General features: G+C 71.4%; 46 protein-coding genes, 1 tRNA gene and 2 pseudogenes. 19 read left to right on the top strand and 30 right to left on the bottom strand.

What is annotated here, in order from left to right; translation table 11 throughout:
- Positions 1-144 precede the first annotated feature (144 nt).
- Positions 145-321 (top strand): hypothetical protein, encoded by a 177-nt coding sequence (locus DKT69_RS38385; RefSeq protein WP_161557874.1) that lies wholly within the window; start codon positions 145-147, stop codon positions 319-321.
- A 43-nt stretch (positions 322-364) separates the two neighbouring features.
- On the opposite strand, the gene DKT69_RS18325 is transcribed toward DKT69_RS38385, so the two are convergent.
- From DKT69_RS18325 to DKT69_RS18300, 6 genes are all read right to left on the bottom strand, one after another.
- Entirely contained in the window at positions 365-2,485 is a 2,121-nt protein-coding gene (locus DKT69_RS18325) for a bifunctional polysaccharide deacetylase/glycosyltransferase family 2 protein (RefSeq protein WP_109802745.1), read from the bottom strand.
- Positions 2,486-2,487: 2 nt separating this feature from the next.
- The gene (locus DKT69_RS18320; protein WP_109802744.1) at positions 2,488-2,904 is read right to left on the bottom strand and encodes a hypothetical protein; all 417 of its coding nucleotides are present in this window, start codon (positions 2,902-2,904) and stop codon (positions 2,488-2,490) included.
- 119 nt (positions 2,905-3,023) lie between these two features.
- Positions 3,024-4,538, bottom strand: a complete 1,515-nt coding sequence (locus DKT69_RS18315) for an FtsX-like permease family protein (protein WP_109802743.1) — start codon at positions 4,536-4,538, stop codon at positions 3,024-3,026.
- On the bottom strand, positions 4,535-5,236 hold the full coding sequence (locus tag DKT69_RS18310; RefSeq protein WP_109802742.1) for an ABC transporter ATP-binding protein: 702 nt from the start codon (positions 5,234-5,236) through the stop codon (positions 4,535-4,537). The genes DKT69_RS18315 and DKT69_RS18310 overlap by 4 nt, the downstream gene beginning before the upstream one ends.
- Complete coding sequence (locus DKT69_RS18305; protein WP_109802741.1) at positions 5,233-5,769, bottom strand: PadR family transcriptional regulator; 537 nt, start codon at positions 5,767-5,769, stop codon at positions 5,233-5,235. Before DKT69_RS18305 ends, DKT69_RS18310 begins: the two co-directional genes overlap by 4 nt.
- A 167-nt stretch (positions 5,770-5,936) precedes the next feature.
- Entirely contained in the window at positions 5,937-6,503 is a 567-nt protein-coding gene (locus DKT69_RS18300; protein WP_109802740.1) for a TIGR03086 family metal-binding protein, read from the bottom strand.
- A gap of 31 nt (positions 6,504-6,534) precedes the next feature.
- Here DKT69_RS18300 and DKT69_RS18295 point away from each other — a divergent pair, with 31 nt between their 5' ends.
- Positions 6,535-7,332 carry a helix-turn-helix domain-containing protein gene (locus DKT69_RS18295; RefSeq protein ID WP_109802739.1) on the top strand — a complete coding sequence of 266 codons (798 nt, stop codon included), beginning with the start codon at positions 6,535-6,537 and terminating at the stop codon, positions 7,330-7,332.
- A 24-nt stretch (positions 7,333-7,356) separates the two neighbouring features.
- On the opposite strand, the gene DKT69_RS18290 is transcribed toward DKT69_RS18295, so the two are convergent.
- The 6 genes and pseudogenes from DKT69_RS18290 to DKT69_RS18265 all read right to left on the bottom strand — a co-directional run bounded on the left by DKT69_RS18290 (position 7,357) and on the right by DKT69_RS18265 (position 12,953).
- Positions 7,357-8,895, bottom strand: a complete 1,539-nt coding sequence (locus tag DKT69_RS18290) for a SpoIIE family protein phosphatase (RefSeq protein ID WP_109802738.1) — start codon at positions 8,893-8,895, stop codon at positions 7,357-7,359.
- A 2-nt stretch (positions 8,896-8,897) separates the two neighbouring features.
- Positions 8,898-10,260, bottom strand: a pseudogene (locus tag DKT69_RS18285) (sensor histidine kinase).
- Positions 10,257-11,270, bottom strand: coding sequence for a SpoIIE family protein phosphatase (locus tag DKT69_RS18280; protein WP_109802751.1), 1,014 nt, complete (start codon positions 11,268-11,270; stop codon positions 10,257-10,259). Before DKT69_RS18280 ends, DKT69_RS18285 begins: the two are co-directional and overlap by 4 nt.
- Positions 11,267-11,686, bottom strand: a complete 420-nt coding sequence (locus DKT69_RS18275; RefSeq protein ID WP_109802737.1) for an ATP-binding protein — start codon at positions 11,684-11,686, stop codon at positions 11,267-11,269. Before DKT69_RS18275 ends, DKT69_RS18280 begins: the two co-directional genes overlap by 4 nt.
- Positions 11,683-12,093 (bottom strand): STAS domain-containing protein, encoded by a 411-nt coding sequence (locus DKT69_RS18270; RefSeq protein WP_109802736.1) that lies wholly within the window; start codon positions 12,091-12,093, stop codon positions 11,683-11,685. The genes DKT69_RS18275 and DKT69_RS18270 overlap by 4 nt, the downstream gene beginning before the upstream one ends.
- Positions 12,093-12,953, bottom strand: a complete 861-nt coding sequence (locus tag DKT69_RS18265) for an STAS domain-containing protein (protein WP_109802735.1) — start codon at positions 12,951-12,953, stop codon at positions 12,093-12,095. The genes DKT69_RS18270 and DKT69_RS18265 overlap by 1 nt, the downstream gene beginning before the upstream one ends.
- A gap of 161 nt (positions 12,954-13,114) precedes the next feature.
- Between DKT69_RS18265 and DKT69_RS18260 the strand changes: the two genes are divergently transcribed.
- Complete coding sequence (locus tag DKT69_RS18260; RefSeq protein WP_088976933.1) at positions 13,115-13,471, top strand: STAS domain-containing protein; 357 nt, start codon at positions 13,115-13,117, stop codon at positions 13,469-13,471.
- A 10-nt stretch (positions 13,472-13,481) separates the two neighbouring features.
- On the opposite strand, the gene DKT69_RS18255 is transcribed toward DKT69_RS18260, so the two are convergent.
- On the bottom strand, positions 13,482-14,792 hold the full coding sequence (locus DKT69_RS18255; RefSeq protein WP_109802734.1) for an MFS transporter: 1,311 nt from the start codon (positions 14,790-14,792) through the stop codon (positions 13,482-13,484).
- A gap of 49 nt (positions 14,793-14,841) precedes the next feature.
- On the opposite strand from DKT69_RS18255, the gene DKT69_RS18250 reads away from it, so the two are divergent.
- From DKT69_RS18250 to DKT69_RS18230, 5 genes are all read left to right on the top strand, one after another.
- Positions 14,842-15,525, top strand: a complete 684-nt coding sequence (locus DKT69_RS18250) for a FadR/GntR family transcriptional regulator (RefSeq protein WP_109802733.1) — start codon at positions 14,842-14,844, stop codon at positions 15,523-15,525.
- A 39-nt stretch (positions 15,526-15,564) separates the two neighbouring features.
- Positions 15,565-16,026 carry a large conductance mechanosensitive channel protein MscL gene (mscL, locus tag DKT69_RS18245; RefSeq protein WP_109802750.1) on the top strand — a complete coding sequence of 154 codons (462 nt, stop codon included), beginning with the start codon at positions 15,565-15,567 and terminating at the stop codon, positions 16,024-16,026.
- Between the two features lie 80 nt (positions 16,027-16,106).
- A complete protein-coding gene (locus DKT69_RS18240) occupies positions 16,107-16,355 on the top strand; it encodes a hypothetical protein (protein WP_109802732.1) in 249 nt (82 codons plus the stop codon).
- Positions 16,356-16,384: 29 nt separating this feature from the next.
- Complete coding sequence (locus DKT69_RS18235) at positions 16,385-16,759, top strand: hypothetical protein (protein ID WP_109802731.1); 375 nt, start codon at positions 16,385-16,387, stop codon at positions 16,757-16,759.
- An 81-nt stretch (positions 16,760-16,840) separates the two neighbouring features.
- On the top strand, positions 16,841-17,116 hold the full coding sequence (locus DKT69_RS18230; protein ID WP_109802730.1) for a hypothetical protein: 276 nt from the start codon (positions 16,841-16,843) through the stop codon (positions 17,114-17,116).
- Positions 17,117-17,181: 65 nt separating this feature from the next.
- Here the strand turns inward: DKT69_RS18230 and DKT69_RS18225 are convergent, their stop codons facing one another.
- Positions 17,182-18,474, bottom strand: coding sequence for a benzoate/H(+) symporter BenE family transporter (locus tag DKT69_RS18225; protein ID WP_236647996.1), 1,293 nt, complete (start codon positions 18,472-18,474; stop codon positions 17,182-17,184).
- Positions 18,475-18,533: 59 nt separating this feature from the next.
- Between DKT69_RS18225 and DKT69_RS18220 the strand changes: the two genes are divergently transcribed.
- Positions 18,534-19,082, top strand: coding sequence for a helix-turn-helix domain-containing protein (locus DKT69_RS18220; protein WP_109802729.1), 549 nt, complete (start codon positions 18,534-18,536; stop codon positions 19,080-19,082).
- Between the two features lie 4 nt (positions 19,083-19,086).
- On the opposite strand, the gene DKT69_RS18215 is transcribed toward DKT69_RS18220, so the two are convergent.
- Positions 19,087-20,109 carry a helix-turn-helix transcriptional regulator gene (locus DKT69_RS18215; protein WP_109802728.1) on the bottom strand — a complete coding sequence of 341 codons (1,023 nt, stop codon included), beginning with the start codon at positions 20,107-20,109 and terminating at the stop codon, positions 19,087-19,089.
- Between the two features lie 63 nt (positions 20,110-20,172).
- Here DKT69_RS18215 and DKT69_RS18210 point away from each other — a divergent pair, with 63 nt between their 5' ends.
- The 3 genes from DKT69_RS18210 to DKT69_RS18200 are packed head-to-tail and all read left to right on the top strand — an operon-like array spanning position 20,173 to position 22,888.
- The gene (locus DKT69_RS18210) at positions 20,173-20,892 is read left to right on the top strand and encodes a PP2C family protein-serine/threonine phosphatase (protein WP_109802727.1); all 720 of its coding nucleotides are present in this window, start codon (positions 20,173-20,175) and stop codon (positions 20,890-20,892) included.
- A gap of 59 nt (positions 20,893-20,951) precedes the next feature.
- Positions 20,952-22,148: a GNAT family N-acetyltransferase gene (locus DKT69_RS18205; protein WP_109802726.1), complete on the top strand. Its 1,197-nt coding sequence runs from the start codon at positions 20,952-20,954 to the stop codon at positions 22,146-22,148.
- A 38-nt stretch (positions 22,149-22,186) separates the two neighbouring features.
- Positions 22,187-22,888: a ZIP family metal transporter gene (locus DKT69_RS18200; protein ID WP_236647995.1), complete on the top strand. Its 702-nt coding sequence runs from the start codon at positions 22,187-22,189 to the stop codon at positions 22,886-22,888.
- Positions 22,889-23,025: 137 nt separating this feature from the next.
- On the opposite strand, the gene DKT69_RS18195 is transcribed toward DKT69_RS18200, so the two are convergent.
- The 3 genes from DKT69_RS18195 to DKT69_RS18185 form a co-directional block, all read right to left on the bottom strand.
- Entirely contained in the window at positions 23,026-24,108 is a 1,083-nt protein-coding gene (locus DKT69_RS18195; protein ID WP_109802725.1) for an NAD-dependent epimerase/dehydratase family protein, read from the bottom strand.
- Between the two features lie 45 nt (positions 24,109-24,153).
- Entirely contained in the window at positions 24,154-24,447 is a 294-nt protein-coding gene (locus DKT69_RS18190) for a hypothetical protein (protein ID WP_236647994.1), read from the bottom strand.
- A gap of 126 nt (positions 24,448-24,573) precedes the next feature.
- Entirely contained in the window at positions 24,574-25,062 is a 489-nt protein-coding gene (locus DKT69_RS18185; RefSeq protein ID WP_109802749.1) for an anthrone oxygenase family protein, read from the bottom strand.
- Between the two features lie 148 nt (positions 25,063-25,210).
- Here DKT69_RS18185 and DKT69_RS18180 point away from each other — a divergent pair.
- Positions 25,211-25,282: transfer RNA gene (locus tag DKT69_RS18180), tRNA-Lys, on the top strand.
- 156 nt (positions 25,283-25,438) lie between these two features.
- Positions 25,439-25,861: a hypothetical protein gene (locus DKT69_RS37815; RefSeq protein ID WP_161557873.1), complete on the top strand. Its 423-nt coding sequence runs from the start codon at positions 25,439-25,441 to the stop codon at positions 25,859-25,861.
- Here the strand turns inward: DKT69_RS37815 and DKT69_RS18175 are convergent.
- The 4 genes and pseudogenes from DKT69_RS18175 to DKT69_RS18160 form a co-directional block, all read right to left on the bottom strand.
- Positions 25,830-27,049, bottom strand: a pseudogene (locus tag DKT69_RS18175) (tyrosine-type recombinase/integrase). The gene DKT69_RS37815 and the pseudogene DKT69_RS18175 sit on opposite strands and share 32 nt — an antisense overlap.
- A complete protein-coding gene (locus DKT69_RS18170) occupies positions 27,049-27,246 on the bottom strand; it encodes an excisionase family DNA-binding protein (protein ID WP_109802723.1) in 198 nt (65 codons plus the stop codon). The pseudogene DKT69_RS18175 and the gene DKT69_RS18170 overlap by 1 nt, the downstream one beginning before the upstream one ends.
- Entirely contained in the window at positions 27,243-28,814 is a 1,572-nt protein-coding gene (locus tag DKT69_RS18165) for a replication initiator (protein WP_109802722.1), read from the bottom strand. The genes DKT69_RS18170 and DKT69_RS18165 overlap by 4 nt, the downstream gene beginning before the upstream one ends.
- Before the next feature lie 972 nt (positions 28,815-29,786).
- Positions 29,787-30,194, bottom strand: a complete 408-nt coding sequence (locus DKT69_RS18160) for a hypothetical protein (protein ID WP_109802721.1) — start codon at positions 30,192-30,194, stop codon at positions 29,787-29,789.
- 409 nt (positions 30,195-30,603) lie between these two features.
- Here DKT69_RS18160 and DKT69_RS18155 point away from each other — a divergent pair, with 409 nt between their 5' ends.
- Positions 30,604-30,996 carry a hypothetical protein gene (locus tag DKT69_RS18155; RefSeq protein ID WP_109802748.1) on the top strand — a complete coding sequence of 131 codons (393 nt, stop codon included), beginning with the start codon at positions 30,604-30,606 and terminating at the stop codon, positions 30,994-30,996.
- A gap of 341 nt (positions 30,997-31,337) precedes the next feature.
- Here DKT69_RS18155 and DKT69_RS18150 read toward each other — a convergent pair whose 3' ends face one another.
- Positions 31,338-31,958: a DUF3885 domain-containing protein gene (locus tag DKT69_RS18150; protein WP_236647992.1), complete on the bottom strand. Its 621-nt coding sequence runs from the start codon at positions 31,956-31,958 to the stop codon at positions 31,338-31,340.
- A 747-nt stretch (positions 31,959-32,705) separates the two neighbouring features.
- Between DKT69_RS18150 and DKT69_RS18145 the strand changes: the two genes are divergently transcribed.
- Both DKT69_RS18145 and DKT69_RS18140 read left to right on the top strand, forming a co-directional pair.
- The gene (locus tag DKT69_RS18145) at positions 32,706-33,911 is read left to right on the top strand and encodes an IS256 family transposase (protein WP_236647998.1); all 1,206 of its coding nucleotides are present in this window, start codon (positions 32,706-32,708) and stop codon (positions 33,909-33,911) included.
- A 171-nt stretch (positions 33,912-34,082) separates the two neighbouring features.
- Positions 34,083-34,943, top strand: a complete 861-nt coding sequence (locus DKT69_RS18140) for a hypothetical protein (RefSeq protein WP_109802719.1) — start codon at positions 34,083-34,085, stop codon at positions 34,941-34,943.
- A gap of 226 nt (positions 34,944-35,169) precedes the next feature.
- Here the strand turns inward: DKT69_RS18140 and DKT69_RS18135 are convergent, their stop codons facing one another.
- Positions 35,170-35,757 (bottom strand): hypothetical protein, encoded by a 588-nt coding sequence (locus tag DKT69_RS18135; protein WP_146231122.1) that lies wholly within the window; start codon positions 35,755-35,757, stop codon positions 35,170-35,172.
- Between the two features lie 24 nt (positions 35,758-35,781).
- On the opposite strand from DKT69_RS18135, the gene DKT69_RS40635 reads away from it, so the two are divergent.
- Complete coding sequence (locus tag DKT69_RS40635) at positions 35,782-35,913, top strand: hypothetical protein (RefSeq protein ID WP_255420206.1); 132 nt, start codon at positions 35,782-35,784, stop codon at positions 35,911-35,913.
- A 181-nt stretch (positions 35,914-36,094) separates the two neighbouring features.
- On the opposite strand, the gene DKT69_RS37810 is transcribed toward DKT69_RS40635, so the two are convergent.
- Together DKT69_RS37810 and DKT69_RS18125 are read right to left on the bottom strand one after the other, a co-directional pair.
- Positions 36,095-37,093, bottom strand: coding sequence for a hypothetical protein (locus DKT69_RS37810; RefSeq protein WP_146231121.1), 999 nt, complete (start codon positions 37,091-37,093; stop codon positions 36,095-36,097).
- Positions 37,094-38,091: 998 nt separating this feature from the next.
- On the bottom strand, positions 38,092-38,322 hold the full coding sequence (locus DKT69_RS18125; RefSeq protein ID WP_146231120.1) for a hypothetical protein: 231 nt from the start codon (positions 38,320-38,322) through the stop codon (positions 38,092-38,094).
- Between the two features lie 130 nt (positions 38,323-38,452).
- Here DKT69_RS18125 and DKT69_RS18120 point away from each other — a divergent pair, with 130 nt between their 5' ends.
- The gene (locus DKT69_RS18120) at positions 38,453-38,680 is read left to right on the top strand and encodes a DUF8847 domain-containing protein (RefSeq protein WP_109802715.1); all 228 of its coding nucleotides are present in this window, start codon (positions 38,453-38,455) and stop codon (positions 38,678-38,680) included.
- 283 nt (positions 38,681-38,963) lie between these two features.
- On the opposite strand, the gene DKT69_RS18115 is transcribed toward DKT69_RS18120, so the two are convergent.
- The 4 genes from DKT69_RS18115 to DKT69_RS18100 form a co-directional block, all read right to left on the bottom strand.
- Positions 38,964-39,467: a hypothetical protein gene (locus DKT69_RS18115; protein ID WP_109802714.1), complete on the bottom strand. Its 504-nt coding sequence runs from the start codon at positions 39,465-39,467 to the stop codon at positions 38,964-38,966.
- Between the two features lie 566 nt (positions 39,468-40,033).
- Positions 40,034-40,693 carry an HNH endonuclease family protein gene (locus DKT69_RS40630; RefSeq protein WP_109802713.1) on the bottom strand — a complete coding sequence of 220 codons (660 nt, stop codon included), beginning with the start codon at positions 40,691-40,693 and terminating at the stop codon, positions 40,034-40,036.
- Positions 40,694-40,811: 118 nt separating this feature from the next.
- Positions 40,812-41,048, bottom strand: coding sequence for a DUF8847 domain-containing protein (locus tag DKT69_RS18105; RefSeq protein WP_146231119.1), 237 nt, complete (start codon positions 41,046-41,048; stop codon positions 40,812-40,814).
- Between the two features lie 112 nt (positions 41,049-41,160).
- Positions 41,161-41,926 (bottom strand): G5 domain-containing protein (locus DKT69_RS18100; protein ID WP_236647991.1); only part of this gene is annotated, 766 nt, incomplete at its 5' end.

Genomic DNA, 41,926 nt, shown 5'->3' with positions numbered 1-41,926 from the left:
GGATGGCGGTGCCCGGCGCCCAGCTTCCGGGCGGACGGCCGTCACTCGCCCTGCAAGACCGGGACGGCGGGTCCACTCCGGCCGCGCCGGGCACCGCCATCCGTGCCGGAATCCGGGCCGGCGACGCGCGCATAGACTGCCGCGGTGAGCGACGACGAGGAGGCACCCCGGGCGGACGTGCCGGCCGGAACGGGCGCGGCCCGGCGCGGGACGGCCTGGATGATCCTCGGCGTGGTCGCCGCCGCCCTGCTGATCTGCTGCTGCTCCGCCGCCATCGGCGTGGCGGTCTCCTGGTCCGCCGGCCTCTTCGACGCCCGCTGACCGCACCCGACCGGCACGGATCGAGAGCACAGCCGGGGCGGCGTCAGCGGGGAGCCGGTCCCGCGCCGACCAGCGCGGCCGCCTCGCCCGTCCGCACCATCCGCTGCCAGCGCAGCCGGTTGCCGATCACCGCGGTGACCACCGACTGCACCACCACCAGGTACATCACCTGCCGGTAAACGAGCTGCTGGAACGGCAGCGTCCACAGTGGGCCGAACCGCTCCCGGTCCAGGCGCAACGCGTACGCGGCGGTGAAGCCCTGCAGCAGGAGCAGCCCCGCCCAGGCCAGGACCAGCGCCGACCAGGGCAGGAAGAGCAGCCCGTAGAGGGCGAAGACGTCGACCGCCGGGGCCGCCAGCGGCAGCAGGATCTGGAAGACGGTGAGGTACGGCAGGCCCCGCCGCCCCAGTTTGCCGCCGGCGCCCGGCTCGCGCAGCGCGTGCCGGTGCTTCCACATCGCCTGCATCGTCCCGTAACACCAGCGGTAGCGCTGCCGCCAGAGCTGGCGCAGCGACGAGGGCGCCTCGGTCCAGGCGATCGCGCCCTCCTCGTACACCACCCGCCAGCCGGCCCGGAGCACCCGCATCGTCAGGTCGGTGTCCTCGGCGAGGGTGTCGGCGGGGACACCGCCCACGGCCAGCAGCACCTCCCGGCGGAACGCGCCGATCGCGCCCGGGATGGTCGGCATGCACTCCAGCACGTCGTACATCCGGCGGTCGAGGTTGAAGCCGATCACGTACTCCAGGTGCTGCCAGCGGCCGAGCAGCCGACGCCGGTTGGCCACCTTGGTGTTGCCGGAGATCGCGCCGACCGTGGAGTCGGCGAAGCCCTGCACCAGGCGGTGCACGGTGTCCGGCTGGAACACCGTGTCCCCGTCGACCAGCACCAGCAGGTCCGCCCGGGCGGCCCGGATGCCGGTGTTCAGCGCCGCCGGCTTGCCGGCGTTGGCCTGCCGGATCACCCGCACCCCGCGCAGCCGCAGCCGCTCGACGATCTCCGCGGTGCCGTCGCTGGAGCCGTCGTCCACCACGATCACCTCCAGCGCCGGGTACGCGCTGGCGACCAGCGACCGCACGGTGGCGGCGATGTTCGCCGCCTCGTTGTACGCCGGCACGATGACCGAGACCGGGGCGTTCACCTCGGGCCGGCGGTACCGCGGCCGGCGGACCCGGCGGACGTGCAGCTGGGCGCAGACCACCTGCACCGCCAGCCGGGCGACGCCGAGCAGCAGCGCGACGCCGAGCAGCAGGTTCATGGCCGCGGCCAGCCAGCCGGAACCGGTCTGCGCCCAGCGCAGCGCGGTGCCGCTGAGCCGGGCGCCCGCGCCGGCCGGCACCATCGAGTCCGGCGCGCCGATCCCCGCCGAGACGGTGGTGAACCGGTAGCCCTCGCGGGTCAGCTGGGGCAGCAGCTGGTCGAGGGCGGCCACGGTCTGGCTGCGGTCGCCGCCGCCGTCGTGCATCAGGACCACCGCCCCCGCCCCGTCCTGCGGACCGGCGGCCCGGACGATGGCGGGTACGCCGGGTCGCTGCCAGTCCTTGGTGTCCCGGTCGGTGAGCACGCCAACGTGGCCGCTGCCTGCGGCGTCCCGCAGCGCCTGGTACTGCGGCCCGGTGAGCGAGGTGGTGACCGACGAGAACGGCAGCCGGAGCAGGGTCACCTCGCGGCCGGTGGCCCCGGCGACGGCGCTGCGGGTCCAGGCCAGTTCGAACCCGGCCCGCCAGCGCGGCACCGCGGTCAGGTCGGCGTGGGTGAAGGTGTGCGAGCCGATCTCGTGGCCCTCGGCGAGGATCCGCCGGACCAGCTCCGGGTGCTCGTCGACCCGCGCGCCGACCACGAAGAACGTGGCGTGCGCGTGGTGCCGGCGCAACACGTCAAGCACCTGCGGGGTCCAGCGCGGGTCCGGCCCGTCGTCGAAGGTCAGGGCGATCGTCCGCGCCGGCATCCGCCGGGTGACCGGCGTCGGCCCGTCCAGCCGCAGCACCGGCCCGCCGGCGGCCGCCTGGCGGAGGGCGGGCGAGGCGGGCGCGTCCGACGGGCCGGACCCACCGCCGACGTTGGTGACCAGCCCGTTGAAGCTCAGCGCCGCGAGCAGGACGAACAGACCGAGCAGGAGCAGCAGCCAGTGCGCCCGAGGGTCGGGCCGGGCCACGTGTCTCGCCATCGTCATGGCTTGCGCGGGGTGCGGCTGGGCTTGGCGGTGCGCCGCTCGGCGCCCTGGCCCGGCGGGCTGCTCATGGACGCCCGGGGCGCCGGGGCGGTGGCCCGGGCGCCGGCGGAGGTCGGCGAGGGTGCCGGAGCGGGCACGGAGGTGCTGGTCACCGGCACCGGGCGCGGGCTGGGGCTGCTCGGCTGGCGTACCTCGCCGGGGGCGTCCACCCCGGCCTCGACGGGGGGCCGCTGCCTGGTCTCCGACCAGCCGGGCAGCGGGACGGAGGAGTCGAAGAAGAGGCCGGCGAGGATCAGCCCGAGGCTGGTCAGCAGGCCGAGGCCCATCGCCGCGCCGGCGATGACGGTGAGCCGGCGACGTCGTCCGGTCCGGTCGACGAAGACCGGTGGCGCCCCGCCGGGCTGGTTCTGCATGCTGGTGATCTCCCGATGTTCCGCGTTCCGCCGGCCGGTCCGGCCCCGGCCCCGGCCCGGAGGGACCCACCGGCGGGTCCTCCGCAGGCAACAGCGTGACCGGCGGCGGCGGCGTCACATCAGGTCGTCCGCAACTCCTCCACCGCGGTGCTGGAGCGCAGGAAGAGCAGGCCGACCCCCACGGTCACCAGCACCGCGCCGAGGGCGCCGGCGCCGAGCCAGGCCAGCCGGTCCCACGGTACGTCCGGCGGCACGGTCACCCGGGAAACCCACTCCGTGCGGACGTACTGGGCGCGGGTGACCTCGCCGGCGCAGAGCTTCTCCCCGGCGTCGCAGATCTCCTGCGAGTAGCCACCGCCGGTCGGCGCCGGGAACGCGCCCCGGACGAGCAGGAGACCGACGGTGAGCGCGACGGCGATCGCGGGTGCCGCCGGCGCCAGGGACTGCCAGAGGATGGACCGGCCGATGACCCCCCGGGGCACCCCGGTCGCCACCAGCGCCGCATACGCCTGCCGCCGGGCGACGATCCCCTCCACCAGCGCGACCAGCAGGCCGCCCGCCGCGATCGTCATGGCGACCGCGACCGCCAGGTCGACCAGGTCCATCGCGCCCAGGTAGAAGTCGTCGGGTGCGGCCATCCCGTTGCCGGTCCGCCGCCCCAGTTCGATCGTGGCCAGGAAGTCGGCACGGATCCCGGCGGCTCCGGCCCCGAAGATGAGCGCGGCGAGGAGCGCGGCGAAAGTCCGGCTGCCCGCCCACGGATCGGCTGTCAACCGGCAGGCGGCCAGCAGCGCGGCCGGCCCCCGGGCGTACCGGTGCAGCAGACGGCCGGTGCGGTGGGAGATCCAACCGGTCCCGGTGACCACCCCGATCATGGCGATCAGGCCCCCACCGACCAGCAGCGTCGGCAGCAGCCAGAGCGGTGGCTCGCTGTGCCGACGCTCGTACCAGAGCCCGGCCGGCCGGAAGGCGGCGAAGGCGGCCAGCCCGAGCAGGATCAGCAGGCCCGGCCAGGGCCAGGGCGGCCTGGTCCGGGCCTTCCGGGCCACGCCGAACGGGGTGGTCGTCACCCGACGCAGCAGCAGGGCGGTGGCCAGCGTGGCGAGCGCCGGCAACCCGAGCACCACCGCCACGATGCCAGCCGTCGGCGGGTACACGTCGGTGGGGAGCGGAAGCCGGCCTTGGGCGTCCGGCCGGTGCATCAGCTGGTGACCGGCCAGGTAGATCAGCAGCCCGGTCGACGCGCCGAGCAGGGCGGCCAGGCCGGTCTCCGCCGCGGCGACCCGGGTGACCTCGCCGGGGGTGGCTCCGGCCAGCCGGAGCGCGGCCAGTCGACGGTCCCGGGCGGGAGCGCCGAGCCGGGCGCACTGCCCGGCGAGGCCCAGCACCGGGAGCATGAGCAGCAGCAGGGCGAACGCGGTCCCGCCGCGCAACCCCGGCTCTCGCAGCAGCCCGTTGGTGTACTGGTCGGAGAGTGCGTCGGACCCCCCGGATGGTGTCGGGATGGCCAGCACGGTCAGCGCGGCCAGGCCGGCGAGGACGGCGAGCGTGGCGCTCAGCGCGGTCAGCACTACCCGGGCGGTGTCGGTGCGGGTGCCGGCCAGGGCGAGGCGGACCAGGGTGGCCGGCCTCACCGGTGGCCGCCCGCGAGCGGCGTGTCCAGCCCCAGCCCGGTGTGGTCGACCAGGCCGTCCCGGAGCATCACCTCCCGGTCGGCGTACGCGGCGATCCGTGGCTCGTGGGTGACCAGCACGACGGTGGTGCGCTGCTCGCGGGCGAGCCGGACCAGTTGGGTGAGCACCTGCTCGCCGGCGAGGGTGTCCAGCGCGCCGGTCGGCTCGTCCGCGAACAGCACCCGGGGCTCGGTGATCAGCGCCCGGGCGGTGGCACAGCGCTGTTGCTGACCGCCGGACATCTCGCCGGGCCGGACGTCGGCGACCTCGGCCACTCCCAGCCGGTCCAGCCAGGTCAGCGCCGCCGTCCGCGCCTCTCGCCGCCCCGTGCCGGCGAGAAGCAGCGGAAGGGCGACGTTCTCCGCCGCGGTCAGCTCGGCGACGAGCTGGCCGAACTGGAAGAGCACCCCGAACTCGGTGCGGCGCAGCCGGGACCGGGCCGCTTCGGACCAGGTGTCGATCCGCGCGCCGCGCCAGGTGACCTCGCCCGCGTCGGGGCGGAGGATGCCGGCGAGGCAGTGCAGCAGGGTGGACTTGCCGCACCCGCTCGGGCCGGTCACCGCCACGATCTCCCCCTCGGCCACGTCGAGGGTCACCCCGCCGAGCGCGGGTGTCCTGCCGTACGCCTTGACCACGCCGCGAGCTTCCAGGTGTGTCACGAGTGCACCTCCCGGTGCCAGTCGGCGACCCGGTCCAGGGTGGTGTGCAGCCACCGCAGGTCGGCGTCGAGGTGGGCGATGGCGAAGTCGGCCGCGACGACGTCGTCCAGGGTGGCCGAGGGGGCGGTCTTGACGGCGGTCAGCTCGCGCAGGCGCGCGGTGTGCGCCCGGCGCTGGGCGGTCAGGTACGCCCGGGCCCGGTCGACGTCGGCGGCCAGCAGCGCGACGACCACCTTGGCGAAGAGCGTGCTGGCCACGTACGGCACGGGCGGCTCAACCGTGCTGAGCCAGTGCTCCAGCGCGGCCCGTCCCTCGTCGGTGAGCGCGTATGCCGTGCGGTCCGGACCGCCGTCGCGCTCCTGCCCGGCGGGCACCACCAGCCCGTCGCGTTGGAGGCGGGCGAGGGTGGCGTAGACCTGGCCGAAGGCGAGCGGCCGGGCCCGGGGCAGCCGCGCGTCGTGGGCCCGCTTCAGCTCGTACCCGTGCCGCGCCCCACCCGCCAGCAACCCGAGCAGAACATGCTGAGTGGACACCGCACCACTATTCACTCAGCGAATAGCCCCGTCAACCCCTCCCCCTCCCTCCCGCGCGATCTTGCAGTTGGTGCCCCCGCAATACCGGGCAAGTGCCGCGAAAAGCGGGCCCCAACTGCAAGATCGCGTGAAGCGGGAGCGGCTGGCGGGGAGGGAGGGTGAAAGGGTCAGGGGTGCCAGATGGGGTTGCGGCCGGTGCGGGACAGGAGGCGGTCCAGGTCGGTGGCGTCGGGGGTGGTCGGGTGGGGTGCGGCGAAGGCACCCATCTGCTGGCCGGTGTCGCCCATCCGGTCCATGAACCCGTGCAGCTCGGCGAGGACCTCCGGCTCGACGTCCAGGCGCTGGCCGGTGGCCCGGGCCAGGTCCCAGGCGTGCACCGTCAGGTCGGTCAGGGCCATCGCACCGACCGTCTCCTGCGGCAGGCCCATGCCGGGCGAGACGCCCTCCAGGCTGGCCGGGTCGGCCCAGGCCTCGACCAGGCGGGCGGTCTCCGCCGCGAACCGGTCCCGCCAGCCCTCGGTCAGGTGGTCGGTCTTCGCCGACCAGTCGACCTCCCGTCTCCGGGCGAGCGCCTGGAAGTTGACCACCACGTCGTACAGGTGGTTGAGCAGGTCGCGCACCAGGTAGTCCGGGCACGGGGTGGGCCGGGAGAGCTGGTCGTCGGAGATGCCGCGGACCACCGCCACCGTCCGAGGTGCGGCGGTGGCCAGCAGCTCACTAGTCTTCGTGGTCATAGGGCCAGCGTATGAAGGTGGTCTTGAAGAAATGCGACAGCGACCGCGGCGGGACAGCAGGGGCATCCTCGACCCCGGCCGGCTGCTGCGGCAGGTCCGCTTCCGCCGCCGGTTGCCCACCCCGGCGCTGCAGGCATACGTCGAGCACTACTGGCTCATCGACTGGGAGCTGACCGAGCCCTTCGAGCAGCGGGTGGTGCCGCACCCGGCGGTCAACGTGGTGTTCCACGGCCCGGCAGGCGGCCCGGAGACCGCCGAGGTGGCCGGCCCCGCGGGCGAACTCTTCGCCATCACCCTGCACGGCGCCGGCCGGACCAGCGGCGTCCAGTTCCGGCCGGGCGGCTTCCGGCCCTTCTGGCGACGGCCGGTCGCCGAGTTGACCGGCCGACGCCGGCCGCTCGAAGCCGTCGGCCTCCCCGCCGCCGGCCCGGTCTGCCTCGGCACCGACGACGACCGCTGCCGCCGGCTGGACGCCCTGCTCACCGGCTGGGCGCCCCGGCCCGACCCGCTGGCCGCCGAAGCGACCGCGCTGGTCGAGGAGATCCGCGCCGACCGGGGCATCCGGCGGGTGGACGACTTCGCGCGCCGGCACGGCGTGTCCACCCGACGGCTCCAGCGGCTCTTCCTCGACCACGTCGGCGTCGGTCCGAAGTGGGTGATCCGGCGGTACCGGCTCCAGGAGGCGATCGAGCAGGCCGCCGCCGGCGGGCCGCTCGACTGGGCGACGCTCGCCACCGACCTCGGCTACAGCGACCAGGCCCACCTCGTCCGCGAGTTCACCGCCGTCACCGGGGTCTCCCCGGCGGCGTACGCCCGCTCGCTGAGCTGACCGGGTCCGCGACCGACGGGCCGGTCAGCGACGGCGGAGGGCGACCACGGCGATGTCGTCGTGGATCTCCGGCGGGGCCAGCTCGACCAGCAACCGCTGGCAGAACTGGTCCAGGTCGTCGTCCACCCGGGTGGCGACCGCGCCCAGCGCGGCCATCCCCTCGTCGATGGTGGCGTCCCGCCGCTCGATCAGGCCGTCGGTGTAGAGGACCAGCGTCGCGCCGGCCGGCAGCACGAACTCCAGGTCCGGCGGGCGGGGCGCGCGGACCCCGAGCAGCGGAGCGGCCTGCTCGACGAACTCCACCCGGCCGTCCAGGCTGACCAGCGCCGGCAGGTGCCCCGCGCTGGCCAGCCGGATCAGGCCGCTGCCAGGGTGCAGCAGCAGTACGCAGATGGTGGCCAGCTCGTTCGGCAGCAGGGTACACATCAGCTCGTTGACCCGGTCCAGGATCACCCCCGGCTGGTGCCCCTCGACCGCGTACGCCCGGACCGCGTGCCGCAGCTCGGCCATCACCGTCGCGGCGTGCAGCGAGTGCCCGGCCACGTCGCCGATCGCCATCAGCAGGTGCCCGTCGAGCATCACCAACTCGTAGAAGTCGCCGCCCACCTCGGTCTGGGCGCTGGCCGGCTCGTACCGGACCGCCAGGTCCAGGCCGGCGATCTCGGGCAGCCGGCGGGGCAGCAGGCTGCGCTGGAGGGTGACCGCGATCCGGTGCTCCTCGTCGAAGGAGCGCTGTGCCTCGGCCGCCGAGGCGATCGCCTGGGCGAGTTGCACCAGCACCGGCGTCCGCACCGTCTGGGTCGCGGTCGGCACCACCACGTAGAGCGGGGCCCGGTCCTCGCGCAGCTTGGCGGCGGCCACGGTCACCGTGTCACCGGTCGGCCAGTCGACCAGATCCCACGCGGCGGGCTCGTCGACCCGGACGGTGGTGCCGATCGGCACCCCGGTGTCGTCGACCACCCACGGGACGACGTGCGGGGCGGCGTCCGGGCCGGCCGCCACGCCGGCCAGGCAGTCCCCGTCGAAGGTCTCCGCGATCACCGCCGCCGGGCTCTTGAAGATATGCGCCGCGCCGGCGGCCGCTGCCTCCAGCAACCGGACGAAGTTCGAAGCGGCGTGCATCTGCACGGTGGCGTCGGCGAGCGCGGCCAGTCGCTCGGCGAGCAGCTCGGCCCGCTGCCGCGCCTGGTAGTAGCGGAGCACCGCGTGCGCGGTGGCGACCAGTTCCTCCGGCTCGATCGGCTCGGCCAGGTAGGCGTCGGCGCCCCGGGTCAGCCCCTGCGCCCGGTCCACCACGTCGACCGCGTGCGCGGAGACGTGGATGACCGGCATCGCCGGGTTGCGCTCCTTGATCCGTTCGCAGACCTCGAAGCCGCTGAGGTCCGGCAGCCGGACGTCGAGCACCACCAGGTCCACCCGGTCGGTCTCCAGCCGGGTCAGCGCCTCGGCGCCGTTCTCCGCCTCGATCGTCTCGAACCCGGCCCGGGTCAGCCAGCTCACCAGCAGATAGCGCTTGGCACGACTGTCGTCGACCACGAGCACGGTCGTCGCGCCGCCCCCCACCGTCACGCTCCGCCCGTGGGCAGGGTGACGGTGAAAGTGCTGCCGCGGCCCGGCGCGCTGGACAGCTCCAGCGTCCCGCCGAGCAGCATCACCAGCCGGCGCGCGTACGGCAGCCCGAGGCCCGTGCCACCGACCCGGGTCGCCCCGGGCACCTGGTAGAACTCCTCGAAGACCCGCTCGTGCAGCTCCGGCGGGATGCCGACGCCGGTGTCCGAGACCGACAGCGACCAGCGGTCGTCATGCCGCTCCGCGCGCAGCCGCACCTCGCCCCGCTCGGTGAACTTCAACCCGTTGTGCAGCAGGTTGCGCAGCACCTGGGCGAGCAGCACCTCGTCGGAGCGGACGGTGGCCGGGTGCGGCGGCTCCTCCACCACCAGCTCGACCTCCGGCCGGGTGGCCAACGCCCGCAGCGTGCCCCGGAGCTGCCCGTAGAGCGCCCGCAGGTCCACGTCGGCCCAGTTCGGCTCGATCCGGCCGGACTCGGCCTTGGCCAGGTCGAGCAGCTCGTTGACCAGGCCGAGCAGGTCGTCCGCCGACGACCGGATCAGTCCCACCTGGCGGGCCTGCTCGGTGGTGAGCGGGTCGGAGGCGGAGTCACCGAGCAGCCGGGACAGCCCGATGATCGCGGTGACCGGGGCGCGCAGCTCGTGGCTGACGTTGGCCAGGAACCGGCTCTTCGACTCGCTGGCCGCACGCAGCTGGGCGGACTTCTCGTCCAGCTCGGCGTAGAGGGCGACCACCCCGCGGTTGGTCTCCTCCAACTCCTCGGTGAGCTGGTTGTAGAGCGCCATCACACCCCGGTTGGTCTCCTGGAGCTCGGAGTTGAGCACCTCCAGCTCGTCGCGCTGGCTGCGTACCTCGTCCAGCGCGGCGATCAGCTGCTGGTTCTGCGTGGCCAACTCGTCCAGGGCGGTGCCCGGAGCGGTGTCGGCCAGCTCCGCACGGAGTTCGGCCAGCCGTTCCAGGGTCAGCGCCGGCGAGTTGGCGGGGACACGTCGGGACATCCTCACGACCGTATCCCCCTCGTCCGCCACGACGCCCAGCATGTCCACCAGCCGCGCCACCGCGCCGGACTGCGGCTGGTAGCTGCCGTCCGGGAGCGGGCGCACCGGCGCGAGGTCCGCGTACAGCACGTACCGCCCGGCGGCGACGTCGAAACACCGAGAAGGTGACGTCCGCCCCGCCGGCGGTCCGCAGCAGGTCCCGGGCGACCTCGCTGAGCGCCGTGGCGATCCAGACCTGGTCCTGGTGTTCCAGCCCGACCGCCGCGGCGACCTCCCGACCACGCTGCCGGACGACGAAGATGTCCTGTTCGACCCGGAGCGCCATCTGGAGCAGCGGGGGTGTGCCGGCCGGCCCGGTCATGACCAGCCCTGGGCGACCAGGACGGAGGCGTCGTCGCGGCGGGTACCGGCGTCCCGGAGCAGGGTGGCGGCCGTCACCAGGGGCGACCGCCCGAGCAGGCCGGGGTAGTCGGCGAGGTCCCAGCGGTCGACCACGCCGTCGCTGTGCATGACCAGCCTCGCGCCGGCGGCGAACGGGTACTCGTACTCCCGCACGGCGGGGCGCTGGTGGCCGGCGATGCCGGGCAGCGAGACCAGCCCGCGACGCCGCTCGCCCTCCACCACGATCATGGCTGCGATGTTGCCGAGGCCGGCGTACCGGAGCAAGCCCATGGCCGGATCCAGCTCGGCCACGGCCAGCGCGGCCCCCCGGGTGTGCGCGATGGCCCGGTGCAGATGCTGCACCACCGTGGCCGGCGAAGTGGCCGGTGCGTCCCGGAACGCGGCGAGCGCCGCCTCCGTGGCGGCCGCCGCCAGCGGCCCGTGCCCGAGGCCGTCGCAGACCAGCACCTGGTGGCGTCCCTCGGCGACCCGGACGCCGTACCCGTCGCCGCTGACCTGTTCACCGGTGATCGGCCGGACCAGCCCGCCCGCCCAGGACGGCTCGGGGGCCGGCCCGGACCAGACCTGCACGGCCAGGACCGTGCCCCGGTCCGGTTGCGAGTAGCCGTCGTACCAGGTCGCCTGCCGGGCGATCGCGCCCAGGCCGATGCCCAGCGTGCCGGTGGTGGAGTGCCCGTCCCGCGACGAGACGGTCAGGTCGGCCATGCCCGGCCCGGAGTCGATGGCCACCAGCTCCACCCCGGCCCGCCCGGCCCGGCGCGCCGGGCGGAGCAGCAGCACCCCCTCCTGGGCGTGCTTCACCAGGTTGCTGGTCAGCTCGGCGGCGACGATGGCCAGGTCGGCGACGCGGCGCTCGCCCAACCCCAACTGGACGCCGAGGCGCTCGGCCGCCCGGCGTGCGCCGCTGCCCGCGCCACTGCCCTCCACCCGGAACCAGAGACCGTGGTCGGCGACCACGTCGCCGATCATCGGGACCACTTGGTGACGGTGATCCGGGTGCCCTCGTCGACGGCGGTGACGATGTCGAAGTCGTCCACCAGGCGGCGGGCTCCGCTCAGCCCGAGGCCGAGGCCGCCGCCGGTGGTGTACCCGTCGGTCAGGGCCAGGTCGAGGTCCGGGATCCCCGGCCCGGAGTCGGTGAAGACGATCCGCACCCCGCGGCGGCGGCCGTCGTCGACGCCCGCCACGTCGGCGGTGCCGCCCCCGCCGTGGATCAGCGTGTTGCGGGCCAGCTCGCTGGCGGCGGTGACCAGCTTGGTCTGGTCGACCAGCGAGAGCTTCGTGGCCACCGCGACCGTACGCACCAGCTGCCGTACCCGCACGACGTCGTCGTCGCTGCGGATCGCCTGGGTCTGCGGCGCGCCCAGGTCGACACCGGCGGTCATGTCGTGGCCGTCGTCTCGGCGTCCTCGTCGCCGTCGACCATGACCCACTCGTCGGTGCGGGCCGCCGCGATCAGCTCCATGCCGCGCTCGACGTTCAGCGCGGTCCGGATGCTGTTGAGCGACAGACCCAGCTCGACCAGCGTGATGGCCACGGCGGGACGCATCCCGACCACGACCGTCTCGGCGTCCAGCACCTTGGAGATGGACGCGATGGTGGAGAGCATCCGGCCGACGAACGAGTCGACGATGTCCAGCGCCGTGATGTCGATGATCACGCCGTGGCAGCCGGTGGCGACGATCCGCTCGGCCAGATCCTCCTGGAGCATCACCGCCGTCTGGTCGGACATGTCGACCTGGATGGAGACCAGCAGGATGTCGCCGATCTTGAGGACCGGCACCCGCTCCATCAGGACTCCCGGCGCTGGTGGCGGCGGGCGTTGTCCACGCCGGTCAGCCGCAGCACGTGCCGCAGGGCGTCGGCGAGGCTCGCCTTGGTGGCGATGTCGCCGAACTCGATGCCGAGGGCGACGATCGTCTGGGCGATCTGCGGCCGGATGCCGGAGATGATGCAGTCGGCGCCCATCAGCCGGGCGGCCACCACGGTCTTGAGGATGTGCTGGGCGACCTGGGTGTCAACGGCCGGGACACCCGTGATGTCGATGATCGCGTACGGCGAACCGGTGTCGACCAGGGTCTGGAGCAGCCGCTCCATCACCACCTGGGCGCGGGCCGAGTCGAGCGTGCCCACCAGCGGGACCGCGACCACGCCCTCCCAGATCTTGACCACCGGGGTGGAGAGTTCGAGCAGCTGCTCGGCCTGGTCGGCGATCAGGCTCTCCCGGGTGCGGACGAAGCTCTCGAAGGTGAAGAGCCCCATCTGGTCGATCAGGGCGGAGAACGCCACGAAGTCGCGGAGGTTACCCGCGTTCTGGTCCTCCTCCATCAGCTCGAGCAGGACGTCCTTCAACGCGAAGACACTGATCGCGGTCTCGCTGGCGGAGAAGCCCTGCCGGGCCCGACCGCGGGACAGCTCGGCGAGCACGGCGCGCAGCTCGCCGCCCTGCTCGGAGTCGAGGTCGGTGAGGCCGTTCTCGACGGCGCCGATCATGCTACGGTGCAGCTCCTGCACCTGGCGGGCGAGTTCGGCGTGACTGAGCCGCCCCCGCAGCGACGAGGCGACGAGCTCCGTCCAGCGTCGGATCAGCTGCTCGGCGTTCTTGGTCAGCAGACGGGCGAGCCAGCCACTTTCTTCGGCGCTCAACGCCATTCTGACTTCCCAGGACTGGCGAACCGGCCGGACTCTACCACCGGAGCTATTCCGACTACTTGCCACATGGCAAGGAATGATCGTCGGCACCCGTACGGCTCCCGTTCTGCGTGTTCCCCGCTTCGTGGGATACCGTTCCACCGAACACAGGAGGTCGACGAATGTCCCTGACGGTGCACACGGAACAGCGCGGCGACGTGGTCGTCGTGTCGGTCGCGGGCGAGCTGGACATGGCGACGGCACCGCAACTGCAGGACCAGATCACCGATCTGCTGGACAAGGGACGCAGCCGCCTTGTCTTCGACCTGGCGAACGTGTCGTTCTGCGACTCCACCGGACTGTCGGTGTTCGTCCGCGCCAAGAACAGCTGCGACGAGGCCGGCGGCGTGGTCCGGCTGGCCGCCCCGCAGCGCGGGGTGCTGCGCATCCTCGAGGTCAGCGGGCTGGTCGAGGTGCTGCACACGTACCCGACGGTCGAGCAGGCCGTCGCGGGCGACCCCACGCCGGCCTCCTCCTGAGCCACCTTCCTCAGCGCTCGTCCTCGATGTAGCGGGGACGAGCGATCACCATGCCCGCGCCGGTCTGCACGGCCAGGGCCGCGAGGAGGAAGCCGAGCGGCGCGGTCCAGCCCCCGGTCGCCTCGTAGAGGATGCCGACCAGCAGCGGGCCGAGCGCGGCAATCACATATCCGGTGCTCTGCGCGAAGGCGGACAGTGCCACCGTGCCCTCGGCGGTGCGGGCGCGCAGCCCGATGGTCGTGAGGATCATCGGGAAGGCGCCCTGACCGAGGGCGAGCAGCAGCACCCAGAGCGGGGCCAGGCCGCGCGGTGCGAGCGCCAGGCCCAGGTAGGCCGCGGTGGAGAAGGCGGTCAGCGCGAGCACCAACGGACGCAGCGTGCGCAGCCGGCCGGCCAGGGTCGGCATCCCCAGCGCGACCGGCACGCCGAGCGCGGTCACCCCGGCCAGCAGCAGCCCGGCGGCCTCGGGCGCGTAGCCGGAGTCCCGGAAGAGCTGCGCCAGCCAGCCCATGATCGCGTACCCGCTGAGCGACTGCGCGCCGAAGTAGACCGCCATCGCCCAGCCCAGCCGGGTCCGCTCGGGCCGGATCCGGGCCGGGGTGGCCACGGCCGCAGTCGGGGTCGCCGCCCGCCGGGCGGCGCGGGCCCGCAGCGCCAGCGGCACCCACGGGAGTACGGCCACCGCGGCCAGCCCAGCCCAGACGCCCAGCCCGGCCCGCCAGGAGCCGAAGGCGTGCGCGACCGGCACGGCGGACGCAGCGGCGACCGTCGTGCCGATGGTCAACGCCATCGTGTACGCCCCGGTGACCAGCCCGGTGCGGTGCGCGAAGTGCTGCTTGACCAGCATCGGCAGCAGGATGTTCGCCACCGCGATGCCGGCCAGCGCCAGCGCGCTGGTGAGCACGAAGACTGCCGCGGAGTCGGTCGCCACCCGGAGCACCTGGCCGACCGTGAGCGCGAGCATCGCCACGACCAGGACCCGGGCCGGCGCGTACCGGCGGACCAGCCACGGGGTGAGCGCGCCGAGGCCGGCGAAGGCGATGGTGGGCAGGGTGGTGACGAAGCCGGCCATTGTGCCGGAGAGACCCAGACCGCCGCGCACCTCGTCCAGCAGGGCGCCAAGGCTGGTCACGGCGGCCCGCAGGTTGAGCGCGACCAGCAGCATGCCGACCAGCACCAGCGCGCCGCCGGTGGCCGAGGACGGGGTGCCGACCCGCGTGGCGGCCGGCGCCGGGCCGGGCACGTCGGTGGTGGGTGTGCCCTCGGCGGTCGGGGTCCGGTCCCGGATCGGGGCCTCGGTGCTGGCGGGTGGCGGGGTCATGACCTCGAACCTACAATCATGGGATGAATTTCGGCAGCAGGTGTAACCGGTGACACCGCCCGTCGATTCCGTCGCCGTGCCGCCGCGCGGCCAGCGGGTACGGGACACGATCGCCCAGCTCCGGGCCCGGATCCTCGGCGGCGAGTGGCCGGTGGGCGGCCGGATCCCAACCGAGCCGCAGCTGGTCGCCGCGCTCGGGGTGGGGCGGAACACCGTCCGGGAGGCCGTCCGCGCCCTGGTCCACGCCGGCGTGCTGGAGTGCCGTCAGGGCTCCGGGACGTACGTGGTGTCCACCGACGAGCTGGCCCCGGTGGTGGCCCGCCGGCTCACCGACGACCGGATGGCCGAGGTGGTCGAGGTGCGCCGCGCCTTCGAGGTGGAGGCGGCCCGGCTCGCCGCGCTGCGGCGCACCCCCGATGACCTGGCGGCGCTCGACGCCGCGCTCGACGCGCGGGAGGCCGCCTGGCGCTCCGGCCGGGTGGACGACTTCGTCGAGGCCGACGCCGCGCTGCACACCGCGGTGGTCGCCGCCGCGCACAACGGCATGCTCGCCGAGCTGTACGCCTCGGTCGGCGCCGCGCTGCGCAGCACCGTCGCCCAGGCCATGGGCGACGCGCTGTCGCCCGAGCGGTACGTCGACCACGGTCGACTCGTGGCCGCCATCTCCGACGGCGATCCCGCACGCGCGGCGATCGAGGCCGGCGCATTTCTGGAGCCGCCCTCCAGGGCTTAGGTTGTCCCGGACGCAGAATCGGACAGCACGGGAGTGTGGATGCTCAAGGGCTTCAAAGACTTCATCATGCGCGGCAACGTCGTCGACCTGGCGGTCGGTGTCGTCATCGGCGCCGCCTTCACCGGGGTGGTCACGGCCTTCACGAACTCGTTCCTGAAGCCGATCATCAAGCTGGTCGGCGGCGGCGAAGACCAGGTCGCTGGCGCCTGGGAGATCAGCAAGGGCAATCTCATGGACTGGGCGGGGTTCATCAACGCGCTCATCACGTTCCTGCTGACGGCCGCGGTGCTCTACTTCCTGGTCGTATTCCCGATGAACAAGCTGGCCGAGCGGCGCAAGCGGGGCGAGGAGCCACCGCCGAAGGCGCCGAGCGAGGAGGTGCGGCTGCTCACCGAGATCCGGGACGCGCTCGTCTCCGCCGGTCACACCACCCCCGGACAGCAGCGGGGGGCGCTGGACGACGTGCTGGGGCGCCGGAACGAGCCGCCGGTCGGGCGCTGACGTAGCACATGCACAACGGCCCCCGCGGGAATCCCGCGGGGGCCGTCCCATGTCGTACAGGTGTTCGATAGAGTCCCGCCATGGAACAGCGCAGGCACTGGTGGAACGGGAAGTGGGGGCGGCTGGCCCGGCGGGACGTCTTCCTCCGGGCGGACGGGGACCGCTGGCACGTCGAGCAGCGGGCCGGCGGCGCCGAGGGGGTCTCCCGGTTCTACGAGTACGCCAGCGCGGAGGAGGCCGAGGAGACGGTCCGGGCCCTGCTGGAGGGGCTGGACGGCTGGCGTGAGCTCTCCCCCCGCCCGCCGAGCGGCTGGGCCCCGTCCGTTTAGCGCGGGCGCGGCCCGGGAACCGCGCCTGCATGAACCAGCAGGGTACGCAGCAGCAGGCCACCATCTCCCGGGTCACCACCGGCATGCGGGTGGTCGACTCGACCGGCGCCGAGATCGGCACGGTGGATCTCGTCCAACGCGGCGACCCGACCGCGGTGACGGTGCAGGCGCCCACCGCCGACCCGGGCAGCAGCCTGGACGAGCTGATCGAGGCGACCGCGGTCGAGGAGCCGGACGTGCCGGCCGACCTGGCCGCCCGGCTGCTGCACAGCGGCTACCTGAAGGTCTCCACCGAGCTGGCCCGCACCGGGGCGGTCTACGTGCTCGCCGACCGGATCGCCACCGTCTCCGACGGCCAGGTACGCCTCGACGTCCCCGCCGCGGAGCTGCCCCCCGAGGAGTGAGGCGGGCGGGCGCACCTCCCGGACACGCTACGAAGCTGATGTCGTCGATGAATCATCGCTGAATCCCCTACCGTGGGCGGGATGTGGATGGTGATCGGAGAGCAGCGCGGCACGCCGGCGGATCCGGACCAGCGGTCGGCCCAGTTCACGCACATGGCCGAGGTGACCCGGCAGAGTCCCGGGTTCGTCCGGGGCTGGTGGGGCGCGGACGACGACGACCCGGAGCTGAGCCACGCCCTGGTCGTCCTCGACACCCTCGACAACGCCCGGGCGCTGAAGCGGATGGTCGAGGCGAACGTCACCGGGGTGCGCCTGCGCCTCATGGAGATCGGCGTCGCGGTCGACGGAGCGTCCTGACCGCACGAGCGGGGTGATGACGCAAACGATTCAACTGCAAAGGACGCCGTGCCCGGTCCCGGCCCTCAGCGGACCGGCGGCCCCGACAACGCCGCCCGTCCCCCGCCTCCGGCCTGCGGCACGTCATCGCCCCGCGGCACGACCTCGGCCGGCGCGACGGCGCCCTCGGCCGGCTCCGTGGTCGCCGCCCGGTCGTCGCCGCCCGGTCGCCGGCGGCGGAACAGCAGCAGCATGAGCCAGCCGGCGACCAGCCCCCAGAACGCGCCGCCCACCCCCAGCAGGCTGACCCCGGAGGCGGTCACCACGAAGGTGACCACGGCAGCCTCCCGGGCCTCCGGTTCGGCGACGGCCGCGGAGACCGCGCCGGCCAGCGCGCCGAGCAGCGCCAGGCCGGCCACCGCCTCGACCAGGATCGGCGGGGAGAGCAGCACCAGCGCGGTGGCCACGCCCGCGCCGAGGCCGAGCAGCGCCAGGCCGATCCCGGCGGTGACCGAGGCGATCCAGCGGCGGTCCGGATCCGGGTGGGCATCCGGTCCGGCGGCCAGCGCGGCGGTGATCGCGGCGAGGTTCACCGCGTGCCCGCCGGCCGGCGCGCCGAGCGCGCTGGCCAGCCCGGTCACCCGGAGGGCGGAGCCGAGCGGCGCCCGGTAGCCGTAGCCGGCGAGGACGGCCATCCCGGGGACGTTCTGCGCGGCCATGGTGACCAGGAAGAGCGGCAGCGCGAGGCCGACCACCGCCGGCAGGGTCCAGGCCGGCGTGGTCACCTCGACGGTGGGGGCCAGGTGCAGCCGGCCGGGCCCGGCGGCGGGGGCGGTGAGCGCGATGGCCACCGCCGCCACCGCCAGCGCGGCCGGCACCGCCCAGCGGCGGGCGAACCGGTGCAGGACGAGCCAGGTGAGCACCACCGGGGCGGCCAGCCGGGGCACCTCCACCAGCGCCCGGACCGGGGCGGTGCAGAGCGGTAGGAGCACCCCGGCGAGCATCGCGCTGGCGATCGGGCCCGGGATCGCCGCGACCGCGCGGCCGAGCGCGGGGATCAGCCCGGCCGCCGCGATCAGCAGGCCGGTGGCCAGGAACGCGCCGACCGCCGCCGGCCAGCCGCCGGGCACCGGGCCGGTGGCGACCAGCAGCGCCGCGCCCGGGGTGGACCAGGCGATGGCCATCGGCAGCCGGTGCCGCAGCCCGAGCCAGACCGCGCAGAGGCCGGCCGCCACGCAGAGCACCAGCAGCCCGGAGGCGGCCTGCGCGTCGTCGGCGCCGACCGCCCGCAGCCCGGCGAGGACCACGGTGAACGAGCTGGCGAAGCCCACCAGGGCCGTCACGACGCCGGCCAGCACCGGTTGCAGTCGGCCCGCCATCCGCCCCCCTCCACCGGCTGTTCCGTTTACGGAACGACGACGTGTAGCACCATAGCGGCATGGCGTCGCCCCCACCAGCTCGTGACCCCGCACCCGGAACGGTCGGCCTGCGGGTGCGGGCGCTGCGCGAGGAACGCGGAATCTCGCTGTCCACCCTGGCCCGGCTGGCCGGCGTCGGGAAGGCCACCCTCTCCGGCCTGGAGAACGGCACCCGCAACCCCACCCTGGAGACCCTGTACGCGGTCACCGCGCAGCTCGGCGTGCCGCTCACCGCCGTCCTCTCCGGGCCCGCCGAGACGCCGACCGTACGCGGGGCGGCGGTGAGCGCCACCCTGCTGGAGGTCTTCACCGACAGCGACGCGACGTACGAGCTGTACCGGATGCGGGTGGCGCCCGGCCCGGGCCAGCTCTCCCCCGCCCACCAGGCCGGGGTCACCGAGCACGTCACCGTCTTCTCCGGCGTGCTGCGCGCCGGGCCGGTGGACGCCCCGCTGACCGCGGCGGCCGGCGGGCACCTGCGCTGGACCTCCGACGTGCCGCACAGCTACGCCGCCGTCGGCGACGACGAGGTCTGGGCCAGCCTGCTGCTGCGCTACCCGCGCCGCTGACCGGTCAGCCGGGCGGCGCGGCCACCGGCAGCCGGTGGCGTACGGCCCAGAGCGCCGCCTCCGTCCGCGACGCCGAGCCGGTCTTGCGGAGCAGGTTCGACACGTGCACGGTGACCGTCCGCACCGAGATGCCGAGCGCCCGGGCGGCCTGCTTGTTGGACATCCCGGCGACCAGGCAGCCCAGCACCTCGATCTCCCGGCCGGTCAGCTCGGCGTCCGGCGGCGTCGCCGGCCGGGGCACCAGATGCTCCGGCAGCGGCTCGTGGACCAGACCGTCCGGCCCGGACCCGGCGTGCGCGGCGAGCAGCTCGGTCAGCACGTACGGGTTGCCGCCGGTCCGCCGCCAGACCGCGGCCACCACCGTCTCGGCGGGGCGCGTCCCGTCGTACACCTGGGTAAGCACCTCGGCCACCTCGGCCGCGGTGAGGGGCGCGAGGTGCTGGCGCACCGCGCCGCGTACCCCGCAGAGGCGGGCCAGCGCGCGGACCGTGAGGTCCGGCGCCACCGCGTCGGCCGGCGGACGGCTCGCCACCACCAGCAGGGCCGGCAGCTCCGGGGCGGCGGCCAGCTCGCCGAGCAGGTTGAGGCTGGCCGGGTCGAGGGCGTGCAGGTCCTCCACCACCAGCACCGCCGGGCCGGTCCCGACCAGCAGCCGGACCGTGCGGACGGCGAGCCGCAGCAGCGTGCCCGGGGCGTAGCGTTCGCGCGGCGCGGTGGGCTGCTGGGCGAGCCAGGCCAGGGCGTCCGGCGGCAGGTCTAGGCCGCTGGTGTCCCGGCCGCTGAGCACCGCCGCCAACCAGTCGTACGGGGCGGGGTCGTGCACCCGCGCGGCGCCGGCGAGGACCACCGCCGGCCGCGGGGTGAAGCCCTCCAGGGCGGCCGCGACCAGCAGACTCTTGCCCACCCCGGCGGCCCCGGTGATCACGGTGACGGTGGGCGCCGGCCGGCGGCCGGAGACCACGGCGGCCCACGCCCGGTCGAGCTCGGCCAGCTCGCCGGCGCGCCCGACCATGGACACCGGCATCATTTCTCACACCCTACGCAGTAGTGCGTAGAGACGGCGGCAGGGTCTTCTTGGCAAGCTTGACCCATGACGCTCATCCTCCGCTCGGCCATCCTCAACGACGTCGGCCTCGTCCGGACCAACAACGAGGACTCCGCCCTCGCCGGTGACCGCCTGGTGGCGGTGGCCGACGGCATGGGTGGTCTCCCCGCCGGCGAGGTGGCGAGCGAGATCGTCATCCGGATCCTGGACGAGCTGACCCCGCCCACCGGCGCCGACGAGGCCGCCGACGCGCTGCGGGCCGTGGTGAGCACCGCCAACCAGCGGATCCGGGCCGCCATCACGGTCGACCCGGCCCGCGACGGCATGGGCACCACGCTCACCGCCGCCCTGCTCGCCGGGGACACCCTGGTCCTCGCCCAGGTCGGCGACTCCCGCTGCTATCTGCTGCGGGACGGGGAGCTGACCCAGCTCACCCGGGACGACACCTTCGTCCAGGCGCTGGTCGACCAGGGCGCCCTCTCCCCCGACCAGGCCCGGCACCACCCGCAGCGGTCCCTGGTCACCCGGGCCGTGCAGGGCTCGGACGCGCCCCCGGCGATCGGGGTGCTCACCGTCTTCCCCGGCGACCGGCTGCTGCTCTGCAGCGACGGCCTCTCCGACTACGTCGAGGACCCGGCGATCGCCGCCGCGCTCGGCACGTACGGCGACCGCCAGCAGTGCGGCGAGCAGCTGGTCAAGCTCGCCCACCAGGCCGGCGCGCCGGACAACGTCACCGTGGTCGTCTCCGACGTCGCCGACGCCTGACCGGTCCCGGGGCCGGCGAAAGCGGTTGCGCCGGCCACCGGCCCGGGTTGGGATGAGGCGTGATCATCCGTCGGTTGGCCGCCGAAGAACGCCTGGCCACCAGCTTCCCGCTCCAGGCGTACGCCTTCGAGGCGTCGCCGCTGGCCGCGTCCCGGGTGGCGGAGTTCCGCGACTACCTCCCCTACAACGCCGGCAACCGGACGCTGGTCGCCGACGAGGACGGCACGGCGGTCGCCGCCGTCACGGCGATCCCGATGCGGCAGAACCTCCGCGGCGCCGTCCTGCCGATGGCCGGCGTCGCCGGGGTGGCGACCCATCCGCTGGCCCGCCGGCGCGGCCACGTCCGGGCGCTGCTGCACCAGCTCCTCGACGAGATGCGCGACGAGGGGCACCTGCTCACCGCGCTGTACCCGTTCCGGGCGTCGTTCTACGAGCGCTTCGGCTACGTCGGGCTGCCCCGGGCGCGTACCGCGACGTTCACCCCGGCCGACCTCGGGCCGCTGCTCCGCGCCGAACTGCCCGGCGAGGTGGTCTGGGAGCGGGTCGGGGCGGGGTACCCGACCTGGCGGGCATTCACCGAACGCTGCCTGCACGAGCGGCACGGCTTCGCGGTCTTCCCCGACTTCCGGGCCGTCGGGCTACGCGACCGGGACGACCGCTGGCTGCTCACCGCCGTGGTCGACGGCAGCACGGTCGGCGCGGTGACCTACCGGATCGACGACCACGGCGGCGAGCTGCTCGCCGACGACCTGCTCGCCACCGACCCGTACGCCCGGGCGCTGCTGTTGCAGTTCTTCGCCCGGCACGTCGACCAGGTCGAGCGGATCCGGGTCCAGCTCCCCGCCGACGAACCGCCCGAGCTGTGGCTCACCGACCTGGCCGTGCACGTCGAGGCGCGGGTGTCCCGGCCCGGGTCGCCGGCTCCGATGGCCCGGCTGCTCTCCCTGGACGCGCTGACCGGCCTGCCGGCGGGAGCCGGTCGGGTCCGGGTCGACCTGGTCGGCGACCGCTGGCTGGCCGGTACGCACCTGCTCGACGGCGCCACCGGCCGGCTGGAGCTGCGGCCCGGCGACGCCGCCGGGGCCGGCGTCCCGACCGCGACGCTCACCGCCGCGGGGCTCTCCGCCCTCGCGTACGGGGTGCTCGACCCGGCCGAGGTCGACATCCGGGACCTGGGCGACGTGCCGGCGGACGCGGCGGCCGAGTTGCGCCGCATCTTCCCCCGCGAGGTGCCGTACCTCTTCGCCGACTTCTGACGGTTCCGCCGCCCCCGCGCTGGGGTACGGTCCTGCGAATGCCGGAGTGGTTGCAAGCGGGACTGTGGGGTCTGCTGGCCGGTTCGGCCCTGCTGATCGGGGCGGTCGCCGGGTTCTTCGCCCGGGTGCCCCGGAAGGTCATCGCGTCGATCATGGCGTTCGGCGCCGGGTTGCTGCTCAGCGCGGTCTCCTTCGACCTGGTCGCCGAGGCGTACGAGCAGGCTGGCCTGCTGCCCACCGCCCTCGGCGCGGCGGTCGGGGCGCTGGCGTACACCGTGGCGAACATCCTGCTGGCCCGGCGCGGCGCCCGGCACCGCAAGCGATCCGGCGACGTGCAGCCCTCCGAACAGGAGCAGCCCGGCTCGGGTACGGCCATCGCGGTCGGCGCGCTGCTGGACGGCGTACCGGAGTCGGTGGTGATCGGCGCGGGTCTGCTCGCCGGCGGCCCGGTCAGCCTGGTCACGGTGGTCGCGGTCTTCCTGAGCAACGTGCCGGAGGGCCTGTCCAGCGCGGCGGGCATGCGCCGGGCCGGCCGTTCCCGGCGGTACGTCTTCCTGCTCTGGGCGGCGATCGCCCTGGTCAGCGGCGCGGCGGCGCTGGCCGGATACGCGCTGCTCGGCGGCGCTCCGCCTGCGGTGCTCGCCACCATCACCGCGCTGGCGGCCGGGGCGATCCTCGCGATGATCACCGACACGATGGTCCCCGAGGCGTTTGAGGACGCCCACTCCTGGTCGGCCTGATCACCGTCCTCGGCTTCCTGGTCGCGTTCGCCCTCTCGCACACCTGACCGCACGCCCGCTGGCGGCGGAGCTTTAGGCGGCGGCGCGATCTTCTTCGTCAGCAACGACCGCACCCGCGGCGACCGGCGGGGCGTACGTCAGTAGGGGTTGCCGTGGCCCGGGGTGCGGGCCTTGCGGAGGCCGCCGGGGCGGCCGGGGAGGTCCGGGTCCGCCGACATGGGCGGGGCGGCGGTGTGCCCGGCGCCCGCCATGCCGGCGAAGAGTTCCTTGAGCGCGGTCAGAGCGTCGATCCTCGGCGTCCAGCCCAGCTCCGTCTCGGCGCGGTGGCTGGACATCAGCGGCGCGTTCAGCGCCAGCTCCACCCAGCCGGCGTCGACCGGTTGCAGCCGCGCCCGCCAGGTCAGCGCCGCCGCGACGCGCAGCACCGGGGCGGCGACCGGCACCGTCCAGCCGTGGAAGTGCCGGGCCACCAGCTCCGGGGTCAGCACCGGGTCCGCGGCGACGTTGAACGCGCCGCGTGCCTCACCCAGCAGAGCCTTCGCGTACGCGTCGGCGACGTCGTCGGCGTGCACCGCCTGCATCCGCAGCCGGCGGTTGGTCGGGACCAGCGGGATCCGGCCGTACCGGAGCAGCCGCACCGGGGCCAGCGGCCCGAGGAAGTAGCGGGTGATCTCGGTGCCGGCGTCCCGCTGGAAGGTCAGCCCCGGGCGCAGCCGGACCACCCGCAGCTCCGGGTGCTCCCGTTCGACCGTGTCGAGCAGCGCCTCCACGTCCGCCTTGTCCCGGCTGTACGACGATCCGGGCACCCCGGTCGCCGGCCAGCGCTCGCTGACCGGGTGGTCCTTCGGGCCGGGCGCGTACGTGCCGACCGACGACGCGCACACGAGGGCGGGGACGCCGGCCCGGACGACCGCGTCGGTCACCGCCCGGCTGCCGTCGACGTTGGTCCGATGCAGGGTGCGCTGCTCGTGGCTGGGCTGGATCTGCCAGGCCAGGTGCAGCACCGCCCCGGCCCCGGCGAAGATCGCCGAGAGCTTCTCGGTCGCGCCGGGCGCCCCGATGTCGCAGGAGTGCCACTCCACCCGGTCGTACGGCTCACCGGCGTCCGGCCCCGGCAGCCGGCGGGCCACCCCGGCCAGCTCCAGCCCGGACTCCTGACGCAGCCGGCGCAGCACCGCCGTCCCGACGTTGCCGCTGGCCCCGACGATCACGATCCGCATACCGGCTGCGGTACCCGTTGAACCGGACTCCAACCCCCGGAAGGTTCACGGCCGGGGCGAGTGGCGTACCCAGTTCTTCTCCTGCCGGCGGCGTCCCTGGGTGGCGGCGAGGCAGCGCGGACAGATGAACCCGACCGGGTCGGCCTGGGTGAGCACGTCGGTCGAGGCGTAGTCGAACGGCACGTGTGGGAAGCGCCGGAGCCGGGTACGACTGAGCGGAAGCCCGCAGACGGTCTGGTTCTGCCCCGGCAGCCAGGCGTGCACCTCGCCGCCCGGCTGCCGTACGCCGTCCGCGCCGACCTCCTCGCTCGACGCGGCCACGGCGGGCGTACTGCTCATCCTCATGCCCGTCCCGGTTCCCCGGGCGGGCCGAGGCATGCCGGCCCGCCCCGCGCCGTGTCGGCGATGTGGCGGCATCCCGGCCGGTCGGACACCGCCACATCGCCGACGTGAAGTCGCTGGTGATCAGGCGCGGCGGGTCAGCAGGGCGCCGATCAGGCAGGCGAAGGCGGCCACGGTGGTGACCGTGCGGGCCAGGTTCCAGCGCACCCAGGTCGCCTCGAAGCGCTCGCGGACCGCCGTCAGGTCGGCGATCCGGTCCACCGGACCGGCGGCGTCCAACCGGTCGTTCAGCGGCACGCTGCACCGCATGGTGATCACCAGCGTGGCCAGGTAGAGCACCAGCGCCGCCCCGGTCCAGGCCAGCACCCGGCCAGCGCCGGTGAGGTGCAGCGCCACCGCCAGCGCGAGCAGCAGCACCGCCCCGAGGAAGGCGGCCAGGAACCAGCCGTTCAGGATCCGCCGGTTGATCCACTGCATGGTCCCGACGAAGGTCCGGTCGTCGGTCGCGGCCAGGCCCGGCATCACCGAGCACGAGTACGCGAAGAACAGCCCCGCCATCAGCCCGGTCGTCAGCGTCGCCCCGGCCAGCACGGCCGTACGCAGCAATGTCATGGCTCCCAGCCTGGCCGGCCACGGCGCCACGGGCCATCGTCGAGCGGCTCGCCCGCATGCGCGGTCGCTCGGCCTCGGCGGCCGGACATCGACGGGCGGCGGGAAGCCGGAAGGCTCGTCCGAGCGGGTTCCGGTAGCCTGAGCGGGCGGGCCGCTAGCTCAATGGCAGAGCTGTGGACTTTTAATCCATAGGTTCAGGGTTCGAGTCCCTGGCGGCCCACTCCTCCGCAGGTCAGCGGTCCCGTCCGGGGCCGCTGTTGCCATGATCGGGGCCGGTACAGCAGCGAAGTACAGCAGTGGACCAACCGCCAGCCTGACTTCCGTGTCGGGGATGCTCTCCGAAGCGGCGGCGGACCGAACAGCTGGAGGGCGGACGATGACGGACGGACCGCTCGTGCGCAATTCGCGGCTGCTCGGCCTGTTCGTCGAGATCGTTCAAGGGCCCGAAGGGACCCTGCGGGCAGTCGAGACCGCCGGCCGTGGCATCACGGCAGAAGCACGCTGCACACTGACCGTGGTCGCAGACAAGATGACCACCAGCTCCGGCAGCCCGGCCGAGGCACGTCAGAGAAGCCTCGCCTGCGCCGACCGACTCATCGAACTGGGTGCCATCGAAGATGACCTGAGCGAGTTGTGGTCCCGCCGCCGGGGAGGCGAGCTTGACGAGGCCGCGTTTGAGGCAAGCCTCCTGCGAATAGTCATGCGCCTGGAAGCGTGGCCGCAATCCTGGCCGCGCATGCCCTACTGGGCGGCGGCATGCCCACCCCTCACCGGTCGAGCGTCTGGCCGAGCCGCTTAAGGGCGTCGCGGGTGGCCGCCGAGGAGACCACCGTGTAGATCTCCATGGTGATGGCGAACTGCGCGTGCCGGAGGATCTGCATCGCCACCCGGGGGTGCACGTCCAGGTCGGCCAGGAGCGAGGCACAGGTCCGCCGGGCGTCCCGGACGGTGATCCGCCGAACGCCGGCCGCCTCACAGCGGCGGTCCCAGAAGCGGTTGAAGTTCCGTGGCTCAACCGGCCGGCCGTAGCGGGTGGTGAAGATGAGATCCGAGGGCTGCCAGGCCGGGCCGGCGGCCTCCCGGGCGGTGGTCTGGGCGACACGGCGGCGACCGAGCGCCACGGTGCAGATGTCCGGCAGCGGCAGGGTGGCATCTGAGGCGGCCGTCTTCGTCTCGCGGTGCAGCAGTTCGGCACCGACCCGCTGGAGCTGCCGGTCGATGGTCAGCTCCCCCGCGTCGAGGTCGACGTCCGCCCAGGTGAGCCCCAACATCTCGCCTTTGCGCAGACCGAGCACCAGGACCAGGACGTACGCGGCGTAGAGCGGGTCGTCGTCGGCGCGGGCCGACTCCAGGAAGCGCCGCGCCTCGTCGCTCGTCCACGCCTTCCGCTTGCGCTTCCGTACCGGGGGCAGCTTCACCAGGGATGCGACGTTGCGGGTGATCAGCCCTTCGGTGATCGCCTGGGACAGCAGCGTCCGGAGCACGGTCCGCAGGTGGGTGACGCTGGTCGCGGAGGGCAGATCCCGGCAGCAGCGGCCGAGGGCACAGCAGCGACGCTGGGCTGGCTTGCGCCCCTCGTCCTTGCCCTGGGCACAGCACTGGCACGTCCGCCCCACCTCGTTGATCCAGGTCTGCACGTCGCTGACCCGGAGCTTGTCGAGCCGCTTCCGACCCAGCCCCGGCACGAGGTAGAGCCGGACCACGACCTCGTAGGTGACGTAGCTGCCGGGGGCCAAGTTCGGCTTGACGATCTCGCGCAGCCAGTAGCCGGCGAACCCCCTGCCGTCGGGGAGCGTGTCGCCACAGGACCGGCCTTCGCCTGACCGTGCAGCTTGATCCACTTGTCGTGGACCTCCTCGCGGGTCTTGCCGTAAACCCACTTTCGACCCCGCTTGCCGTCCGGCTTCTCGACCCAGACGTACGCGGCGAAGCCGTTCCGGTACGGGAAGATCGACCCCTCGCCGTTGGCACGGGCACGTCCGGGCATCAGGCGGCCTCCTGGCGTTCGACCTGCTCGCGGATGTAGTCGTCGACCCATTCGGGGAGGATGCGGCGGTACTTGCCGTCCTTGATGGAGCGCAGCTCGCCGATGGCGATCTTCATCTTGACCTTGGAGATGCCGAAGCCGAGCAGGACGGCGACTTCTGCTGGGGAGTACCAGCGCGGGGTGAGGTCATGGCTCATGCGGCGGCCCCGGTGAGCCAGGCTTCGTGGGCGAGTTCCTCCCGGCCGATGCGTATGCTCTCGCGCCGCTGTCGCGCGGCGGTGTTGGCAAGCAGGGCGTCTCCCTCAGAGAGCCAGCCGGAGCCGATGTAGGTGAGGGTGCCGACGGTGATGGTGTCGGCGGTTTCGTCGTCCTCTTCGTGCCGGTAGGTGGCGCGGGTTTCGCGGAGCAGCGCGAAGGTGACGGAGTAGCGGCGGGCTTTGGTGAGGAAGTGGCCGCCGAAGCCGAGCATGTGCGCCCAGCGCCGCAAGCCGCCGTAGATGTTGGGTTTGGCGTCAAGGCCGCCTTGACGGTCATCAGCGGTTGCGGCGCCGCCGGTCGTGTCGGTGTCGGTGGCGCGGCCGAGATGCCAGCAAGCGTCGATGAGGCGGGCGACGTGGTCGCCTTCGGGATCGGCGCAGTCGTCGATCGTGGCCGGGGTGAGCCGGGCGAAGGAGTGGCCCGTGGCTTCCGTGGCCTTGGTGGCGTACTTGGCGAGGTAGGCGGCCACCTTGCCGTCGGTCAGCTCACCGCCAGCGGTGTTGATACGCCGCACGTCGACCTGCTCGCCCCAGGCGACCAGCCAACCTTCCGGCCGGTCGGGGTGGGCGGGCGTGGTGACGGTGATCTGCCGGGCGGCGACGTGGATCGCGTCTTCCAGGTCGTCGAGGGTAATGCCGGCCGGCGGCGGCACGAGGGCGCCCGGGTCGTCCGGGTCGACGCCGTCGAGGCGCAGCAGGGCGTGGAAGTGCACCGCTGCCCGGCGTTGCATCTCGGCGACCTTGCCGTGGGACACGCGCACGGGCGGCACCCATCGGACCTTGCCCGAGGCGGTGACGACCCGGACGAAGGGGATGCCGCGCTTGCGGCAGAGGGCGGCGAGGTGACGTTCGATGGCCTGCTTGGTGCGCCGCCACAACTCCCCCGAGAAGTAGTTCCACACGACCTGGTGGGCGTGGTCGTAGCAGTCCAGGCACAACGGCTGACCGATCCGCGAATCGTCGGCCTCGTGGCGAGCGAAGCACGCCGCGGGCTGCCCGTGCGCGCAGGTCCCGGTGTTGGTGCGGGCGCGGCAGGGTGCGGGTCGGCAGTCGCAGCGCTGCCGGCTGCGGCAGGTGTGGCGGGCGACGTGCCGGTGATGGACCGGGCCGAAGGACGGGGCGGTGAAGGTGGCGAAGACGACCGGGTGCCGACCGACCGAGTCAGGGACGCCCTTTCCGCCGGTCAGGCCGCAGCGCGTGAGCTGATAGGCGTCGCCCCGGTAGACCCAGGCGCAGTCCGGGCACACCGATTCGCGGCGGTTGCCGCACGCCTTGTAGAGCGTGCGGTCGGGCAGCTCGTCGGTGTGCAGCTGGCCGGTGATGCGGGCGGTGTTCCGGTCGACGGCGGCGAGGGTGCCGGTGAGGCGGATCGGGCGAGCACAGCCGCCGGCGGGGCGGGTGTGCTCCAGCCAGCCGGAGAACTCCGGCGTGGCGGCGCGGTGCAGGACCTGGGCGTCCCGGCCGACAGCGAGGCCAGGTCGGTACAGGGCGAGCGGAGTGGTGGACACGACTGTCTCCTCTTCAAGGGGTGGCAGGGACGGGAGACGAAGCACCACCAGCCGTGGACGGGTGTCCGCTGGTGGTGTTCGTCGTGTCTCCTGGCACCGCCGAGAGGGCGGCTGACGCCGGAGGGCGGAACCGTGGCCGTGCCACTTCCCGCCGATGGGTCATGTCCTTTCACGCTCGTGAACCTGGCGAATGGGCCGGCACGGGTGGGGAGCCTGGGATATCGGCATCCGGCGGGTTGCCGCAGGCTGCCCCCACCCGTGGAGGGGAGCGAATCCGGGCCATCGTGGACGGCAGGGAAGGCCGTGCTGGGCCGCTCAACGGATTCGAGAAGCCGGCACTTCGGCCGGTGCGATCGAGAGCCGGCGGGACGTGGCCCGCATCAGCGGCAGGAAGACCGCTCGGCATCTCCGACGTCGAGTCCAGCGATCCGGCGGGAAGGCCGCGCTGGCGTGCTCGACGAGCGTCAGAGTAGCACCGGGTACCGACACGTCAACCGGTCGTGACTCCTGCGGCCGGGGCGGGACGGCCGGCTGCCGGCCGGTGTGGGAGGACTTTCTGTACGTCTATCAAGGCGGCCCGCGTCGCGGGCCGCTCGCGCCGCCGAACCTGGGCCGGGCCGATGGCCCGCCGCCGCGCCTCTGGCCTTCGGCCGCCAGCGCGACGGTTGCAGCCCGCCGGCGGCGCGACATACGACGAAGCCCCGGGCCGCCATGGGTAGTGGCAGATCCGGGGCTTCGATGTTGAACGGGACAATGGCAGTGCCTCCGGCGGGGTCCTCAGGCACTCCGGGATGGTTGGCGCCATCCCGACAACCTCCGTCCGGGCAAAGCCGAGCGGGTAGGGCCTGCCCGGTCAAGGTCGTTCAGACGGTGGTGTGCTCCACCTTGACCGGGCAGGCCCTACCCACTCCACCGTGTGCGGACGAAGGCCGACGGGATGGCTAGGACGGAACGGAGCAGGCGCGCAGTCAGTTAGGCCAACTCCCTACGAGCGACCACGTAGAGCTCGTGTAACGATCGGTGGATGCCATCCGCCTTATCTCGGAATTCGTCTGCTACCTCCGGCCAGCCGTACCACGCTTTGTCTTCCGGCACTTCGTCAAGGAGGTCGCGCAAGGGTTGGATGTCGCGCATCCAGGAGCTGTAGGCGTCTCTCATCTCCTCGCTGGCGTAGACCAGGAGCAGAATGGAAACCTCGTCTGCGACCTCGTCAATGTCGGGCGGCTTCCCATCTCGGGGGTAGACGACGTCTGCGGTCGTCACGAAAGAGGTCGTCTCAGTGGCCACGGCCAGGAGCCGACGGTAGGCGGCTTCGAGCCGGTCTTGGCTGCGGGCCTCCCGAGCAAGCGCCAAGGTGGTCTGCCTGGCGTTCTCCGCCAACCGTTCCGCATGTTGGCGGCCTCGATGGTTGGTCCACACCGTGGCGCAGAGACCAGCGATGCCTACGACGGCCGTTGCGGCTGCCCCACCCCACTCCCAAGCCACTAGCTGAGTCTGGCTGAGGCCCGCGGTTCAGGGAAGGTGGAGCGACCTGGTGAGGCCGCCGGAGCCGCCCGATGGTCGCTGAACCCCCAAGATCATGCCGTTTCCAGGCCGTCGAACGAGGGCCGACGGTGACCATCGTTGACCATCCATCCGATGCGTGGCAGCAGGCCAAAGCCCATGTCGCCCGGTTTGATCGACTACGCGCCCGCCCCAGATCAATACTGCTGGAAGTGGTCGATCGTCTAACATCGACGGGCCGCGAGGATCTTCACGTCTCGCGTTCATGTCGGTACTGTTCGCACTCATGGCGTCTCGCGGCAAGCCGAACCTCTGGCGGTATTGGGGCTACGGCGTCCTGGCTGTGCTCCTCCTGTCCCTTGGTAGCAGCGCGTACGGCCCCGGCATCTACGCGGTTCTGGTCGGCCTCTTGATCCTCTTCGTCCTCTTTCAAGCGCCGGTGTACTGCGGCGCAATCAACCGGAAGCGCGGCGGCGTCGAGTTCTGCCGCAACAACTCGAGCGGCCTGGTCTTGGGCTGCCACCTCCGGCAGCACAAGTGGCAGAAGTTCGGGCGTGACTGGTGGTCGCTCGGCTGGCGCGAGAAGACTAAAGGGATCTGGACCGGGGCCTCGGCAAAGCTGGCGACCGTCAGTGGCCTCGTGGGCACCGTGACCGGGATCATTGGCGTCTTCAAGTAAGTGCCCGCCCGCCGCGGAGTGGCGCAGACCGTTGAGCAGCGGAAGGCTGTTGGCGGGCGGGGCCAAGCAGTACAGCAACGAAGTACAGCAACCGACTACACCAAGCGGAACCCTGGTGACCGCCCTCGGACCGTCGACCAGCGGTACGAGCCAAACCACACCGCTCTGCCGATCTCTGGGGGTCAAGGGGTCCTCCGTTCGATCCGGCCGCCCGGACGCAGCTCAGGGGGCTGATCCGGCACGCGGATCGGCCCTCCTTGGCGTTCTGGGGACCAAGATCGGTCAAGTTGGCTGCAAGTAGCGCTTCTTGACCAGCGGACAAGGCGAGGTGTTGCCGGCACCTAGAGCCTGGACGACTCCTGGGAAAGCCAATCTCGATGCTGTGCCTTTAGCGCGTCGCGTTGCTTTCGGCTCGGCAGAATGACATCGGCTCCACCGTCGTAGGGGTGATACAGCCATCGAAGATCAGTCGGCGCGAGGATCACGTTTGCCAACTCGTCGTCGGCTACAGCCCGCAACAGGACATCAATCGCGCCGGGCTGCCAAGCGATCGTCTCGGCGTAGAGCTGTGTATAGGCGCGGTACTCAGGCTCTTCCTCGGGGTCTTCCAGCAGGGTCTGCCAGTGCCATGCCGACGGCGCCACTTCTGAACGCCTCGGCCACATCTGCGGGGTGGTTGGCGGGCCCTCTGTCCACTCGCTGGTGACAACAAGAAGGACGGCACCCGGATCGAGCTCTGACAGCACCGTGTAGTGCCGGTCGAGCACGATCCCGTACTCGCTCTCGTTGTCTGCGTACCGCTTCGATCCCGGCAGGCTGTGGAACCTGACCCACCGATCCGGGTACTGACCGCGAAGCCAGTGGGCGAACGGCGGGCACTCGGACCAACGCTGCTCCCACAGCTCGGTCAAGGCCGGCGGGTTCAGCTCTTGGCTCGGTGTCACCGCGTTGTTGTACCTCATGCCCAGCGAGGGTCGCTCCCCGGGACCAGGCAGGGACCACACGTCCCGCACGAGCGCAGACGACAAGAGGCGGGCCGCACTCCTTCCGCAGACGCCTACCGTGCGTGAGGTGCGTGGACGTATGGCGAGTCGTCCTGGGGGACGAGCGGTCCTCTCGGCGGCGAGCAGGTCACTTTCAAGATCATGCCGTCTGCAGGCCGTCTGAGGTGAACCAACGGCGACCAACGATGACGACCGACGACAGGCCCGAGCGCAGGTCACGAGGCGTTCGGTCCGGTTGAAGTTGGTATGCCGAGGGCCTTCCACATTGCAACGCCAAGTGGCATCAGGATCGAGGCCAACGCCAGGCGGGGACACCGAACAACGCCCGATCTTGGCTGAGGTGCTCCGAATGGAACCCTCCAACGTCGATCCAGGCGTCCCGCTTAAGGGCCTATGCTGCTGCCTCACGCTGTTCGTCGGCGGCCCACTTCTCATCCTGCTAAGCCGTGTTGGCCAGAAGAAGAGCCGTCCGTCTAGCCGCCCGGGTCAGGACGCGACGCGAGCCGACAACCGCCGACGTGCGGACGGGTGACCAACTGAGTGACGATCGCGGCGGACGTCCACGGACGAGTACGCATGGGACTGTACAAATAACGGCTGATCGACCGATCAAGGGAGAGACGCCAGATGACGACCGAGACCATCGTGGGACAGCAGACGGCCGCCGGGTCGGCGGGCGCGGTCACGGACGAGCAGTTGATCGCGATGCTGGTCGATCGGGCTCGTGGGGACGGGCTGCAACTGACCGGTGAGGGCGGGCTGTTGCAGCAGCTGACCAAGCGGGTCCTGGAATCCGCGCTGGACGGCGAGATCACCGATCACGTCGGCTACGACAAGCACGACCCGGCGGGTAAGGGCAGCGGAAACTCCCGTAACGGCAGCCGGACCAAGACGGTGCTCACCGATGTCGGCCCGGTCGAGGTGCGGGTGCCGCGGGACGCGGCGGGCACGTTCGAGCCGCAAATCGTGCGGAAGCGTCAGCGGCGACTGTCCGGGGTGGATGACCTGGTGCTGTCACTGTCGGCCAAGGGGCTGACGCACGGTGAGATCGCCGCGCATCTGGTGGAGGTGTACGGCACTGAGGTGTCGAAGCAGACCATCTCCACCATCACCGACAAGGTGATGGACGGGATGGCCGAGTGGCAGAACCGGCCGCTGGACCGCGTCTATCCAGTCGTGTTCATCGATGCGATTAATGTGAAGATCAGGGATGGGCAGGTCGCGAACCGGCCGATCTACGTGGCCTTGGCGGTCACCGTCGACGGGCACCGGGACATCCTCGGGATCTGGGCCGGCGACGGCGGCGAGGGCGCGAAGCACTGGCTGCACGTGCTCACCGAGCTGAAGAACCGCGGCGTCCAGGACGTCTTGATGCTCGTCTGCGACGGGCTCAAGGGCCTGCCGGACGCCGTCGCGACCGTCTGGCCGCGCACGATCGTTCAAACCTGTGTAGTTCACCTGCTGCGCAACTCGTTTCGATACGCGGCCCGCCAGGACTGGGACAAGATCGCCAAAGCGCTCAAGCCTGTCTACACCGCGGCGACCGAGGACGCCGCGACCGAACGGTTCCTCGAGTTCGCCGAGACCTGGGGCAGAAAGTACCCGGCGATCGTCAAGCTGTGGGAGAACGCCTGGGCCGAGTTCGTGCCCTTCCTCGCCTTCGACGTCGAGATCCGCAAGGTCATCTGCTCCACGAACGCGATCGAGAGCGTCAACGCCCGCATCCGCAAGGCCGTCCGCGCCCGCGGCCACATCCCGAACGAGGCCGCCGCACTCAAGTGCGTGTACATGGCGCTGATGAGCCTCGACCCGACCGGCGCCGGCCGCCGGCGGTGGACCATGCGCTGGAAGGCACCGTTGAACGCGTTCCAGATCGCCTCCGAGGGCCGGCTCACCCCGGCCAACGACTGACTACCTCAACAAACCAAGATCAGCCGTTAACTTGACACTCCCGTACGCATAGCAGAGGACCGTCGTAGCAGCTCAGCCCGCGTAGAGCAGCAGGTGACAGAGGCGTGTTGGTTGCCTGGAGGTCATCAAGGAGTTCCTGACGTTTGTCGCAACGGGAGGTGGCAGGGCTCGATGATCTACTACGACTGCTCGGATGACTCCTCGCTGTTCGCGCAGGTATGTCTGGATCCGCGGGATGCCGCACGGGTGGCGCGAACGTCGCGGGCGTGGCTGCAGCAGGGTTGGGATGGGCTGTTCGGTGAGGTGTCGCGGGCGGTGGCGGCGAAGGATCCGGACGCGGCGGCTTCGCTGATCGTGTGCAGCACGGAGCGGGATCCGATACGTGCTGTTCGTCGTTCAGGTAAGCGGTGGGCGGCTGCGCTGGAGCGCATTGACGAGAACCCGGTGGTGGTTGCCGCCTCGGTCCATACGGCGGAGAAGAGACTGTCGTACGCCGCGATCCGGCTGGAGGTGACCCGGGTGCTGGACAACAACCCGTGGGTGCGGCTGGTCATTCGGGCGATGCTGGGGGCGGCCTTTGACCCGGCCGTGGAGTACGACCGGTGGGTGGACTTCCTGACCGAAGTCCTGGCCGACGCCGACCCGGCATATGGGGAGATCAACAAGGACGTGGGTGACGAGGGCAGCACTGAGCTGGACAAGTCGCTTCGCCGTGATTCCGATGTCTCCCTGAAGCAGAGTCGGCAGGTGCTGCGGGGGTATTCGTGGGTGACGGTGGTGCCGGGGGAACTCGTCGAGCGCCTCGGTGGCGCCGATGCGATTGAATCGGCCGGTGCGGTGGCCGAGGTTCGCCGGCTGGCCGCTGGTGGTGTGCTGTTGCGGGCGACGCGAACGCCTGAGGAGTACGACGACCTAGCGATGCAGCGCCTGTTCCGGATGCTCGCCCCAGTTCTGCCGCCCGGCCAACCCCGTGACTTGCCTGGCTGGCCGACGAAACATCAAGTCGTGTACGAGGACGCCGCAATGCACTGAGCCAGGCCGCGGCGTCTTGGTGGGTGAGCCGCGAAAGATCCGGACTATTCGCGGAATGATCATGGACAGCGCAAGCTATCCAACGAGCGTTTGCGCAGGGAGCCACGGCCTTTGTCGGTGAGGCCCTAACTCCTTCCTAAACCGTGTGCGGCAGTGGAGGCAGCGGCACGGTCCCACCGACTGCACCCGCTACCTGGCGCTTGCGGCCCATCGGGTTGAGGGCTGATCAGACGGACAAGCAGGTGCCATCGGGCAGCGTTCCAGCTACGCCGGCCGCCTCGCGCGAAGGAAGCACGTAGCCGAGCACGCAGGCACCTTCAACCCGCGCAGCGAACACGAGCCCCTTGCCCTCGGTGATGTCGTTGGACCGCGCGGGCCGTACGACGTGGTCGACCAGACCCACGCGGTTCAGCGCAGTCCGCAGCTCGCCGGCGTCGATGTTGTCGCGCCTACATGGCCCGGGACCGCCGGCCGCAGTCGTCATGCAGACCGACGGCTGTCGATCCTTCACGGCCGACAACTCCGTTCGGAGTTCAACGGCGGCGAGTCGGGCGGCCTCCCGCGCCGCGTGGCTCGGCGTGCTCCGGCCAGCGGCGACGGCGAGGTCCCAGCATGGATCGGGCACCGCTCCGGTCGGTTGCGGAGGTTGGAAACAGGTGATGAACCGGGGGGCGGCGGCCGATTCTGCCGCGGTGCTGCCACCATCACTGCTCCGGTTCAGGATCGGCACGGCGAGCGAGACGGTGGCAGAGAGGACGAAGGCAGCACCGAGCGCTGCCGCTATGACGGCCGGTCTCGGCGAGCGCCAGTTCACCTGTCAGACAGTACGCGGAATGGCTTGGCTCCCTGGTGCGACGTTGTCCAGCTGGCCGCCCACCGGCTCGATGCGATCGTCGCCGCGGACCTCGACAAGATCACCAGGCACAACGCGGGCACAACCGACGCCGACAAGGACTGTCAACCGCTGTAAGGCAGCGGAAGAACTCCCGAGGCCAGGCGGCCGATCCGCCCGATCTGAGATGGTCCACAGACCGCCAGGAGGGGTTCAGGGTTCAAGTCCCCGTCTAAATCGAACTCCTAACAGCTTGGTCGCCGATTGAGACGCACCGTTGGGCCTGACATACTCAACGCCTGTGCTCCTTCTGGATCTTTCATAGCAGAAAGAACGGCGAATCCAGCAGAGCATCACTGGACAACTTGCGCTGGAACCGATTTATTAATACCGCATTCGTCAGCGCCGACACGGTGGGGGCGACGGACAAGACAAGGCTTTGAAAGTTGCCCGTTGAGGTAACCACTTCGGCCGTCACAGCGGCGGCGAGTGGAAGAAATGCGACCGTAGCGCCAAGGTTGCGCAACCTCCGGTGGTTGGCGATTTCACGCGCGTAACGGCGCTCGATTGTGCGCAGGCTCGGGCGGATGACGTCTCCCTCGATCTGCCGGGAGATGCGGCCAAAGTCGACCGCATCGCCATGTGAGATCTGTTCGACCAGTGCCTTGTGGTAGGCACGCTGGAAATCAGATAACAGGTCCTCGTTCTCGCTACGTAGCTTAACGACGTCATCTAGGCTCGCTTGGGCAATCCAAGGCACGTATGTCGTCGCGAGGTCGAGAACCTGGCGGTTGGACCGGAGTAGCGACGCCAGCCTGGCAACCTCCTCGTTGTCTCCCACGGCCAGCGCCCGCATGTCTGGGAGTTCGTCTGCCGTTACGTGAGTCTTTGTCTGAGCGAATTGGCTGGTGTACCCGATGCTTGAGCCAAGCAATCGAACTGCGCCGGAATCGATCAGCCCCCGGTAGTCGAACAAGTGTCGGATGAATTCCGCGCTAACTTCTACACCCCATCCCTCATATTGTTTAGCATCATCCGGGGTAACGTCTTCGTAACTTGTGATGTGTATTTTTTCCGGAAAGATAAACGTCGAACGCGCGGCGAGGAACAGCGACTTACGTAGATGCTCATCATCGATCACTGGTGCTTTGAGTACGGTGAATTGGGAAATGCCGGGCGAGTAGTCTCGGATGGCATCTCCGGCTCGGTAAATGTGCCACCTAAGGTCACCGAGGAGGCTCGCAAGTGGACCTGGCTGATGTGCGAAGTCCCACATTTCCCGTATGAAGCTTTCGCTGCCCGCGTATTCGCTGAGCATCCGGTCCAGAGCGCTGCGGGAAATGACTCCGTGTCTGTCAAAGTCCTCTGTTAGCGGCACCCGTTCACCTCGATTGATCGCTTCGGGCGTTGCCCGAGGTTAGGACCATGCAGCCTCGAAGGTAGACGACGGACTCCAACTAACGCCCCGAGCTGAACTGATCGGCGAAGAGGCCAGGAGTCCCACCTCCGAGTAAGCCGCCTGGGCCACAGCGTCGGGCGGCCGGGGCTTTGGTTACTGACGGCAGCATGACGACAACGGGAGCAGCCGCGGACAGCCGGGCTCGGCATCGAGCGATCAGCGACCGCTCGTCGGAGTGCCTGCGACCGCTGCCGCCTGGATCTGAAAATCGGACGGTCCGGCTCGACACTAAGTAGGCAGCCCCCCGACAGCCCGCGACGAGGTGAGCTGAACAGCCATGACGTGTTGGCCAACCACCCTCAGGCAGGGGCTGACTGGTGCGCCCTGATCGCTGGGTATCACCGCGGCGACCGGCACGCCCAGGTCGTGACCTACCGGCCCACGCCCGACCAGCCCGCGTATCGCCCGCAGGCAGAGGACCCCAGGGCCTGCCCACGAAGTAGGCCGGCCATAAAGCTGTCGACAGCAACGCTGGAAGCAACCGCACCGGACGGCGGCGCGCGCGCCTAACCGCACCGCTAGGCGGAGTCAGCAGCGGGTCAGCAAACAGGCTGCTGTACGACGGTAACGGACGGGAAAGAGCGACTGGGTGGCCGCGCCTGAGCAGGTAGGACGATGCCTGCTGACAACGAATGACAACCGCCACCCAGGCTCCCCCCGGCGGGGGTCGTAGCCCTGCGGCCCTCGGCTACCGCACGTGGACCTGGTCGCCGTGCCTCCGGTAGGGCGCTCCACCTGGTCACCCTGGCCCTGGCCCGCTCCACCGAGGTGTGGGTCGGCGGCAGACAGGGATGGCAAGACGCCAGGCCACCGTGGTTGCCTAAAGATCATCGGGCACTGTCGGCGAGAAGCCCCTGTCAGGCCCACCATTTCGGATACCACTTCAGAACCTCTTCCGCAGGCTTCGGCGGCTTGGATTCCCTTTCCCGCCAAGCGGTGATGACAGTCGGACCATGAAACACGAGCAGACCGGCGGCGAGGAGTAGCGACGCGACCTTATCGGGCCAGCCCAACCACAACCCGACACCCGAGGCGAGCCAGAGCAGGAACCCGGCGAGCTGCGTCATCCGGAGACGCGGACGCTTCATGCAGTGAGTCTAGGTTTGATTGACAAGCACGCCGAGTCCCCGAAGCCCGCAACGGCGTACGAATGGCAGCGGAAGCGGGGGGAACGGGCGAAATTGCCTGGTCATCAGGACGGCCGTCTGATGATCGGGGATGTGGGAGAAGGTCGACGTGCCGTGCGTTGGAGGTCCGGTCGACGGCCGGTCCTTGCTGGTGCCCGTCGACGAGGACGGCGTCCCGCCCAACGTGACCGACCAGAACTGGCTGTGGGTGGGATTCGGTGGCGAGTTACTCGATGCCGACATGGCCGGCGTCTACGAGTTGGAGCCGGTGGCCGGCACCGGCCCGCCGTGGATTTACGTCTGGGCGCCCGGCCGGTAGTGGACACAGGACGGGACGTGGACTCGCGGCCAGCAAGATCATCGGGCACGTGGCGGGCACTACTGACGCCGACAAGGGCTGTGAACGCCTGTAAGGCCATGACAAACGTCGCCCAGGTCAGCATGCCGATCCGCCCGATCTGGGATGATCGACGCCCGACGAGAGGGGTTCAGGGTTCGAGCCTTCGGTAGTTCAGTGAGGCGCGGCCGAGCAGCGCTGGCCCATGCAAGTCGTCGAGGTGGCATGGGTCAGCACGCCGGCGCTACCGGCCACTCGGCTGGGATCACCACAGAAGCTGATCGAGCCAAAGCTGGCTCACCTGGAGTTCGGCAGCGGCCGCCTGGGCGACGGTAAGCACAGCGTGGGGGTCCTTGGGGCATGGGAACCCCTGCCCGCGAAGGGATGCGCGTACTCGTCCATCCGGCTTTACGCCGTCTCCGCCTGAACGCATCTGGAGGTAGCAGAACAGGGCAAGGCCGATGCCCTTCACCCCTCCGACCCGTTCCTCACACCGGAAGGCATGTGCTAGGCCCGCCGCTCGTTTGGCCCACTCCCTACATGCCTCGTCTTCGTCATCAATGCCCTCATCTCGTGCGAACGCCAGGAGACCTTCTGCAACCCCGACCATCGTTGCTTGCTCCCCGGCCATTAGGCCGAGCTGGGCGCGATCCGGAGGCGAAGCAACGAGATCGCGAAGAGTGAAACCGTTCTCGGTGAACGGCCTGACGGCGGGCAGCACGCGCGTCTCGTAACCCCTTTGGCGAGACATCACCACGTCGAGGACCATGGCGCCCCTTGCTCTCTCGTAGATGAGGCCATAGCCGTCAGCACGAGCAGAGGCAGCGTCGCCACGGGAATCCGCCAGGACACGAAGGTTTGCGATTAGACGCGGCCAGCGGGTATGGCATCGGAGGGCTGAGACAGGCTCGGGGGAACTGCCGGACGGAGGGTGACGGCGCATGCCTGCATCCTTGCGCATCACGTCACGCGCCCTCAGCAACCATGAAGCCGGTACGCCGCAGCCTGACATCAGCCGTTGACATCAGCGCTGGCGGCTGACGCCGGACGAACGCAAACGCACGTCGCCTCTGACCCGAACGCGGTGGACGTCAGCGGACGTTGCCAGTCTTGCCGAAACCGCCTTGTAAGCGAGGCGTCAGGGTCCCGCCGAGCAGCCAAGCGAGCAGCCAAACCGGCGAGCATGAGCGGACGATCGCGAACCGCGACACCGTGTCGGGCACGAGGACCCGGCGGTGGACCAGGGCCAGGCCACCGACTCGTAATGCGTAGGTCAGCGTCGAGGCGAGGGCGGCGCAGCACCGTACGGAGCGGCACCGCCCTTACCCGTGGTTGCTAGAAGGCGCGGACGACGGTGATGGTGACGTTGGAGCAGGAGTTCGCCCAGCTGGTCAGGGCGTTCTTCTCGGCGGTGTCGACGGTGAGCCGCCAGCGGATCTTCGTGGCGACCCATTCGTTGATGTAGCGGCAACGGGCGGAGCTGTAGGGCGGCATCCAGGTCGCGGGGTCCTGGTCGCCCTTGGCCTGGTTGACGTTGTCGGTCACCGCGACCAGGGGGCGGGAGTCGCCGAGGTCGTTGGCGTAGGACTGGCGGCGGCTGGTGGTCCAGTTCCGGGCGCCGGAGTCCCACGCTTCGGCGAGGGGAACCATGTGGTCGATGTCGAGGTCGCTGGTGATCGTCCAGTAGGCGTTGTCGTAGTAGGAGTACCAGCGCCCGTCGGACAGGCTGCAGCCGGAGCCGATGGTGGGTTTGGTGGTGGCCTCGGCGATCAGGACCTCGTAGCGGGTGTTGCAGCCGTCTCCGTCGGCGTCGACCCACAGGGGGAACAGGCTGCGGTCGTAGCCGGTGCGGACCTCGGTGGCGACGGGCAGGTTCGCCACGGCGGTGCGCAGGGCGGCGGAGTAGGTCTCGGCGTGGGCGGGGGCGGCGGTCAGGGCGGTGGTGGCGGTGACGGCGGCCAGCAGGGTGGCGGCCCAGCGCAGGGTACGGGTCACGGTCGGCTCTCCCGATCAATCGAAGATAGCGGTACTTCGATATACACAGGTGTCGACCGTCATAGCAATGGTCTGCGAGCGAACAACTGCAGAACAGCGTTCCGCCGGCGGTAGGTGGTCAGCCTCTCGCCGCTGAAGCGGGCGGCCGGTACTGGTAGACCTCCGTGTCATCAAGCCTGTCAGCGAGGACGTAGACGTGCTCAACCGCGGGCGCCGCGAGGTGGCTCGCCCCGACGTAGAAGCCCGTCTGAGGTAGCTTGACCACCGCCGGTGGACTGCCGTCGGCGGTGACCTCCACTGGCATGAGTCTCCCGTCGACCGGTCCATCCAGAAACCATGCCTCTACTGCCGCCACTGCCACTCCGCGTACCGCTTGTCGGGGGCTGAGATTCGCCGCTGGCCGGGGGTATAGGAATGAGGCGTGCGGAGGCAGGAGCAAATCTGCCTCCGCACCTTCCTGTATTTGGTCACGTGTCGCAGGCGATACCGTCGCCGTCTCGGTCCAGGTCGTAGATATCGCTGCCGACCACTCGGACAGGCCCGTCGACGTAGGCGGGGCCGTTGCCGCTGCCACCAGCGCAGTCGACGTCGCTGGCGATGGGTACGCAGGCGCCGCTGTAGTTCGGGTCGCACTGCTGGGTGACCTTGGTGCCGACCCTGACGACCTGGGTGACGGGTGCCTTGGTGACCTGCGAGCGGACCAGCTTCTTGGCTGTCTGGACGCCGTCGGTCAGGGTCAACTGGTAGGTGAGGGTCTTGACTCCCGCGACCCCGCGGGTGGTCACCTTTCTGGTGCCCTTGGGTAGCGAGGAGTCGTTGACGGTCCTGGTCTGGTACGCGATCTTCTGCGTCTCGGTGACGGTCCGGGTCTCGATCACAGGGGTGGCGGCAGCCTTGGGGGTCACCGCAGTCGGCGACGGTGCTGCTGGCGTGGCGGCGAGGCCTGCCTCCGTTGCAGTCGACGGGGCATCCGCGGCCTGAATAGTCGGGGCCGGCGGGGTGGTGGCGTCCTTGTCGGAACTGGTAGGGGAGACAAGGGCGACGATGCCGGGCACCCCGCAGCACAGCACCACCAGCACCCCTGCGCTGATGAGCGCGATCTTGCCCTTGGACGCCTTCCGCCGCGCCGGCGCCTGGTTCCAGCTGGCAGCTGCTGGGAACTGCGCCGTCGGGTACGGCGGTACCTGGCTGCCGTACCCGGCCTGTGGCTGGTAGGGCGGTGGGGGCGGGGGT

Origin of the sequence: Micromonospora sicca, from assembly GCF_003172935.1 — a bacterium.
GTDB classification, from domain to species: Bacteria; Actinomycetota; Actinomycetes; order Mycobacteriales; family Micromonosporaceae; genus Micromonospora; species Micromonospora sicca.
Note: the sequence above shows the minus strand (reverse complement) of the source record. Positions and strands in the feature narration are given on the sequence as shown.

What these genes read in the sequence shown, in the direction of transcription:
- DKT69_RS18260 (WP_088976933.1), top strand. Translation starts at nt 13,115, where the DNA reads ATGTCCCTGACGGTGCACACGGAACAGCGCGGCGACGTGGTCGTCGTG.
- DKT69_RS18115 (WP_109802714.1), bottom strand. Translation starts at nt 39,467, where the DNA reads ATGGTCCTCGACGTGGTGATGTCTCGCCAAAGGGGTTACGAGACGCGC.
- DKT69_RS18215 (WP_109802728.1), bottom strand. Translation starts at nt 20,109, where the DNA reads ATGATGCCGGTGTCCATGGTCGGGCGCGCCGGCGAGCTGGCCGAGCTC.
- DKT69_RS18210 (WP_109802727.1), top strand. Translation starts at nt 20,173, where the DNA reads ATGACGCTCATCCTCCGCTCGGCCATCCTCAACGACGTCGGCCTCGTC.
- DKT69_RS18170 (WP_109802723.1), bottom strand. Translation starts at nt 27,246, where the DNA reads ATGAGCCATGACCTCACCCCGCGCTGGTACTCCCCAGCAGAAGTCGCC.
- DKT69_RS18280 (WP_109802751.1), bottom strand. Translation starts at nt 11,270, where the DNA reads ATGATCGGCGACGTGGTCGCCGACCACGGTCTCTGGTTCCGGGTGGAG.
- DKT69_RS18325 (WP_109802745.1), bottom strand. Translation starts at nt 2,485, where the DNA reads ATGGCGAGACACGTGGCCCGGCCCGACCCTCGGGCGCACTGGCTGCTG.
- DKT69_RS18295 (WP_109802739.1), top strand. Translation starts at nt 6,535, where the DNA reads ATGCGACAGCGACCGCGGCGGGACAGCAGGGGCATCCTCGACCCCGGC.
- DKT69_RS18235 (WP_109802731.1), top strand. Translation starts at nt 16,385, where the DNA reads ATGAACCAGCAGGGTACGCAGCAGCAGGCCACCATCTCCCGGGTCACC.
- DKT69_RS18225 (WP_236647996.1), bottom strand. Translation starts at nt 18,474, where the DNA reads ATGGCGGGCCGACTGCAACCGGTGCTGGCCGGCGTCGTGACGGCCCTG.
- DKT69_RS18270 (WP_109802736.1), bottom strand. Translation starts at nt 12,093, where the DNA reads ATGGAGCGGGTGCCGGTCCTCAAGATCGGCGACATCCTGCTGGTCTCC.
- DKT69_RS18195 (WP_109802725.1), bottom strand. Translation starts at nt 24,108, where the DNA reads ATGCGGATCGTGATCGTCGGGGCCAGCGGCAACGTCGGGACGGCGGTG.
- DKT69_RS18255 (WP_109802734.1), bottom strand. Translation starts at nt 14,792, where the DNA reads ATGACCCCGCCACCCGCCAGCACCGAGGCCCCGATCCGGGACCGGACC.
- DKT69_RS18220 (WP_109802729.1), top strand. Translation starts at nt 18,534, where the DNA reads ATGGCGTCGCCCCCACCAGCTCGTGACCCCGCACCCGGAACGGTCGGC.
- DKT69_RS18190 (WP_236647994.1), bottom strand. Translation starts at nt 24,447, where the DNA reads ATGAGCAGTACGCCCGCCGTGGCCGCGTCGAGCGAGGAGGTCGGCGCG.
- DKT69_RS18275 (WP_109802737.1), bottom strand. Translation starts at nt 11,686, where the DNA reads ATGACCGCCGGTGTCGACCTGGGCGCGCCGCAGACCCAGGCGATCCGC.
- DKT69_RS18320 (WP_109802744.1), bottom strand. Translation starts at nt 2,904, where the DNA reads ATGCAGAACCAGCCCGGCGGGGCGCCACCGGTCTTCGTCGACCGGACC.
- DKT69_RS18140 (WP_109802719.1), top strand. Translation starts at nt 34,083, where the DNA reads ATGATCTACTACGACTGCTCGGATGACTCCTCGCTGTTCGCGCAGGTA.
- DKT69_RS18240 (WP_109802732.1), top strand. Translation starts at nt 16,107, where the DNA reads ATGGAACAGCGCAGGCACTGGTGGAACGGGAAGTGGGGGCGGCTGGCC.
- DKT69_RS18230 (WP_109802730.1), top strand. Translation starts at nt 16,841, where the DNA reads ATGTGGATGGTGATCGGAGAGCAGCGCGGCACGCCGGCGGATCCGGAC.
- DKT69_RS18150 (WP_236647992.1), bottom strand. Translation starts at nt 31,958, where the DNA reads ATGAGGTACAACAACGCGGTGACACCGAGCCAAGAGCTGAACCCGCCG.
- DKT69_RS18120 (WP_109802715.1), top strand. Translation starts at nt 38,453, where the DNA reads ATGTGGGAGAAGGTCGACGTGCCGTGCGTTGGAGGTCCGGTCGACGGC.
- DKT69_RS37810 (WP_146231121.1), bottom strand. Translation starts at nt 37,093, where the DNA reads ATGCTCAGCGAATACGCGGGCAGCGAAAGCTTCATACGGGAAATGTGG.
- DKT69_RS18265 (WP_109802735.1), bottom strand. Translation starts at nt 12,953, where the DNA reads ATGGCGTTGAGCGCCGAAGAAAGTGGCTGGCTCGCCCGTCTGCTGACC.
- DKT69_RS18155 (WP_109802748.1), top strand. Translation starts at nt 30,604, where the DNA reads ATGGCGTCTCGCGGCAAGCCGAACCTCTGGCGGTATTGGGGCTACGGC.
- DKT69_RS18145 (WP_236647998.1), top strand. Translation starts at nt 32,706, where the DNA reads ATGCTGGTCGATCGGGCTCGTGGGGACGGGCTGCAACTGACCGGTGAG.
- DKT69_RS18200 (WP_236647995.1), top strand. Translation starts at nt 22,187, where the DNA reads ATGCCGGAGTGGTTGCAAGCGGGACTGTGGGGTCTGCTGGCCGGTTCG.
- DKT69_RS18125 (WP_146231120.1), bottom strand. Translation starts at nt 38,322, where the DNA reads ATGAAGCGTCCGCGTCTCCGGATGACGCAGCTCGCCGGGTTCCTGCTC.
- DKT69_RS18300 (WP_109802740.1), bottom strand. Translation starts at nt 6,503, where the DNA reads ATGACCACGAAGACTAGTGAGCTGCTGGCCACCGCCGCACCTCGGACG.
- DKT69_RS37815 (WP_161557873.1), top strand. Translation starts at nt 25,439, where the DNA reads ATGACGGACGGACCGCTCGTGCGCAATTCGCGGCTGCTCGGCCTGTTC.
- DKT69_RS18185 (WP_109802749.1), bottom strand. Translation starts at nt 25,062, where the DNA reads ATGACATTGCTGCGTACGGCCGTGCTGGCCGGGGCGACGCTGACGACC.
- mscL (WP_109802750.1), top strand. Translation starts at nt 15,565, where the DNA reads ATGCTCAAGGGCTTCAAAGACTTCATCATGCGCGGCAACGTCGTCGAC.